General features: G+C 44.1%; 54 protein-coding genes and 3 pseudogenes (1 of these 57 running past the window's edge). 25 read left to right on the top strand and 32 right to left on the bottom strand.

The features are described from left to right. The 4 genes from V5G28_RS34185 to V5G28_RS34170 all read left to right on the top strand — a co-directional run. A protein-coding gene (locus V5G28_RS34185; RefSeq protein ID WP_332989022.1) for an FAD-binding oxidoreductase crosses the window boundary here: on the top strand, positions 1-842 show its 3' portion. The gene continues 562 nt to the left of window position 1, outside the view; the window shows 842 of its 1,404 coding nt (coding positions 563-1,404); its start codon lies beyond the left edge, outside the window; it ends in the stop codon at positions 840-842. A gap of 135 nt (positions 843-977) precedes the next feature. Then, entirely contained in the window at positions 978-2,045 is a 1,068-nt protein-coding gene (gene rtcA / locus V5G28_RS34180; RefSeq protein WP_332989020.1) for an RNA 3'-terminal phosphate cyclase, read from the top strand. A 373-nt stretch (positions 2,046-2,418) separates the two neighbouring features. After that, positions 2,419-3,645 (top strand): toll/interleukin-1 receptor domain-containing protein, encoded by a 1,227-nt coding sequence (locus tag V5G28_RS34175; RefSeq protein WP_332989018.1) that lies wholly within the window; start codon positions 2,419-2,421, stop codon positions 3,643-3,645. An 82-nt stretch (positions 3,646-3,727) separates the two neighbouring features. Then, positions 3,728-4,876, top strand: a complete 1,149-nt coding sequence (locus tag V5G28_RS34170; RefSeq protein WP_332989016.1) for a tetratricopeptide repeat protein — start codon at positions 3,728-3,730, stop codon at positions 4,874-4,876. A gap of 246 nt (positions 4,877-5,122) precedes the next feature. Here V5G28_RS34170 and V5G28_RS34165 read toward each other — a convergent pair whose 3' ends face one another. Together V5G28_RS34165 and V5G28_RS34160 are read right to left on the bottom strand one after the other, a co-directional pair. Next, the gene (locus tag V5G28_RS34165; RefSeq protein ID WP_336231532.1) at positions 5,123-6,169 is read right to left on the bottom strand and encodes a dihydroxy-acid dehydratase domain-containing protein; all 1,047 of its coding nucleotides are present in this window, start codon (positions 6,167-6,169) and stop codon (positions 5,123-5,125) included. Further along, positions 6,166-6,966, bottom strand: coding sequence for a dihydroxy-acid dehydratase domain-containing protein (locus V5G28_RS34160; RefSeq protein WP_336231531.1), 801 nt, complete (start codon positions 6,964-6,966; stop codon positions 6,166-6,168). The genes V5G28_RS34165 and V5G28_RS34160 overlap by 4 nt, the downstream gene beginning before the upstream one ends. A 462-nt stretch (positions 6,967-7,428) precedes the next feature. Here V5G28_RS34160 and V5G28_RS34155 point away from each other — a divergent pair, with 462 nt between their 5' ends. Further along, positions 7,429-7,578 (top strand): hypothetical protein, encoded by a 150-nt coding sequence (locus V5G28_RS34155; RefSeq protein WP_332989011.1) that lies wholly within the window; start codon positions 7,429-7,431, stop codon positions 7,576-7,578. 150 nt (positions 7,579-7,728) lie between these two features. On the opposite strand, the gene ruvC is transcribed toward V5G28_RS34155, so the two are convergent. Beyond that, positions 7,729-8,220 carry a crossover junction endodeoxyribonuclease RuvC gene (gene ruvC / locus V5G28_RS34150; protein ID WP_332989009.1) on the bottom strand — a complete coding sequence of 164 codons (492 nt, stop codon included), beginning with the start codon at positions 8,218-8,220 and terminating at the stop codon, positions 7,729-7,731. Positions 8,221-8,396: 176 nt separating this feature from the next. Here ruvC and V5G28_RS34145 point away from each other — a divergent pair, with 176 nt between their 5' ends. Together V5G28_RS34145 and tsaE are read left to right on the top strand one after the other, a co-directional pair. Then, positions 8,397-9,764, top strand: a complete 1,368-nt coding sequence (locus tag V5G28_RS34145) for a gluconeogenesis factor YvcK family protein (RefSeq protein ID WP_332989007.1) — start codon at positions 8,397-8,399, stop codon at positions 9,762-9,764. Between the two features lie 52 nt (positions 9,765-9,816). Beyond that, a complete protein-coding gene (gene tsaE / locus V5G28_RS34140) occupies positions 9,817-10,281 on the top strand; it encodes a tRNA (adenosine(37)-N6)-threonylcarbamoyltransferase complex ATPase subunit type 1 TsaE (protein ID WP_332989005.1) in 465 nt (154 codons plus the stop codon). A 750-nt stretch (positions 10,282-11,031) separates the two neighbouring features. Here the strand turns inward: tsaE and V5G28_RS34135 are convergent. Continuing rightward, positions 11,032-12,354: a dihydroorotase gene (locus V5G28_RS34135; protein ID WP_332989003.1), complete on the bottom strand. Its 1,323-nt coding sequence runs from the start codon at positions 12,352-12,354 to the stop codon at positions 11,032-11,034. 261 nt (positions 12,355-12,615) lie between these two features. On the opposite strand from V5G28_RS34135, the gene lepB reads away from it, so the two are divergent. Beyond that, the gene (lepB, locus tag V5G28_RS34130; RefSeq protein WP_332989001.1) at positions 12,616-13,263 is read left to right on the top strand and encodes a signal peptidase I; all 648 of its coding nucleotides are present in this window, start codon (positions 12,616-12,618) and stop codon (positions 13,261-13,263) included. Between the two features lie 147 nt (positions 13,264-13,410). On the opposite strand, the gene V5G28_RS34125 is transcribed toward lepB, so the two are convergent. Continuing rightward, positions 13,411-14,667, bottom strand: coding sequence for a CCA tRNA nucleotidyltransferase (locus tag V5G28_RS34125; protein WP_332988999.1), 1,257 nt, complete (start codon positions 14,665-14,667; stop codon positions 13,411-13,413). 103 nt (positions 14,668-14,770) lie between these two features. Here V5G28_RS34125 and V5G28_RS34120 point away from each other — a divergent pair, with 103 nt between their 5' ends. From V5G28_RS34120 to V5G28_RS34100, 5 genes and pseudogenes are all read left to right on the top strand, one after another. Continuing rightward, entirely contained in the window at positions 14,771-15,019 is a 249-nt protein-coding gene (locus V5G28_RS34120; protein WP_332988998.1) for a Ycf34 family protein, read from the top strand. Positions 15,020-15,157: 138 nt separating this feature from the next. Then, the gene (tsaB, locus tag V5G28_RS34115; protein WP_332988996.1) at positions 15,158-15,838 is read left to right on the top strand and encodes a tRNA (adenosine(37)-N6)-threonylcarbamoyltransferase complex dimerization subunit type 1 TsaB; all 681 of its coding nucleotides are present in this window, start codon (positions 15,158-15,160) and stop codon (positions 15,836-15,838) included. Between the two features lie 689 nt (positions 15,839-16,527). Then, entirely contained in the window at positions 16,528-16,677 is a 150-nt protein-coding gene (locus tag V5G28_RS34110) for a hypothetical protein (RefSeq protein WP_332988994.1), read from the top strand. An 87-nt stretch (positions 16,678-16,764) separates the two neighbouring features. Next, a pseudogene (locus V5G28_RS34105) lies at positions 16,765-16,989 on the top strand (tRNA (adenosine(37)-N6)-threonylcarbamoyltransferase complex dimerization subunit type 1 TsaB); the annotation flags it as partial. An 85-nt stretch (positions 16,990-17,074) separates the two neighbouring features. Then, complete coding sequence (locus V5G28_RS34100; RefSeq protein WP_332988993.1) at positions 17,075-18,208, top strand: FUSC family protein; 1,134 nt, start codon at positions 17,075-17,077, stop codon at positions 18,206-18,208. Positions 18,209-18,277: 69 nt separating this feature from the next. On the opposite strand, the pseudogene V5G28_RS34095 reads toward V5G28_RS34100, so the two are convergent. Further along, positions 18,278-19,541, bottom strand: a pseudogene (locus V5G28_RS34095) (aspartate aminotransferase family protein). 139 nt (positions 19,542-19,680) lie between these two features. Here V5G28_RS34095 and V5G28_RS34090 point away from each other — a divergent pair. Together V5G28_RS34090 and V5G28_RS34085 are read left to right on the top strand one after the other, a co-directional pair. Beyond that, positions 19,681-20,745, top strand: a complete 1,065-nt coding sequence (locus V5G28_RS34090; RefSeq protein WP_332988991.1) for a potassium channel family protein — start codon at positions 19,681-19,683, stop codon at positions 20,743-20,745. 152 nt (positions 20,746-20,897) lie between these two features. Then, on the top strand, positions 20,898-21,920 hold the full coding sequence (locus V5G28_RS34085) for an NAD-dependent epimerase (protein ID WP_332988989.1): 1,023 nt from the start codon (positions 20,898-20,900) through the stop codon (positions 21,918-21,920). A gap of 22 nt (positions 21,921-21,942) precedes the next feature. Here V5G28_RS34085 and V5G28_RS34080 read toward each other — a convergent pair whose 3' ends face one another. The 8 genes and pseudogenes from V5G28_RS34080 to V5G28_RS34045 form a co-directional block, all read right to left on the bottom strand. After that, positions 21,943-22,503, bottom strand: a complete 561-nt coding sequence (locus V5G28_RS34080) for a methylmalonic aciduria and homocystinuria type D protein (protein ID WP_332988987.1) — start codon at positions 22,501-22,503, stop codon at positions 21,943-21,945. A gap of 641 nt (positions 22,504-23,144) precedes the next feature. Continuing rightward, positions 23,145-23,351, bottom strand: coding sequence for a hypothetical protein (locus V5G28_RS34075; RefSeq protein WP_041035271.1), 207 nt, complete (start codon positions 23,349-23,351; stop codon positions 23,145-23,147). 63 nt (positions 23,352-23,414) lie between these two features. After that, a pseudogene (locus V5G28_RS34070) lies at positions 23,415-24,133 on the bottom strand (DevA family ABC transporter ATP-binding protein). Positions 24,134-24,194: 61 nt separating this feature from the next. Beyond that, positions 24,195-25,025 carry a class I SAM-dependent methyltransferase gene (locus tag V5G28_RS34065; protein ID WP_332988983.1) on the bottom strand — a complete coding sequence of 277 codons (831 nt, stop codon included), beginning with the start codon at positions 25,023-25,025 and terminating at the stop codon, positions 24,195-24,197. 174 nt (positions 25,026-25,199) lie between these two features. Further along, a complete protein-coding gene (gene devC / locus V5G28_RS34060; protein WP_332988981.1) occupies positions 25,200-26,366 on the bottom strand; it encodes an ABC transporter permease DevC in 1,167 nt (388 codons plus the stop codon). 74 nt (positions 26,367-26,440) lie between these two features. Continuing rightward, the gene (locus tag V5G28_RS34055) at positions 26,441-26,776 is read right to left on the bottom strand and encodes a DUF2834 domain-containing protein (protein ID WP_332988979.1); all 336 of its coding nucleotides are present in this window, start codon (positions 26,774-26,776) and stop codon (positions 26,441-26,443) included. A gap of 283 nt (positions 26,777-27,059) precedes the next feature. Next, positions 27,060-28,343 carry an ABC exporter membrane fusion protein gene (locus V5G28_RS34050; protein WP_332988975.1) on the bottom strand — a complete coding sequence of 428 codons (1,284 nt, stop codon included), beginning with the start codon at positions 28,341-28,343 and terminating at the stop codon, positions 27,060-27,062. A 16-nt stretch (positions 28,344-28,359) separates the two neighbouring features. Next, on the bottom strand, positions 28,360-28,953 hold the full coding sequence (locus V5G28_RS34045) for a TetR/AcrR family transcriptional regulator (RefSeq protein ID WP_332988972.1): 594 nt from the start codon (positions 28,951-28,953) through the stop codon (positions 28,360-28,362). A gap of 138 nt (positions 28,954-29,091) precedes the next feature. Here V5G28_RS34045 and V5G28_RS34040 point away from each other — a divergent pair, with 138 nt between their 5' ends. From V5G28_RS34040 to V5G28_RS34025, 4 genes are all read left to right on the top strand, one after another. Further along, positions 29,092-29,880 (top strand): tryptophan-rich sensory protein, encoded by a 789-nt coding sequence (locus V5G28_RS34040; protein WP_332988969.1) that lies wholly within the window; start codon positions 29,092-29,094, stop codon positions 29,878-29,880. A 369-nt stretch (positions 29,881-30,249) separates the two neighbouring features. Continuing rightward, on the top strand, positions 30,250-33,189 hold the full coding sequence (locus tag V5G28_RS34035; RefSeq protein WP_332988965.1) for a methyl-accepting chemotaxis protein: 2,940 nt from the start codon (positions 30,250-30,252) through the stop codon (positions 33,187-33,189). Between the two features lie 137 nt (positions 33,190-33,326). Beyond that, positions 33,327-34,442, top strand: coding sequence for a CRISPR-associated endoribonuclease Cas6 (cas6, locus tag V5G28_RS34030; RefSeq protein WP_332988962.1), 1,116 nt, complete (start codon positions 33,327-33,329; stop codon positions 34,440-34,442). Between the two features lie 73 nt (positions 34,443-34,515). Beyond that, complete coding sequence (locus V5G28_RS34025) at positions 34,516-34,758, top strand: hypothetical protein (protein WP_332988959.1); 243 nt, start codon at positions 34,516-34,518, stop codon at positions 34,756-34,758. A gap of 99 nt (positions 34,759-34,857) precedes the next feature. Here V5G28_RS34025 and V5G28_RS34020 read toward each other — a convergent pair whose 3' ends face one another. The 15 genes from V5G28_RS34020 to cas10 form a co-directional block, all read right to left on the bottom strand. Further along, complete coding sequence (locus V5G28_RS34020) at positions 34,858-35,364, bottom strand: hypothetical protein (protein ID WP_332988955.1); 507 nt, start codon at positions 35,362-35,364, stop codon at positions 34,858-34,860. A 24-nt stretch (positions 35,365-35,388) separates the two neighbouring features. Next, positions 35,389-35,556, bottom strand: coding sequence for a hypothetical protein (locus V5G28_RS34015; protein ID WP_332988952.1), 168 nt, complete (start codon positions 35,554-35,556; stop codon positions 35,389-35,391). A 469-nt stretch (positions 35,557-36,025) separates the two neighbouring features. After that, on the bottom strand, positions 36,026-36,322 hold the full coding sequence (locus V5G28_RS34010) for a type II toxin-antitoxin system Phd/YefM family antitoxin (protein ID WP_332988949.1): 297 nt from the start codon (positions 36,320-36,322) through the stop codon (positions 36,026-36,028). Between the two features lie 177 nt (positions 36,323-36,499). Continuing rightward, positions 36,500-36,955 carry a Txe/YoeB family addiction module toxin gene (locus V5G28_RS34005; RefSeq protein ID WP_332988946.1) on the bottom strand — a complete coding sequence of 152 codons (456 nt, stop codon included), beginning with the start codon at positions 36,953-36,955 and terminating at the stop codon, positions 36,500-36,502. Between the two features lie 81 nt (positions 36,956-37,036). Beyond that, on the bottom strand, positions 37,037-37,681 hold the full coding sequence (locus V5G28_RS34000; protein WP_332988943.1) for a hypothetical protein: 645 nt from the start codon (positions 37,679-37,681) through the stop codon (positions 37,037-37,039). A 2-nt stretch (positions 37,682-37,683) separates the two neighbouring features. After that, positions 37,684-38,718, bottom strand: a complete 1,035-nt coding sequence (locus V5G28_RS33995; RefSeq protein ID WP_332988941.1) for an RAMP superfamily CRISPR-associated protein — start codon at positions 38,716-38,718, stop codon at positions 37,684-37,686. Continuing rightward, positions 38,715-39,281 (bottom strand): hypothetical protein, encoded by a 567-nt coding sequence (locus V5G28_RS33990; RefSeq protein WP_332988939.1) that lies wholly within the window; start codon positions 39,279-39,281, stop codon positions 38,715-38,717. The genes V5G28_RS33995 and V5G28_RS33990 overlap by 4 nt, the downstream gene beginning before the upstream one ends. Further along, positions 39,278-40,303: an RAMP superfamily CRISPR-associated protein gene (locus tag V5G28_RS33985; RefSeq protein WP_332988937.1), complete on the bottom strand. Its 1,026-nt coding sequence runs from the start codon at positions 40,301-40,303 to the stop codon at positions 39,278-39,280. The genes V5G28_RS33990 and V5G28_RS33985 overlap by 4 nt, the downstream gene beginning before the upstream one ends. Positions 40,304-40,328: 25 nt before the next feature. Beyond that, complete coding sequence (locus tag V5G28_RS33980; RefSeq protein WP_332988934.1) at positions 40,329-40,949, bottom strand: hypothetical protein; 621 nt, start codon at positions 40,947-40,949, stop codon at positions 40,329-40,331. 2 nt (positions 40,950-40,951) lie between these two features. After that, complete coding sequence (gene csx7, locus V5G28_RS33975) at positions 40,952-41,812, bottom strand: type III CRISPR-associated RAMP protein Csx7 (protein WP_332988931.1); 861 nt, start codon at positions 41,810-41,812, stop codon at positions 40,952-40,954. 5 nt (positions 41,813-41,817) lie between these two features. Then, entirely contained in the window at positions 41,818-43,134 is a 1,317-nt protein-coding gene (locus V5G28_RS33970; protein WP_332988928.1) for a TIGR02710 family CRISPR-associated CARF protein, read from the bottom strand. Positions 43,135-43,175: 41 nt separating this feature from the next. Then, entirely contained in the window at positions 43,176-43,586 is a 411-nt protein-coding gene (locus V5G28_RS33965; RefSeq protein ID WP_332988926.1) for a hypothetical protein, read from the bottom strand. Then, positions 43,583-44,953, bottom strand: a complete 1,371-nt coding sequence (gene csx10 / locus V5G28_RS33960) for a type III-D CRISPR-associated RAMP protein Csx10 (protein ID WP_332988924.1) — start codon at positions 44,951-44,953, stop codon at positions 43,583-43,585. Before csx10 ends, V5G28_RS33965 begins: the two co-directional genes overlap by 4 nt. Continuing rightward, a complete protein-coding gene (locus V5G28_RS33955; RefSeq protein WP_332988921.1) occupies positions 44,950-45,663 on the bottom strand; it encodes an RAMP superfamily CRISPR-associated protein in 714 nt (237 codons plus the stop codon). Before V5G28_RS33955 ends, csx10 begins: the two co-directional genes overlap by 4 nt. Continuing rightward, a complete protein-coding gene (gene cas10, locus V5G28_RS33950) occupies positions 45,660-48,098 on the bottom strand; it encodes a type III-B CRISPR-associated protein Cas10/Cmr2 (RefSeq protein ID WP_332988919.1) in 2,439 nt (812 codons plus the stop codon). The genes V5G28_RS33955 and cas10 overlap by 4 nt, the downstream gene beginning before the upstream one ends. A gap of 105 nt (positions 48,099-48,203) precedes the next feature. On the opposite strand from cas10, the gene V5G28_RS33945 reads away from it, so the two are divergent. Continuing rightward, positions 48,204-48,344 (top strand): hypothetical protein, encoded by a 141-nt coding sequence (locus V5G28_RS33945; protein ID WP_332988917.1) that lies wholly within the window; start codon positions 48,204-48,206, stop codon positions 48,342-48,344. Positions 48,345-48,591: 247 nt separating this feature from the next. Here V5G28_RS33945 and V5G28_RS33940 read toward each other — a convergent pair whose 3' ends face one another. Together V5G28_RS33940 and V5G28_RS33935 are read right to left on the bottom strand one after the other, a co-directional pair. Further along, complete coding sequence (locus V5G28_RS33940) at positions 48,592-49,731, bottom strand: cytochrome P450 (RefSeq protein ID WP_332988915.1); 1,140 nt, start codon at positions 49,729-49,731, stop codon at positions 48,592-48,594. A gap of 315 nt (positions 49,732-50,046) precedes the next feature. Further along, a complete protein-coding gene (locus V5G28_RS33935) occupies positions 50,047-50,688 on the bottom strand; it encodes a TetR/AcrR family transcriptional regulator (RefSeq protein ID WP_332988912.1) in 642 nt (213 codons plus the stop codon). Between the two features lie 230 nt (positions 50,689-50,918). Here V5G28_RS33935 and V5G28_RS33930 point away from each other — a divergent pair, with 230 nt between their 5' ends. Then, a complete protein-coding gene (locus V5G28_RS33930) occupies positions 50,919-52,709 on the top strand; it encodes an ABC transporter ATP-binding protein (protein WP_332988910.1) in 1,791 nt (596 codons plus the stop codon). Positions 52,710-52,887: 178 nt separating this feature from the next. Here the strand turns inward: V5G28_RS33930 and V5G28_RS33925 are convergent, their stop codons facing one another. Then, entirely contained in the window at positions 52,888-53,775 is an 888-nt protein-coding gene (locus V5G28_RS33925; RefSeq protein ID WP_332988908.1) for a LysR family transcriptional regulator, read from the bottom strand. A 410-nt stretch (positions 53,776-54,185) separates the two neighbouring features. Between V5G28_RS33925 and V5G28_RS33920 the strand changes: the two genes are divergently transcribed. From V5G28_RS33920 to V5G28_RS33905, 4 genes are all read left to right on the top strand, one after another. Continuing rightward, positions 54,186-54,953: a glucose 1-dehydrogenase gene (locus V5G28_RS33920; RefSeq protein WP_332988907.1), complete on the top strand. Its 768-nt coding sequence runs from the start codon at positions 54,186-54,188 to the stop codon at positions 54,951-54,953. A 28-nt stretch (positions 54,954-54,981) separates the two neighbouring features. After that, positions 54,982-56,019 carry a Vgb family protein gene (locus V5G28_RS33915; protein WP_332988905.1) on the top strand — a complete coding sequence of 346 codons (1,038 nt, stop codon included), beginning with the start codon at positions 54,982-54,984 and terminating at the stop codon, positions 56,017-56,019. A gap of 317 nt (positions 56,020-56,336) precedes the next feature. Continuing rightward, positions 56,337-57,326 (top strand): aldo/keto reductase, encoded by a 990-nt coding sequence (locus V5G28_RS33910; protein WP_332988903.1) that lies wholly within the window; start codon positions 56,337-56,339, stop codon positions 57,324-57,326. A 108-nt stretch (positions 57,327-57,434) separates the two neighbouring features. Continuing rightward, a partial coding sequence (locus tag V5G28_RS33905; RefSeq protein WP_332988901.1) for a hypothetical protein occupies positions 57,435-57,671 on the top strand: 237 nt, incomplete at its 3' end.

The raw sequence follows: 57,671 nt of genomic DNA, 5'->3' as shown, positions 1-57,671 counted from the left end.
CGCGTGTCATTGAACTACGCGGCGACGACGTGCAAAAAGTCAACCATGCCTGGGGCATCAATGGTATTATCACTGAAGTCGAAATCCCATTGGGACCCGCTTACCCTTGGGCAGAAGTGATTGTTACCTTCCCAGAATTTATGGCGGCGGCAAGCTTTGGTCAAGCTTTAGCCAATGCCGATGGGATGATTAAGAAAGAGATTAGCATTTTTGCATCCCCAATTCCACAGTATTTTGCACCTCTGCGAGAGTATATTCCTGATGGAACTCACGCCGCTTTACTGATGCTTGCCGAACCAAGTTTAGAATTATTGCCAGGGTTAGTACAGCAATATGGCGGTAAGATTACATATCAAAAACCAGCTATTGATGCAGCAAGAGGGACGCATTTAGGGGAATTTACCTGGAACCACACCACGTTACACGCCCGGACTGTAGATACTTCAATCACCTACTTGCAAAGTATATTCCCTGCCAATGTAGAGACGAAACCTGGCGCGTCTTTACAACTGGTAGAGCAACTGTATCACCACTTTGGGGATGAGGTGATGATGCATTTGGAATTTATTCGAGTCAACGGTGCGATCGCTCCTGCAGCTTTGCAACTTGTGCGCTACTCTACAGAAGAACGCCTCAATGAAATTATCCGCTATCACGAAGAGCGCGGTGTGTTTATTGCCAATCCCCACACATATATTATTGAAGACGGTGGGAGAAAAGTGATTGATCCCGAGCAATTGAAGTTTAAGGAAATGGTTGACCCCTATGGGTTAATGAATCCTGGCAAGAGCAAGGTACTGGAATTTAAAATATCCCCTACGGGTACGCGAAGCGAAGCGTGAAACTCCTCCGCAGCAGGTACACAATTAACAAACCACAGATAAACACCGATGAAGATTTATCTGTGTCCATCTGTGGTTTGATTCAAAAATCGTGGGGACAATCCAAAATTTAAAATACAAAATCTCAAATTGTCCATGATTCACATTGACGGTTCCTACGGAGAAGGAGGCGGGCAAATTCTCCGTACCTCCCTAAGTCTAGCTGCTATTACTGGTCACCCAATACGGATCGGGAACATCCGCGCCGGACGCCCAAAACCTGGACTAGCAGCACAACACTTGACAGCGGTTCGCGCCACCGCAGCAATTTGTAACGCCAAAGTGCAAGGGGATGCTTTGGGTTCAACGGCGCTGGAGTTTATTCCTGGTAGTGCTGTACAAGCGGGAAATTATACCTTTGATGTCAGCGAAGCGCGGGAAGGCGGTTCTGCTGGTGCTGTGGGTTTAGTGTTGCAGACTGTTCTCTTGCCTTTGGTACTCGCAACAGGATGTAGAGACGTTGCATGCAACGTCTCTACAGTGACGCTGCGGGGCGGAACTCACGTCACCCACAGCCCTTCCATAACTTACATTCAAGAAGTTTATTTACCAACTGTGCAACGCATGGGTGTGCAAGTTGAGGTGGAACTGAAGGCTTGGGGGTGGTATCCCCAAGGTGGTGGAGAAGTGCAGTTGTTAATAAGTGGTGGTAGCATTAGCGGGATCAACTTGGTGGAACGCGGCGACTTGCAACAGGTGCGGGGGTTAGCAGTCGTCACGGAATTACCTTCTCACATTCCCCAGAGGATGGCGAGTCGTGCTGAGAATGTGTTGCGTGAAGCCCAATTGAAACCATCTGTGCAGCCATTGCGAGCAAAAGGTGTGGCACCAGGGGCGGGTTTGTTTCTCACTGCTGAGTACGAGAATAGCTTAGCTGGGTTTGGTGCGTTAGGGCGCATTGGTTTGCCAGCAGACAAAGTAGCAGATATGGCTTGCGAGGAACTGTTGAAGTTTCATCAAACAGGCGCACCCGTAGATGAACATTTGGCGGATCAGTTATTATTGCCAGCGGCTTTGGCATCAACGAGGAGTGAGTACCGAGTGCCTGAGGTGAGTACGCACTTGACGACGAATGCTTGGGTGATTGAGCAATTTGGGTTGGCGCGGGTTAAGGTGGATGAGGTTGAGAAGAGGGTAGTGGTGGAACCTTTAGGGAACAGTTGACGGTGATGGGTGAGCCAAGGCTGTTTTATTTGACAAATATTTTACAGTAGCAGCTTATGTCACTCACTTACAGCGCTTTTCAAGTAAATAAACCACGCTTTAGGGGCTGTTCTGTGCCGTGCCCCTACAAAAATCTGTGGTTCAATTAACTGAAAATAGCTGTAAAGAAAATTGACTTGAGAAGATCAAATGGAAAGTTTTTGAGTTGCTGTTCCTCTGGAATTTGCGGCTTGCTGTATGTAATTATATGTAATATCCAGGATTTAGATTTCTCCGTGGCTTTGAGTGACTTGATATCTACCAAGTCAGATCGACACAAGAAAAATTAACTGAAAATTTCAGTGCTAAATCGTATCTACGATAAAGTCTTTAGATGAATAGTGGAACTCCAGTCAACACAATCTTGATTTTGGCAGCGAATCCGAAAGGTACAAGCAGACTGCGTTTAGACGAAGAGTTGCGCGAAATAAAGAATGGATTAAGACAATCAAAAGGACGCGACCAATTTAAAATTGAATTGGCAGCAGCAGTGCGCTACAGAGATATTCATCGAGAAATCATGTACTTCCAGCCACAGATTGTCCATTTTTCAGGACATGGATCTGGACAAAAGGGTTTGGTATTTGAGGATGAAATAGGGCAAGAAAAGTTAGTAGATGCAGAGGCGCTAGCTGGATTGTTTGAGTTGTTTGCAGAACACGTAAAGTGTGTATTACTCAATGCTTGTTTTTCGGAGATTCAAGCGAAGGCGATCGCGCAACATATTGATTACGTCATTGGCATGAGCAAAGAAATAGGCGATAAGGCGGCAATTGAATTTGCCGTTGGTTTTTACGATGCTTTGGGAGCGGGAAAATCTGTTGAATATGCCCATAAACTAGGCTGTAGAGTCATCCGAGCCGCAGGTATTCCAGAGTCTTTAACTCCAAAACTGCTGAGCAAAAACCAGTTGTGGACGGAAAACGCAAATACAACTCCTCCATTTTTTGCCGATAGTGTTGCCGAGCCGCAATTTACTAGTAGTACATCTAATATAAAGCAGGAAACCCAAACTCAAGTAAACTACACGCAGCCGCAAGATTTACTAGCATCTGAGAACTGGAAACAAGCAAATGTAGAGAAGATGGAAGTTTTCTTATCTTACTCTTCAAATGATGAACCACTGCGAAAGGAACTAGAAAAGTCTTTAAGTATTTTGGAGTCACAAAGTATTATTAAAATTTGGTATGAAAGTAAAATTGCACCAGGAAAAAATAAGAAGATTGAGATTGATCAGCATCTGAACTCAGCCCCTATAATTCTCCTACTTATTAGTCGGAATTTTCTTTCTTCGGTTTACCACCTTAACTATGAGGTTAAGCGAGCAATGGAAAGACGAGAAGACGAAGGAACTCTGGTTATTCCTGTACTCCTCAGTTCAATTGCCGGCTGGCAAAGCTTTAAAATTGGTGGGTTTCAGCTTGGTGATCTCCAGCCTTTACCTAAGAATGGCAAGTTTGTAACTGATAGAAGATATTGGAAAAGCCAAAATGAAGCTTTCGTTACCATTGCTGAAGAATTTGCAGAAGAAATTGGCAAACTATCGGGCGAATTACCTTAAATGCAAATTTAGAAATTTTGACCATTAAAGCAGTTAAGACTAATAACTTATTCAGAGATGCAGTTTAAGTAAATTGTCATTTATGTCTTTCTTTTCGATATTTACCAGAACTTTGAAAATTTCTGTTTACTACTCCTACAAAGATGAAAGACTGCGGGAAAAACTAGACACACACCTTAGTAGTTTGAAACAACAGAAGGGAGTGGAGATAGATTGGTATAAATGTCAATCAGTAGCAGGAAGAAACTCGAAGCAGGAAAATTACCGATACCTGAATACATCTCATGTGATTGTTCTGCTAGTTAGTCCAGATTTTATGGATTTGGATGATGGCTGGGAAATTGGAAGGCGGGCTATGAAACTGTACAATGCTGAAAAAGCCCGTGTTGTCCCTGTTAAACTCCGCCAAATTGATCACTGGGAGGCTACACCGTTCAAAGACCTACAGTATTTACCAAGCAATGGTGAACCTGTAACTAATCGCAGAGTTTGGAGAAATCAGGATGAAGCATTTCTAAATATTGCTCAAGGTATTAGAGAAGTAGTTGAGGAGGAACAAGAGCAAAGGCATAGACAGTTTAATATAGCAGAACAAGCTGCAATTTTTGCACCTATTAACAGTTTAATTTATCACCAATTCTTTCAGAGAATTCTTCGATTTCCAAACATATCCACTCGCTCAGTTCCTATTGCGGCTGGTGTTTTGGCAGTTACTGCATTGGGATTTTATAACTTTTCCGCAAAAAATCCGGCAGAAAGCTTCTTTAATCAGGGAGAGCAAAAAAGTGAAAAAAGCTACTCTCAACAAAATCAGGCAAAAAACTTCTTTAATCAGGGAAAGAAAAAAAGCGGAAACGGGCAATATCTAGGAGCAGTTAAAGACTACAATCAAGCTATTCAAATTGATCCAAACTATACTGATGCATACATAGGACGTGGTGATGCCCACTATTTCCTAAAAGATTATGAGGCAGCAATCGAAGATTATACACAAGTTATTCGTCTCGTTCCTGACTTGGCTGATGCCTACATGATTCGCGCTATTGCTCGCTGCGAGTTAAGAGACAAGCAAGGAGCAATTAAAGATAATTGGGAGGCAGCTGCTCTCTATGCAAAACAAGGAGCAACAGCAAAACATAACAAGGCTCTCAAAAGGCTCAAATGCATCGAGGCAGTCAGTCATGCTCCTTCAATTAAACTCAATAAACAATACAGTTCTTTATTAAACTAGAAGTCGTGAGGGCAAATTGTAAAATAGCCTTGCGCTTTGAGTAAAATCATCAGAGTAAAATCATCAGATGTAGAACTTACGCATTGACAGGAAAGACAATAAGTGCATAAGAAGAAAGTAGAAAAAACAAGCGATGGCTGCGCCAACGTCTTCTCTTCAAGACGCTAGGAGGGTGGGGAGGCAAGGATAGGCTTTCCCACCTTACCATTAACCTGTTTTTGCGACACAACCCCTGTTTTTGTGTCTCTACTCGAGCACTTCCAGGTTTCGTACCGCGCCTTGATCCGCGCTAGTTGCCAGCAGTGCATAAGCCTTGAGCGCCGCTGTCACCCGACGCTGCCGGGGCTGCGCAGGCTTCCAGGCATCTTTGCCCTTCGCTTCCATGGCAACACGACGGTTGGCTAATTCCTCCGCCGATAGCTCCACATTGATGCTGCGATTGGGGATGTCGATCCGGATGCGATCGCCGTCCTTGACCAGAGCAATGTTGCCGCCCGCCGCCGCCTCCGGAGAGGCATGACCAATCGAGAGTCCCGAAGTCCCGCCTGAGAAGCGACCGTCGGTCAATAATGCACAAACCTTGCCCAGACCCTTGGATTTAAGGTAACTGGTCGGATAGAGCATTTCCTGCATGCCAGGTCCACCGCGCGGACCTTCATAGCGAATGATCACCACGTCGCCCGCTTCCACTTCATCGCTGAGAATTCCTTTGACAGCGGCATCCTGACTTTCATAAATGCGCGCCTTGCCTTCAAACACATGAATGCTTTCGTCTACGCCTGCCGTCTTAACAATACAACCGCGCTCAGCCAAGTTGCCGTATAGCACAGCCAGTCCGCCCTCGGTGCTGTAGGCGTTTTCGATGCTGCGGATACAGCCGTTTTCCCGATCCAGGTCCAGTGAGGGCCAACGGGTCGATTGACTGAACGCTTGCTGAGTTGGAATACCCGCAGGGCCAGCCTTAAAGAAGGTATGGACGGCTTCGTCATCGGTACGCATGACATCCCAGCGATCGAGCGCTTCTTTCAGCGTCTTACTGTGAACCGTCGGCAAGTCCGTGTGGAGCAGACCAGCCCGATCGAGCTCGCCGAGAATGCTGGGGATGCCGCCAGCCCGGTGGACATCCTCGATATGATACTTGGGTGTGTTCGGTGCCACCTTGCAGAGTTGTGGAACTTGGCGCGAGAGGCGATCGATGTCGGTCAAGGTGAAATCAACATCGGCTTCATGGGCGGCGGCCAGCAAGTGCAGAATAGTGTTGGTGGATCCGCCCATGGCGATGTCCAGCATCATGGCATTCTCGAACGCTTTGAAACTAGCAACAGAGCGGGGCAGTACCGATTCATCGTCCTGCTGTAGTAGCGGCGGGTAATGCTGACGATGGTGCGCGCGGCGTTGAGGAACAAATCCTTCCGGTCGAAATGGGTTGCGAGCACGGTGCCGTTGCCTGGTAAGGCGAGGCCGATGGCTTCGGTGAGACAGTTCATGGAGTTGGCGGTGAACATGCCCGAGCAGGAACCACAGGTTGGGCAGGCGGAACGCTCATACTCTTCGACAACCTCGTCGCTGATACTGTCGTTCGCGGCAGCCACCATGGCGTCCACCAAGTCCAGTTTGTGGTCCGAGAGCTTCGTCTTGCCAGCTTCCATGGGACCGCCGGAGACGAATACGGCGGGAATGTTGAGACGCAGGGCTGCCATCAACATACCGGGGGTGATCTTGTCACAGTTGGAAATGCAGACCAGGGCGTCGGCACAATGGGCGTTGACCATGTACTCGACCGAATCAGCGATGATCTCGCGCGAGGGCAGACTGTAGAGCATCCCGTCATGACCCATGGCGATGCCATCGTCCACGGCGATGGTGTTGAATTCCTTGGCAACCCCACCCGCGGCTTCAATTTCACGGCACACCAATTGACCCAGATCCTTCAGGTGAACGTGACCGGGTACGAATTGGGTAAAGGAGTTGGCGATCGCAATGATGGGCTTCTCGAAATCCGCGGTCTGCATTCCGGTGGCGCGCCAGAGCGCGCGGGCACCGGCCATATTGCGTCCTTGGGTCGAGGTTTTGGATCGATAGGTCGGCATGACGCATCCTATTCGTCTAAGGGTTCTTAATAGTCTAGACTTTATTGTGTTCCCCAAAGTAGTAGGTTGTGTCGCCAAAACTTCTCAGTGACCGAAATTAATGGGATACAAGCCCCGTCCTTCGTTTGACGGCTTTGTGGTAAAATACACTTGGAGTTAACAATCCCCCTCTAGGCTCAAGACGCGTTGAAACAGCTACGATGAGAGCAGGCGTAGAGAAAAACCAACGGGCAATGGTAGTAAACATAAATCCACCCCAGAGGAAAAAGTCACGCATTCAATGGTTTGTAGTCGGTTAGTCGCGTCCGGGCATTCCGAGACTTAAAACGGACGTGGAGAGAGTGTAAGACCTGGTTCCAGGCTGTTCTCATTGAAGCGTCAACCCCATTCAGCGATCAGTTTTCCTGCTTGTAGTATGTTGCTGACGTGGTGAGGAATCACCGCACTTTTAGGGCGGTGAGGATGTCAAAAACGCTCTGTGTCAATCTCGTTGCCTTAAGCGATAAGTCCAAAGATTTGTTCGATATTCATTATCGATGCTCTTGTTGCACGTTAGCACAAGAAAAGCGCTTCGGGCACGGAGATGGCGTTATCCGTCCTGCCATACAGTAAACGACAGAGACGAGAACGCAGCGCGCGAATATTTGTGCAGTTGGGGCAACAAAAACGCTTTCTTTAGGTGATGTTAGACAGTTAAGAGCTGCAATCACTGCTTGAGCCTAGAATCCCCATGCCTTCAGGCGCTCGGAGTATGTCAAAAACCTAAATCTGAAACCACGCTGTCAACGCCACCGCCAATGCATCCGCCGCGTCATCTGGCTTAGGTATGGTATCCAAATTCAATTCCCGCGCCACTGCTTGCTGGACTTCCTGTTTGTCAGCATTACCATATCCCGTTAACGCTTGTTTAATTTGGGCAGGGGTAAATTCTACAGTCGGTAAGTTATGCTGCCCCAATACCAACATGACGACTCCCCGAGCTTGAGCCACGAGGATAATATTTGACATACGATAGAAGAAGAGTTTTTCAATTGCTACCAACTCAGGTTGAAACTCTTTGATCAGGGTGTGCAAATCGTCGTATAAGGTACACAGCCGCTGTCCAATTTCCGTGCCAGCCGGCGTATTGATGACACCAAAATCTAGTAGGTTTACTGAATCATGTTGCACGCTGTTTTGATTTTTTTGGCATATGATCGCCCCAAATCCTAAAATTGCCAGTCCTGGATCTATTCCTAAAATTCGCTGTTCCATTGATTTTTTGTTTGTGTTGACCAAAAGGCGTAATCACTCGGCATACTGGCAACTTAGACTACGCACTTTTGGTCTAATGAGATTGAAAAATGTAATAATTCCACACTTCTTGGGTTTAAACCAGGTAGTGTACATTTTCTGTTAATCATTGTTAGTAGCACTGCTCTGGATCAGGTATGTCAATCGGTTTTCTCAGACAAGCCCTCAACGCCTTGCAAAAGCAGTCACGTCGTCGCACTTCCCATCGAGTTAACCAGTGGTTCAAGTGGTTATCTCCTGGGCTATCGGTGAAACGATGGTTGCTAATTAGTGTTGGAGGTGTAATTTTAGCAAGTCTGGGATTTGCTATCTGGATTAGGCTAACGCCAATTTTTTGGGCAATTAAGTTTTTGAGGGGCATTCTGGGATTCATCACAGACATTGTACCGTACTACATCAGCGGACCTTTGGTGGTACTGGGCGGCTTGCTGTTGCTTTTATGGGGACAAACTCGGACAGTCAGTTCAATTACTCAGGTACTGCGATCAGAAGGCGATGAGGAACTTATTGATGTCCTCATGGCGCATCGCCGATTGCACCGGGGACCAAAAATTGTCGCAATTGGTGGTGGTACGGGACTTTCCACATTGCTTAGAGGCTTGAAAGTTTATAGCGCCAATATTACCGCCATTGTCACTGTAGCTGACGATGGCGGTTCTTCAGGGCGGTTACGCCAGGAATTTGGCGTCCTCCCACCTGGAGATATTCGCAATTGTTTGGCTGCACTGGCTGATGAAGAAAAGCTATTGACAGAACTGTTCCAGTACCGCTTTAAGGCTGGAGAGGGGTTGCTAGGTCATAGTTTTGGCAATTTGTTTTTGACGGCGATGAGTGATATTACTGGCGATTTGGAAAGAGGTGTCGCCGCCAGTTCCAAAGTCCTAGCCATCCGGGGACAAGTTCTGCCAGCAACTCTCAGCGATGTGCGCCTTTGGGCTGAGTTATCCGATGGTCGCCGCATACAAGGAGAATCTAAAATTACCGAAGCCGGTGGTAGTATTGTCAAGATTGGCTGCATTCCGGAAAATCCTCCCGGCTTGCCAGCCGCCATTAAGGCAATTAAAGAAGCCGATTACATCATCATGGGTCCTGGCAGCCTTTATACCAGTGTCATTCCTAATTTGCTGGTACCAGAAATTGCTGATGCGATCGCCGCCTCGGAAGCACCGCGTATCTACGTATGCAACATCATGACACAGCCTGGAGAAACTCAGGGATACACCGTTGCTGACCACATCCGGGCGATTGATCTTGCTTGCGGCAGACCCCTATTTAATGCTGTACTGGTACATAAAAAATCTCCTAGTCCCCGCGCACTTATCCGCTACGCCCAACAACAATCGCATCCTGTTTTCCTGGATCGAGAAGCCATAGCCCAGTTGGGGCGGCGGATTGTTCTCGCTAATGTCATGCATGAAGATGAAACAGGCTGCGTGCGTCACAACCCCCAACGACTGGCGCGAGTGTTGTGGCGGTGGTATAGTGGAGCTCATCATGGAAAGTGAGGATATACAGAACAAGCAGAAAACTCTTGACTATTGCCTAATAATATGAGTAATGAGCAAAATTTTTTTGGCAGATGCAGCCGCGACGCAAAAGCTTGGAATTACTCTGGGTCAATCGCTGAATGCTGGCAATGTTATTTTACTTCAAGGTGATTTAGGTGCTGGCAAAACGACTTTGGTGCAAGCTATAGGGGAAGGTTTAGGTATCACCGATCCAATTGTTAGCCCAACTTTCACCCTTATTAACGAGTACATGGAAGGACGCCTTCCCCTTTACCACCTCGATTTATATCGTTTGGAACCAAAACAAGTCGCCGCCTTAAACCTAGAAACCTACTGGGAAGGTGTTGAGATCACACCAGGAATTGTGGCAATTGAGTGGGCAGAACGTATGCCCTACAAACCAGATAGTTATCTTGATGTGCGCTTGACTTATGCAGATGAAGGCACTCGTCAAGCTGAAATTACGCCGCATAATTGCACCATAAGCGAAGAAATAGCCTCGATACAAATGTAATTCGTTCCCTAGCGTGGGGCGCACGGTAACAGGTTTGGTAATAAAGCAAAATGCTTGTTGTCGAGAACTATCGCCAACTACAGCATGGTGATACCAATTGAAACATGATTGCGGCTTTCGGAAGCGCTAAAAGCAATTACCAAAAACTGTTTATCTTCTCCTGTTACCAGACGCTGCGCACCGAGAGGGCACGTCCTTTAGGACTTACGAGATGCTACTTTGTGAACACAATCCAAAATCTAAAATCCAAAATCGTATAAGTGGATTCAAGCAGCCAAGAATCCGAATGTGTTAGCCGTGGGAGTGTCAAATCTACCACTACCACGCTCATCACTTAGATTAACTAAGATTGTCATCTTAATTACCAAACCTCACTGGCAAAATTTTTTAACAGGAGATAATTCCAGCATTGATATTTGCTAGCTCCCTTACCTATGTAAGCAAATATATACGTAGATTTACTAAGCACTTTATGAAGTTTGTATAAAATAAAAACGTATTGAGTAAAGAAACCTCTACTCAATACGTTCAAAAGCTGACACTTGTGGCTGCAAAGGCTTACTCAGTGGCGTTTCCCCAAGATGAATCACCCAGCGCAATTTTTAACTGAATTCCGCGAAATTGCTGATCCCTGTTAAGGACTTGCCAATAAAAAAGTATCCAGCTACCTCTTGTGGAGGCAGACATCTTGCCTGCCTCTCGTCCCGATTCTGGATTGTTGACTGCACCAAGCGAAGCCCAGTGGCTTGACTAATGACTAAAAGTTAAAGCTTGGCCCCGGACGTGTGTATGTACTTTTCCTTTTTCATACACAATCTGACCACCTACTATAGTGATCACAGGCCATCCAGTGAGGTTCCAACCTTCAAAAGGACTCCAACGACACTTAGTCAACAATTCCTCGCGTAACACAGGGCGATAGGTATTCAAATCAACAAGCACTAAATCGGCATCATAACCAGGAGCGATCGCCCCCTTATTTGGGATACCATATGCTTGAGCTACGGCTTGTGACATCCAATGAGTCACTTGAGCAACACTACATTTTCCCTGCATTGCAGCTGTTAACATCAAAGGCAGCGAAGTTTCTACACCAGGCATCCCAGAAGGAGTGTTTGGGTACTCTTGAGCTTTTTCTTCCAAAGTGTGCGGCGCGTGATCTGTGGCGATGAAGTCAATCACGCCATCACGCAAAGCTTGCCACAAAACTTCGTTATCGTGGGGCGATCGCAATGGTGGATTCATCTGCGCTAAAGTGCCAATCTTCTCATACGCGCTGGTATTAAGAAGTAAATGCTGAGGCGTCACCTCTGCTGTCACCCAACTTGGTTTATCCTGACGCAGTAAGTCTGCTTCTTCTGCCGTTGACATATGCAGAATATGCAAACGACGTTGGTATTTTTTAGAAAGTCTTAATGCCTGTTGAGTTGCCAGAAGCGCTGCTTGATTATCTTGAATTTGGGAATGAACTGCAGGATCATGAATTCCAGCGAATTCCTTGCGGCGTTCATTAATTCTCGTTTGGTCTTCAGCGTGAACGGCAATCAAACGCTCGCCTTTAGAAAATATAGCTTCTAGTGCAGCGTCTTGGTCAACCAGCAACTGTCCATGCATTGAACCCATGAAAATTTTGATCCCACAAGTTGGCTTTGCCTGAAGTAAATCAGGCAAATTTTCTGCCGTTGCCCCGATAAAAAAGCCATAATTCACCAAGCTCTTTTGTGATGCTCGTTGTAGCTTGTCATCAAGAGCTTGCTGGGTTGTGGTTGTAGGTCGCGTATTGGGCATTTCCAAAAATGAGGTGACTCCCCCTTTGGCACAAGCGCAACTAGCGGTAAATAAATCTTCCTTGTGTTCCAGTCCTGGTTCCCGGAAGTGGACTTGTGGATCAATTACGCCTGGCAACAAAGTTAACCCTTGTGCGTCAATTTCTTTGGTAGGCGTTGCAGCGGAAATTTCTGGTGCAACTTGAACTATCGTGCGATCGCGCGTCAGCACATCCCCAAGGAGTGATTCACCATTGGGTAGAATTATGCGAGCGCGACGAATCAGCAAACTCGTAGGAGATGACATGCGGTCAACTGCGTTAAAACAATAGCTGAGCGTAACACATAATTATCCTTATAGGTTAAACTTAGTTGAACTCTTCAAAGGAGCCTTTGTGTTGTTTGTTACAAGAAAGTTTATTCTTCTTAACTAACCGAGAACCCTGTCAAGATGGCTACACAACCTCAACAGCTTGATTGTAAAGTTAAGAAAGTTAAGATAAAAATACAGCATCCCTGCTTGGGCAAGTGAATCACCTGCTTCTATTGCCATTACTTTTGTAATTTCATGCAAAATCAAGTGTCTGATAACAACTCTCCCCACCCACAACCCAGTAATTCTTCTTGGCTTGCAGAACTCAGTAGGACGGTTGTATTAAGCATCGTCCTAGCCCTAGGAATTCGCACCTTTGTTGCTGAAGCGCGTTGGATTCCCTCTGGTTCGATGGAACCAACCCTACACGGTACTCCAAACCAATGGGAGGCAGACAAGATTATTGTCGATAAATTAAGTTATAAATTTTCTAACCCGCAGCGAGGCGATATTGTAGTTTTTTCACCTACGGAAGAGTTACAAAAAGAACAATATCAAGATGCTTTTATTAAGCGTGTGATTGCCTTACCAGGAGAAAAGGTAGAACTGAGGAATGGCAAAGTTTATATCGATAACAAAGCCTTGCCAGAAAACAAGTACCTAGCAACTGGGCAGCGTACAGCTATTGATGTTTGCACATCAGGTCAGCAACCACCTTTCCTATCGCAACCGGTCACCATACCAGCTAATTCATACTTAGTATTAGGAGATAACCGTAACAGTAGCTATGATAGCCGCTGCTGGGGTGTTGTTCCCCGCGAGAACGTTATCGGACGTGCTGTCATTCGCTTTTGGCCTCTTAATCACGTTGGAGGAATAGATAAATCACCGCTGTATCGGTAGTTCACGGGGACTGGGGATCAGGGACGCTTGGATTGGGGACTGGGAGGAATTGAGAACGGGGATTGCAACAGTCCGCGCTATTCCATGGATTCGGGACTGGGCAATACTCGCACCTTACCCTAATCTCTAATCCCTAATCTCTAATCCCTAATCTCTAATCCCTAACAAACCAGCTGCAAACTCTATCGCTTGTTCTTGTGTGGAAACCTTCCCCTCAATCTGCGCCACGGTAATTTCTTTAAGGAGTTGACCGACTAGTGGCGAAGCAGGAATGTTCAGTGCTAACATAAGAGCTTCCCCACTAAGTAATGCTGTGGGATGAGCAACCAGATCATCAGGGTTAAGGTAGCGGGTAATTAAGGGTGCGTACATATCTAGAGGCTTGTCGTCAGATCTTGCCTCTACTGATATGGTGTGTGCGACTGCTAAAGTGGCGATCGCTGGAAAGACAAATCCCGCTTCTTGAAATAAAAAATATTGTTCTCGCAAAGACATCAGGGGTGTTTTCAGTTGCGGTAACAACCTTAAAACGGTAGTTACCGCTTTTATTTCTGCACGGCTATAGGTGAGTTCCATCAACTCTATTTGGGCTGTTTCTGGTTCCGGGTTGACTAGAGTTGCAAGTTTAGCTATTGCCAACCAAGTGGTTTTGACGGTATCGCGTACATATTGGGCAAGTTCCACCCCAAATTGCTGCCAAATTTCGGTGAGTTGAGAAGCAGAAGAGTCAACCACCGCCAGTAAACTCACACTTTCTTTTGTGGCGTATTTAAAGAAAGGAGTGATTAAACCATCTTCCCAAGCACTTGCAATCCAGGAACTCCCTTGAGCATTTGCCAGCATATACCCTAATTCTACCCGCACTCTTTCAGGGGCAACTTTTGTGATGTGTGATGCTAAAGAGCGAATTGCTGCCTGAGTCTCTGGCTCAATTGTAAAACCGAGTTGTGCAGCTTGGCGATATGCCCGCATTAACCGCAAGGGGTCGTCTTCCAAGTTAGCAGGTGATATCATTCGCAAAAGACGCTGTTGCAGATCAATAGAGCCTTGCAAGGGATCAATAATTTCTTGAGTGTGGGGATTGTATGCTATGGCATTTACTGTGAAATCCCGCCTATGCAAGTCTGTTTCTAAGCTATTGGCTTCAGCTTGTGCAAAATCTGCTGTAGCGTGGGGAAACACAACACGAGCAATTTGTCGTTGTGGATCTAATAACACAAAACCAGCTTTGTAATGTGTCGCTATTTTGCGGGCTACCTTCACCGCATCAGATGGTAGAACAAAATCCAGATCCAGGTACTCGCGAGTCTTTCCTAAAATCGCATCCCGCACAGCACCACCCACCATGTAAGCGGGTTGTGGCAATAATTCCAAACTAAAAGGCCAATTTTCTGGCGAAAACATAAAACTGAACAGTCCATCGTAATAAAAATAAACCCAGCGACTAGTGAATAACAATGGCGCTTAAGCTAGATTATCAATAAAGGTCCCCGGAGTTGGTTGAATTATGTGTGTTTGTGTAAATTGCCACTATGTAGACCGCTGCATAACCTACCATGCGGTAGAAACGCAGCACCAACAACCCCACTTGACCGAAACGCCAAATTTTGAGCCGAATGAACCCTCCATCAATGTCAACATCCGCACACACGATGATGTGATTGAAATGGAATGGGATGTTGTAGGTTGTCTCAGCTTTAAGCGCGAAATGGGTAAGTGGTCGAAATTACGTCCTGGTGAGTTGGTGCCAACTTGATAATGAGTTGTGTTGTGTGTGTTAAACGCGGCTACTGCTGTTTAGTGTGGTAGTCGTGATTATTTTTATGTTTAATTTAACGCAGAAAGATGCTTTAAAATACAAGACGTTATAAAAAAACTAATATTAAAAATAGCTTTGACCACTGAATTAAAACATCTCCAACCAACGCAATACGCACTAGGACTACACACCACAACTCGTGAATTGGGTTTGGCAATCAGTAACTTTGCCGGCGAAACCCGTTCTAAAGTTTGGGATTTAGATCGTGAACTATCGAGTCATTTGCATCAATATTTAGTTGAATTTATTAAACCGCAAACTTGGGCAGACTTGGCGTTTATTGCCGTAGCAAAGGGACCAGGAGGTTTTACTGGAACTCGCATTGGAGTTGTTACCGCCCGTACTTTGGGGCAACAGCTAGGCATTCCTGTATTTGCCATTTCTACTTTGGCAGCTGTGGCGTGGTCACAAATCCCCTCTAGCCCTGGTTATAAAGGGGAGGAAAAAAGCGTGAATCAAGTTATAGCCGTACAAATGCCCGCCCAACGAGGTCAAGTCTTCGGGGCTATTTATCAACTTACACCAGATACTTCTGAACTTAAGGTTTTACTACCAGATACTGTGATGACACCAGAAGCATGGCAGGAAAAATTAGCTAGCTGGAATACGGATTATCAACTTATTGAAGCAAAATCTGGATTAGCAGCGACAGTAACAAGCGTGTTGCAACTAGCATATCTAGATTGGCAACGAGGGCAGCGTCCTAACTGGTCAGAAGCATTACCATTTTATGGGCAACATCCTGTCGAGATGTGAAAACGATGCCTCATCTGATTGCAAAAGTTATCCCGATTTTGACACACAATGCGACAGATACTTGCTTAGGGGCGCAAAGCCTTGCGCCCTTACAGCCTTTTTGTGTATTGTAAAGATTTTTGAAATTGGTATGAGATGGGTTTGCCTTGCTTATGAGGAGTCTTCACAGTGGAAAAATGAAGACATTATAAATTAAGGCTTTATAGCAAAAAGCTAGAGGATTGAATAATGTTGCTGCGCTTTTGTTATGTTCAAAGTAAAACAGAGGCTATCAACTGTTTTTGTATTTTTATCGTTGAATTCACTTAGATTTAATCAAATCTTGATAATTTAGCAAGACCGCCTGCCAACTGTTTTTTATTTTCATCGTTGAATTTACATAGATTTCATCAAATCTTGATAATTTAGCAAGACAGCTCGGTATAAAGTAATAGTCTACTTTTGACTCATCCGCTTTGGCAAAGGGTGATGCAATCTGCCAGTTTCAAGAAGTAAAACTGATCCTGCTGAAGATAGGCTTCCTTTTACAACTCAAGTTGGTAGTTATTAAAACTTAGTGTTTACAGGAAGTCCTTGCAACTTTGGTGACAAATGCCAACTATTGCTGCGAGACGCAATGGCTTGAAATGAAGCTAATAAGTCTCAACTTTACTATCCTCATTTTTTAACTAACGGGAAAATTCATCAATATGCCCTGGCAAATATCGTCTCAAATTGCGATTAATCCTATTCATGCTGCTGTAGGAAGAACAGGTAAGGTATTGTTCTTCGCTGGTTCGGGTAACGTTTCGGGTCAAACAGCATATAACAATTCCCAACCTCATATCTTCTTTAGATGACTTACGCCACGACAGTCGCCATTGCCTTGTCAACAGCTTGCAATGCCTGTTCTACTTCTGCCTGTGTCATAATCAAGGGTGGCACAATCTGAACTTAACGTTTTACTACCAGATACTGTGATAACACCAGAAGCATGGCAGGAAAAATTAGCAAGCTGGAACACAGATTATCAACTTATTGAAGCAAAATCCGGATTAGCAGCGACAGTGACAAACGTGTTGCAAGTAGCACATTTAGACTGGCAACGAGGGCAGCCTCCTAACTGGTCAAAAGCATTACCATTTTACGGGCAACATCCTGTGGAGATTTGAAAACCAGCATAAAATACTAATGGTCAAAAACCATGTGGTATTAGTCTGTGTTGGATTTCCTAACTCCTTCTTTTAGCTTGTAGATATGGTAAAACCCAATAACACTCTTCCCTCTCCGGATAGCCAAACTACAAGTCAGCAGAAATTGCCCAAGCAAACAATCATCACAGCATTGAACAATTGGGCTTGTTCTGCCAATGGGATGCTAGCCAAGATGGCACTAAAAATGGGACTAGCATCTGCAATCTCTTTGATCATTGCTCAGTGGTTGCAATGGGAGTATCCTTTCTACGCAGTCATAGCAGCCATTATCGTGATGTCATCGACGCATGGCAGTACTTTGGCACTGGGGATTCAACGGTTGATTGGAACAGTGATTGGTGCCATTGGTGGCGCAATCTTTAGCGCTACCCTAGGTAACAATCCCTGGTCGTTGGGAATCAGTGTGTTCCTGACTATCTTTCTTGCCAACTACTGGAAATTTAATGAGGCTGCAAAGTTAGCGGGGTATGTGTCGGCAATTGTAATTTTGACTCACAACCAGTCTCCCTGGCTGTATGCTTGGGGTAGATTTCTAGAAACTCTGTTGGGCATTGGTGTAGCACTGTTGGTCAACAACTTCGTCTTTCCCGCCTCTGCTGGTTCAGAACTAAGGCGTTGTTTGTCGCAAACGTTGGTGAGTTTGGAGCAGTTTTACGGATTGGTTGTGGATGGTGCGTTGACAGCAAACTATGAGCGCCCGAAAGCGGAGGCGATAAAAGCCACGATTATTAGTTCACTACAGAAAGGGCGGGGGCTATGGAAGGAAGTCAGACAGGGACAAACTCGCGAATCACCAGAAAAGCAGGTAAATGAAGCTTGGGAGTTCTTAATCCGAAGGATTTGGGAGCATATCCTGACCATGGAACATACTGTAATTGTCCGGCAACAGGATACCTTCTGGCAGATGCTCTCACCCGAACTTACCCAACTAGCACAGGAAACCAGAAGTGCGATGCTCGTCTTGGCACATACTGTTAAGTCGCATAAATCCCATTTATCTTTACCAGAGATAGAAGTTGCACTCACGAATGCAACAAACCAATTCAATCACTTGCAAGGAATACAGATGCAAGATTATCCTATCGATGAGTTACTGCGGTTTTTCACGTTCTTCTACACGATGGAAGAAGTCGGTAGAAAACTGCAAAGAATGGCAGATACGCTCTCTAATTCGTAATTGAATTAATCATTCCCCAAAAGAAAGAAAGAAGAAAGAATAAATTCTTCTCTCTTCTTTCTTGTTTGTTCATTCTTTTGTCACAGCTGCCATTGCTTTGTCAACAGCTTGCAACGCCTGTTCTACTTCTGCCTGTGTCACAATCAAGGGTGGCACAAATCGTACAACTTTGGGACCAGCTGGAACAAGCAATAAACCCTCATCTATCCCAGCTTTGACAACCTCTGGTGCTGTTAACTGGGTATCTGGGTTCAACTCCATACCGTTGATCAGACCCCAACCGCGTACTTCGGTGATGTGATTGGGGTATTTTGCGGCGATCGCCCGCAAACCATCTCGCAACTGTTCACCCCGATCCTGTACATTTTGCAAAATGTTCTCCCGTTCCAAAGTTTGGCAAACGCTGAGAGCAACTCCACATGCAAAAGGATTTCCGCCAAAGGTACTAGCATGCTCTCCTGGCTGGAAAACATCGCAGAATGATTTGCACATCATTGCTCCGATGGGGATACCACCGCCCAAGCCCTTCGCGCTGGTAAAGATATCCGGCTCAACGCCAAGACACTCGTAACCCCATAACTTGCCGCTGCGTCCCATACCGACTTGCACTTCATCGAAAATGAGCAAAACACCAGTTTCATTGCAAATCTGCCGCAACTTTTGGAAGTAGGCAATATCCGGGTCGTACGCCGCCTTCGCCCTGCAATGGTTCTATTAAAATTGCCGCCACGCGGTAATCGCCTTCATCGAGTTCGCTAATCGCCGCTTCTACCGCACCAATATCGTTGTAAGGGACATAGTCGAAACCAGGCACCAAAGGTTCAAAGTTTTTTTGATACTTCGGTTGAGCTGTAGCGGTAATTGTTGCCAAAGTCCTTCCGTGGAAACTGTCACGTGCCGTTAAGATGATTGGTTTTTCAATTTGTAGCACTGTATGTGCGTATTTTCGCACCAGTTTAATTGCGGCTTCATTGGCTTCTGCCCCGGAGTTGCAGAAGAATACGCGTTCAGCACAGGAGTGTTGAACTATCCACTTTGCCAACTCTCCCTGCTCAGGGATGTAGTACAAATTAGAAACGTGGTGTAGCTTCTGTATTTGCCGTGTCACTGCTTCTACCAAAGCAGGGTGGGCGTGTCCCAAGGTACAAGTGGCAATTCCAGCCACAAAGTCGAGATATTCCCGCCCCTGCGTATCCCAAACACGGCATCCAGCGCCCCGTTCTAGGGCAATAGGAAACCGTGCGTAGGTGGACATGACAACTTGATTGAAACTATCTGTTTCAAAGGGGCTAGACGCTATCGTCGCTTGTTCAACCAGAGTTTGTATGCTCACTACTGACTTAACTCCTAAAAACTTGTCATCTTACCGTTAGTTGCTGGTTTCTATGAGAATCTGGAAAAAAATCTTCTTACAAACTTCATATTAAGCTAGCACTCAGATATTCTCAAACGAGTGGTCATGGGAAAAAACTGTGTACTCAACACTTGAGCAAAAATATCAACGTATCCAGCAAGAGTTAAAGGTGGGGATTATCGCCCTTGCTGGTGTTTTCCTCATTGGCACTTTGTGGTATCGATTTGTGGAGCATTGGTCTTGGGAGGACGCAGCTTACATGACCGTCATCACCTTGGCGACTGTTGGCTACGGTGAAACCCAACCCCTAGGAGCGCGAGGCAGATTGTTTACCATCGCCTTGATTTTGATGGGAGTTATCAGTATTGGTTACATTGTCAACAGATTTACAGAAGCTGTTATTGAAGGCTATTTTCAACAAGGAATTAGAATACGACAACAGAGGCGCTTAATGGAATCCTTAACAGAGCATTATATCATCTGTGGATTTAGCCGGACAGGTCGCCAAATTGCCATAGAATTTCGGGCAGAAGGCGTGACTTTTGTAATCATTGACTCCAGGTTAGAATCTGTACAACAGGCTCAATCTCAGGGTTATACAGTATACCAGGGAGATGCAACTTTGGATGAAACTTTATTCAAAGTTGGCATTGAACGGGCGATTTGTATCGTAGCGGCACTTCCTTCAGATGCAGAAAATTTATACGTAGTTTTATCAGCGAAAACACTTAATCCAAATATTAGGGCGATCGCCCGCTCCAGCACAGAGGAAGCTTTGCAAAAATTACAACGTGCCGGCGCAGATGCCGTAATTTCTCCCTACATCACTGGCGGAAAACGCATGGCAGCAGCAGCCCTGAGACCCGAGGTTATGGACTTTGTAGACGGGATCATCTCTGGTACTGATCGACAGCTGTACATGGAAGAATTTTTGCTAGCTGCTGCTGCTTGTCCTTTTATCGGTCAAACTTTAGGGGAGGCACAATTACGAGCGCAAACAGGTGCGCTGGTTCTCGCCATTCGCCGCTCTAATGGCGAACTGATCGGTGGTCCTACAGCTGAAACGGTATTTATGTCGGGAGATGTTCTGATCGCTATGGGGACAGCTGAACAGCTGCGCGCACTCAACCAAGTTTTAGGACCTATTCGTTCTAAGAAATTGCGCCGACCTCGTAAGGGTTAGTTTATACGAGAGAGGGAGGGAGAGAGGGTAAGATGTAGGAACGCAACTTGGTATTGATCTATAGCGTTATTGATTATCCTTCGACAAACAGCACACCCGTACTTCGGTGAATGAATATGATGTCTATTATGGACTTTTGAGTGGTGTTAACGATGAGGGTACTGGTTACTGGCGTTGCTGGATTTATTGGCTATCACTTAGCACACCGTCTTTTACAAGAAGGAATCGAGGTCATAGGCGTTGACAATTTGAATGACTATTACGATGTCAACCTCAAAAAAGCTCGTTTGGCGCAGCTTCACCCGCAGCCGGGGTTTACGTTTCAGTTTTTAGAGTTGAGCGATCGTCCCAAAGGGGCGCGCCCAGACGGCGATGGCGATGGCGATCGCCTTGAGGTTGCTCAACTCTTTCAAGAGTACACCTTTGACTATGTCGTTCACCTTGCTGCCCAAGCAGGCGTGCGCTACTCTTTGCAAAACCCTTGGGCTTACTTAGATAGCAATATTACAGGCTTTGTGAATCTTTTAGAAGCATGCCGCCAAAGTCAAATCAAGCACTTGGTATTTGCTTCCTCAAGTTCTGTTTATGGTATCAATACCAAAGTTCCCTTCGCCGTCAGCGATCATGTTGACCACCCGATTTCGCTGTATGCTGCAACCAAAAAAGCAAATGAATTGATTGCCCATACTTATAGTCATCTCTACCAAATTCCGACAACCGGGCTGCGCTTTTTTACAGTTTATGGTCCTTGGGGAAGACCCGACATGGCCTATTTCAAATTCGTGAAAGCGATAGAAGAAGGTAAACCCATAGATGTCTACAACTTCGGCAAAATGCAGCGAGATTTTACCTACATTGACGATGTCATTGAGGGCGTCTTCCGCGTGATGCTCAAACCACCTGAATCCAACACAGCGAACAGCAATGCCCGTTACAAACTTTACAACATCGGTAACAATAATCCTGTGGAATTGATGACGTTTATTGAGGTGCTTGAAAAGGCGCTTGGCAAGAAAGCAGTGAAAAACCTATTACCGATGCAACCGGGAGATGTTCCCGCAACTTATGCTGATGTAGATGACCTGATGCGTGATGTTGGATTTAAGCCCAGTACTCCCCTTGAGCAAGGTATAAATTCTTTTGTGCAATGGTATCAAGAGTACAAAAAATTATGAAGTCTTCATCCTTTATTATTTTTCAGTCTTCAGTCTTCATTTTCCAACCATGCAAGGGAGCTATGCTCCTGATCACCCATTCGATCAAGAATGGGGGAGCTTGTGAGATCAAAATGCCGGGATAAACTGCCATTCCCCAACTGGGATGGATGAGCACGCGGCATTTGTTTTGAATGACTGGGTAGCGCAGTAAAGCTTTCACCGCTGCAGTGTCGTCGTGCAAAATTTTCCCCGGACGCGAAAGCAAAGGATAGCCTGTGCGGGGGTCGATCACGTCTGTTAAATAGTTGCAATCGCGCAGATTAAAGGCAACATCACAACCAAATCTCATAAACTTTTCCCGCAACCGTTCTTTTTCTGTCTCAATTTCCGGGGTACTTTCCACTAATTCATATCCTGATTGCTGTAAAACAATCACGACCCACAAAGAAACCTGTTTTTTCCAATCTGGTAATATCTGCTCGCGGTTGGCACAGATATACTGACTAGGAGAATGAATTGAAATTTGAACAGCTTGTCCCGTTTTGCCAACCAAATGGATGGGAGAGCCTGGAAGAGCAGTGTAAACTGTTGGATAGTTCACTCAACTTTCTTTGTTTTTTACAAGTTTTTTTTTCAATTCATCTTTTGTACCGATGATAACTCTTAAATAGTCAACAAACACATCTATTTTCCATAATAGATTAGTTTATTTGAAGCTTTTCTAATATTATATTATTTTCTTAATATTTCTTTAACCTAATCTTCGCTCATATTCTGATATACCTGCTGTGCTTGTGGCAATATAGCGGTTTGCAACCCGGAGTAAGGTACACCAAAGAAATAATGAACTACTTATGGGACAATAAATAAAAATTTTCCTCTGTCTTCCCCCCCCTCTTGTAAGGGGAAATGAGGGGGATGGACACGAGATTTATACAGCACCTTGTTCGTGCATGAAGTACAACGCGCTTTGTCTAAAAGCCGAGACACTAAGCCCTTTTTACTTCTGAGTTCCTAGCTGCGGTTTCTGAATTCTGCTGTAATTACTTCATTCAATTGAGTTGCGGTATAGAAACTAAGACAGTAGAGGCGCAGTGGCTTGCGCCCCTATAGCAATTGGTAAAAGAAAGTAAAAATTAAGAAGAACGCAGAATACAGTTGCGTCCCCACAAATAAAATATGTTCTATTTGGCAAGGAAATAATTCTTTTTTTCTCCATACCGTAAGGAACGAATATAACTCTTAATCCAGCTTTAAAGCATTGACTGGAACGTCATCCCAAGAATTGACCGTCCGCAATCGCGCCACCCAACCCCATGCCTTTTGCTCTTCAGTCAAATTTTGCTCAAAGGACTGATGGCAATCTTTGGCTTGAGACTCGTTACAGCAAGCAATACAAGCATGAATCATGCCGGATGAATCAATTTGTTCATTTACCCAAATAGTCATGACTTATTCTCCCCAAAAACTCAAGCTGAAAAAGCAATATGCCATCCTAGAATACTATTAGATTTAACCGACTTTAGCAGTAGCATCTACACCATCGCTGACGAGACGACCATCTTCCATATACACAATGCGATCAGCTATATCAAGAATACGGTTATCATGAGTCACCAGCAAAATTGTACAGCCTTGTTCTTTCGCTAACTTCTGCATCAATTCCACAACATCACGCCCAGATTTTTTATCGAGTGCAGCAGTGGGTTCGTCTGCTAGGACTATCTTTGGTTGACTAATCAGGGCGCGGGCGATCGCCACCCGTTGCTTTTGTCCACCTGATAAATTCTCTGGGTAGTAATCTGCACGATTTCCCAAACCAACGCTCTCCAACATCGTAACTGCTTGAGCATCCATGTCCTGATCTAAAAACTTGTCATGTAACTCTAACGACATCCGGACATTTTCTTTAGCTGTCAAAAATGTCATGAGGTTATGTGCTTGGAAAATATAGCCAACTTGACGACGAACATCTCGCAGTTGCTTTTTACTCCACGACAGATTTCCTGTCCTAAAATCTTTAAACTTCCTTCTTGGGCAGAACGTAGTCCTCCCATAAGAGTCAACAAGGTTGTTTTTCCTGAACCTGAAGGTCCAGTCATAATCACAATTTCACCAGAGTAAATATCTAGGTTGATATCAAATAAGGCTTGTTTGCGAAGGGTACCTTCACCAAAGTAATGATTGAGGTTACTTGCACAGATGACGGGTTGAGTTGTGACTATGTGCATTGAGTTATGAGAAGAAGTTACTTTTGTCATAGTTTGTTCTGTATGGTTATTAACTAATTGCCTAGGATTTGCGTAACAATTCATCAGAAAATCTCAACCTGGCTACAAGCGCAGGTGGAATTTGGCTAAAGTTAGACCAACTGTAAAAGCGAGTGTTAGAAGAATGGTCAGATGGAAAAGCAGGTTCTTCTAAGCCATCAAGTACAAACCCAGCACGAAATGCTGCACTCAACAGAATGTGCAATGGTCGATGGAAGTATAGATGTGGTTTTGGTTGATTTTCAAGTGCTAAACCTTTTGTGGTGGAGGGTTGTAGATACCCAGACACTTTAAGTGAGTATTCACTCACAAGCTGACCTTCACAATCCTTGACTTCTGCAGCCATACTCACATATGTGTTGTTGAAGCAAGGATGCATCACGGCAAAGACAAAGCAGCCTCCAGGACGTAGTAACTTTGTCAGTGTCCGTAGCAGGGGATCAATTTCTGCCATGTCCATAAGTGCCATTGCGGATACAGCAGCATCAAAGGAACGTTCCCCCAGCCCAAGTAAAGCTGTCTCATCAGTGGCGTCGAGGACGTAATACTCAATTGATGTTTCATGCTGTTGAGTTCTCCTACGGGCAGAAGCAATCATCTCTTCGGCAAAATCTATTCCTACCACCTGTGCGCCCAAGCTGGCTAATCTGCGGGTTGTCAGCCCATTACCACAGCCTATGTCCAAAATCCGAGTGCCTGATTTTACCTCCAGCAGCCTTTCGATCGCTGGACGAATCAGTACTTGATGAAAGTCGTTCCCGTCATCACCCATACGGGCGTCCCAAACAAAAGCGTTAGTGTTCCACGCATCACGAGTTTGATTGTTCAATGCATTTGTCGAGTCATTTGACATTGATGTCTACCTTGAACATAATTTCTGTTATGACTTACTCACTAAAACACAATACAGTTCAGTTAAGGATTGATCCTCCCTAGCCCTCCTTAAAAAGGAGGGAACTAAGCCCCCTTTTTAAGGGGGTTGGGGGATCTTAACAAAACTAAACACCACTAACTGAACCGTATTGCACTAAAACACATCTGCTGGATCAGCAGATTGTAACTTGCGCATCGCAACTGCCCCAGAAAAGGTGCACATGACTATCGTTATGATAAATACAGTAATTGCACGGGCAAGCGTCATGGCAATGGGTAGCAGTGTTGCAGCGTATGTTAACTGGTAGAGTGCGATCGCAATCAAAAATCCAGGCACATACCCCAACGCCGCCAACAGCAATGCTTCTTGAAACAAGACACCGAGAAGATAGCCGTCGCTATAGCCCATTGCCTTCAACGTGGCATACTCTGGTAAATGGTCGGAAACATCACTGTAGAGAATTTGGTAGACAATCACGATTCCCACAATAAATCCTACAATCACACCAAGTCCGAAAATGAATCCAATTGTCCCTTGGCTTTCCCAGTAGTATTTTTCTACCGCCGCAAAACCTTCTGGTGTTAAAACTCGTACATCTGTTGACAATTGTTTGGCAAGCTGCGCTTGCACTTGAATCGGATCGAAACCAGGTTTGAGTTTAATTAAACCGACTTCTATTTGATTGGGTTGACGTTCTGGAAACAATTTCAAAAACGTTGAATCACTCGTGATCACATTACCATCAGCAGCAAATGAAGCACCAATGGTAAACAGCCCAGTGACTTGAATGTTCTGACTATTGAGTTCTGCTTCCAGCGTTCCGTGCTTTTGCACACCGTCGGCTACAGCCCCGTACTCTGGACGTCCAGCACGGTCAAACAATACTCTATTTAAAAGTTTAAGATGCGTTGCATTTTGCTTCACTTCTGGCAAATTCAAGCTAGGAGCGTCTGGCTCAATTCCCCAAATCAAAATGGAGCGATTAATCCGAGTTTCTGGATTTTTCCACTGTCCCAAACTGATGTAGACAGAACTCACCGACTCAACGCCTTCATGACTCAACGTTTGATAAAGTCGTTCACGAGAAAAGCTTTTGACAGAGAAAAGGGTTTGAAGTTGGGGATTAGTCATCACCAAATCTGCTTCCAGCAGTTGATGAGGCTTTGTCGCACTGTCAAAGAGTGCATCTTGAAAGCCCATTTGCACAAATATCAGCATATCTGCAAAGGCAATACCTGCAACTGCCACCGCCAGACGAGTTTTTTCTTTCATCACCTGTCGCAATGCCAGCGGGGTTCTACGAAGCCATTTACGAAACATTTCAAAAAACTCCTTGACACACTAAACTCAGGCTTAGATTCCCGCCTTCTTCAAGAAGTCGGGAATCTTGTTGGTTAGCTTATTAGCGCGAGTGTTGTTTCTTCAAGTTTGTGTTGTCGCATGAGGAGAAACAAAGGCAAGCCCAAAGAAACACCAACTAACAAAGTACTGGCAACATAAACCCACAATTTTTTCATCTTTAGCCGTGAACCTTCTCCAAATATAAAAACGAAAAGAATCAGCGCTGAAACAAACACATCCATACCAAAGAATGCGGAAATTCTGTTAGTGAAAAGCTGTTCTAGGAAAAGGTTCACATCCAGCCCATGTTCTAAAAGAAAGGGAACAAATTGTGAATACGGTAAAACAGTACCTAGGATGCAAAGAATTAAGTATATAGTTTTCAGCATTTTGACACCTCTGCTCTAGTTAATTTAAAAAAGCATGTCATTCATGAGCGATATAATGCTTGCAAAGTCGATCCTGAAGTAAGCCATCAAAAAACGAGTTTTTTCTCTATTCCTTTTGACACCGTTTGAGTACGTGAGTCTACAAGCTGTAATTGCCAAAATTGTCCAAGGATAAGTTTTCCTGAGAATTCGGATTCGAGACGTTTTGCAAAGCATTTTTTAGAAATCTCCTTGTCACACCAATCTATAACGAACATCCGTTATATTTTCTCCCAAAGAAAATTTACAGTTCAATCGCTGTCTGCACTTGCAAGTTAGTCAAACCTGCAACTCGCTTGCTATCTTCGGGTGTGAGGCGAATTTTCACCTCGATGACTCGCTTATCCAGATTTTCCCCTGGTTGATTGCTGAAAACGTTCTGTCGGTTAACCTGCAAGCCAATTAGCGAAACGGTTCCTTGCAATTCTCCGTTGAACCCTTGACCTTTGACAACTGCTTTTTGTCCGGTTTTCACTTTACTAATGTCGGATTGATAAACTTCTGCAACAGCAACCATTTGCTCAGTTTGCGCTAAGTCAGCAATGCCAGACTCACTTATTTTTTCTCCAACTCGCGTGTGAATTTTCAGTATCCTTCCTGCTGTTGGTGCCTTGATATAAGCTTGTTCCAAGTCAGTTTGTGCGCGTTTGACAGCTGAAAAAGCATTATCAACTTCCGCTTGCGCCGCTTGCACATCCACAGGACGAACTTCAGCAATCTTGTCGAGGGTGGCGTTGGCTTCTTTAATTTGCTTGACACCAGTAACATTAATTCTTTGTAGCGCCACGTTCGCTTCACGAATTTGTTTGCTAGCAGTGGTATTAATTCGGTTAAGAACTGCTTTGGCTTCGTTGAGTTGCTGTTGTGCGGTTTCTAAAGCCAAGCGTTTGCTATCAAATAAGGAACGAGATTCAGCTCCTTCTTTGTATAACTGCTGATAGCGTTGATCTTCGGCTTGAGCATTGTTGAGTTGCGCCTCAAGTCTGCGAATTGTTGCTTCTTGCGCTGTTCTGTCGCCTAGCCACTGCGCTTCTAATCGGGCGATCGCTTCTTCTTGCGCTACTCTATCACTTTGCAACTGCGCCTGTAAACGCTCTATTGTTGCTTTTTGAGCAAAGATTTCCCCGGATTTTGCCCCAGCTTTTACTTGTGCGAGTTTGGCTTGAGCCATCTTAACTTGCTCTTGTGCTTGCGATAGAGCATCTTGGAGTTTATCTCGTGAGTCGAGAATTCCCACAACTTGTCCAGCTTTTACATTGTCACCCTGTTTGACGAGCAGTTGAGCAATGCGATCGCCATCCAATGCTAGAGGTGCAGACAGCTTAATCACCTCGGCTTCCGGTTCGAGTCGTCCTAATGCTGTCACTTTTTTTACTGGAGGAGCAGTTTCCACAGGTGCGGGTTTTTGACTAACCATCCCATACTGAGAAATGCCATAAAAAACAATTCCACCTGTGATTGCAGTCGCACCTACAACTAGCCCAATTAACCATCGATTCCCAGGTTTTGATAGCACCTTAACATTCATAATTTTTCCTCACTCATTAGCTGTTAGCAGTATGATTTGATGGTTGTTTTTCTAAATATGCCGTTAGCATTTTGCCTAACAAGGCACATTGTTCGGTAATAGAAACCATTTCATTATCCATAAGTCGCTCAAGGATTAAGCCATCAATAAAACTCAAAATAAACCAAGCTAGCGCTGGGTCTTGAATGCCTAAAATATCATATATTTCCTGTTCATATCGCTTCGTTGCACGTTGAAATGCATTACTACCCTGCATTTCCTTAGAGTCTTGATGCTGACAAAAATCAACTTGTAAATAAGTCCATTTAATGTAGTAATTTTCCTTTTTAGCTAAAAATTTTCCTAAAGCTTCCATCCGTTCCGGCAAAGTTTGCTTTCCTTCCAACTCAGCTTTTGCCAGCAATACATCTCGCTCACATATATCTTCCACCAATTGCTCAAATAACGCCTGTTTACTAGGAAAATAGTGATACAACGTCCCAGTAGAAACACTTAAACCTTCAGCTATTTGGCGCATGGTAATGGCAGCATAGCCTTTCTCAGCGAATAAGTCAAAGCACTTACTGAGCAGTTCTTTGCGGTATTGGTCATGGTCAACAATCTTCGGCATCTCTCGGCTTTTTTATATCGAACGCTCGTTATTTATAAATCTACTATCGTTGCTTCTGGGTTGTCAAGCTGCAAGAAAGATGTAAGCTAGAAGCACAAAACAGTAGTTGACCTAATATTAAGTGGTGCAATCTGACCTATGCAGCAATCCAACTCTAGCTATGACCGAGATTTCCTGCGACAGCTTGTGACTCTAGCTGCAATTATCGGCGCTTTTGTCGTCAATGTCGTGTCGAATATTTTTCCCTTAAATGGACTCAATATTGGTGAAATTTCTAACACTTTGTTCAAAAATGTGCAGGTTATTCCTGCTAATTACGCCTTTGCTATTTGGGGATTGATTTACCTTGGTCTTTTTGCATTAGGAATCTACCAAGTTTTGCCAAACCAGAGACATGATTCCGATTTACGTAAAATAAGCTACTTGCTGGTGATTGCTTGTTTTGCCCAAAGTATCTGGGTTTATCTGTTCCTCTCCCGGCTTTTTGCTCTTTCGGTCGTAGCAATGCTAGGAATTTTGCTACCCTTGATGACTATATATGTACGGTTAGGGATTGGCACAAATCCTGTATCTCGTATCAAGAAGTGGTGCGTTACCATTCCTATCAGTATTTATCTAGCGTGGATTAGTGTAGCAACCATCGTGAATGTGGCGTGTGCGTTGTATTTTGTCGGTTGGAATGGTTGGGGAATTTCTGCCCAAGTATGGACAGTGATTATGTTGCTAGTTGCAGCCGCACTTGCTACGTTCATTGCTGTTCAGCGTCGAGACATTGCTTATCCAGGAGTCACAGTTTGGGCTTTGGTTGCAGTTGCTATGAAACAGTGGGACAACCCAACACTGAGAATAGTGTCTTTGGTATGTGCAGTTGCTCTTATCATGCTTATTGTTATAAAATACTCACGTACTCAGTTTTTGAATGCTTAACCGGGAATTCACATAAGAATATAATATATTTTAATAACATTGAATACTAATATAATAAAATTATTATTTCGCAGCATCAGACCCTTGAGGAGAGGCAGAAAGGCTAAGGAGTGAAAAGCAAACCATGTAAGAGTTTTAGAGCTATTTTGCCCCAATGGCTGGAACTCTAATAGCCCTAGTTGTGGCGCTTCTTTAGCCCTACACAAAAGCCCTAAATAAAGTCAGGACAAGGTTGCAGCTTTTTAATCTACCTTTAAGTCAGTAGCAATTCCAACGGTGCATTCCCCTACCTCCTTGGTTGAGGAAATGGATGTAGTGACCGATACTTTTGTCCTCAATAACTTTTTGCAGCAGAACTAGATTTCGTGTATGACTCAGCCTTCTTCTCAAAAGCCAGCCGAGCAAAAATTTAATCAGCCAAAAAAGCTTCAAGAGTCTCCTGTTGCTCAGCAGCAGAAGCGACAGGAATCGAGCTTGAAAACTAAGGCAATAGCTTGGGCGCTTGGTGTTAGTATGCTCCCTGTGTTGGCAGTAGGGACAGTCACTTACTACTTTGGTAGCCAGTTGACTGCTAAGCAAATTTCCCAATCTAGACAAACGAATACCACAAGTCCACCAAAAAGTGAAGCACTAGACAGACTACTGTCACTTCTGTTAATTGAAACAGGGGTGACGGCAGTGTTGGCAGGTGCGATCGCAGCATTTCTAGCTAATCGCGCCATTCGTCCCATCCTGAACGCGACTGCCGTCTCTAGTAGTATGGTGAATAGCCTGCGTCAAGAAGTTGGTACTCGCCCTCCCATCAGGAGCATTGATGAACTGGTTGTCTTAGAAACAAACATCAGCTTAATAAAAGAACAGCTTCCGGATTTGCTATGGAAACAAGAAGCCGAAGCAGAACGTTCCCGGGTGTTGATGAACATTACCCAGCGTATCCGGGAATCGCTTAGTGAAGAAGATGTCTTCAAAACAACTGTTGAAGAAGTCCGCAAAGCCCTAAGAATTGACCGCGTGGTCATCTTTCGTTTCGATTCCAACTTGGATGGAACCTTTGTAGAAGAATCAGTTGCCCCCGGGTTACCGAAAACATTGTGGACAACAATCTCAGACCCCTGTTTTCAGGGAGGGTATGTCGAACAATACCGAAATGGTCGCGTTCGTGCTATTGATGATATTTATAAAGCTAATCTCGGTGATTGTCATATTGGGTTGCTGGAGCGATTTGGTGTCAAGGCAAATTTGGTTGCCCCCATTATCAAGAACGACCAGCTATTCGGCTTATTAATTGCACATCAGTGTTCCGGACCACGCTTTTGGCAGCGAGCCGAGATTGATTTCTGCACCCAGATAGCCGCGCAAGTGGGATTCGCTCTCGACTACGCTAAGCTGCTACAACGGATAGATACGAAAGCCGATCAAGCTCAGATATTTATAGATATTACCCGCCGCATTCGCGAATCGCTCAACGAAGAGGATGTCCTTAAAACCACCGTTGAAGAAGTTCGCAAAGCACTGAGTGCTGACCGAGTGGTTGTTTATGGCTTTGACAGCGACTGGTATGGAACTGTGATTGCAGAATCCGTGATTCCTGCTTTCCCGAAAGCGCTGCGAGCTAAAATCAAAGACCCCTGCTTTGTAGAGGGCTATATAGAACAGTACCAAGCAGGTCGAGTTCAAGCTACTAATAATATTTATGAAGCAGGATTGAGTGATTGTTACATTGGTCAACTCGAACCGTTTGCTGTCAAGGCAAATTTGGTTGCGCCGATTCTCAAGGACGAGCAGCTATTTGGCTTATTGATTGCACATCAGTGCTCCGGACCGCGTGATTGGCAGCAGTATGAGATTGATTTGATCACCCAGATTGCTATGCAAGTGGGATTTGCTCTCGACCATGCCCGGCTGCTTCAGCGAATCGATGCTGAAGGAGTGCGAACTCAATTGCTTGGAGACATAACGCGCCGCATTCGCGAATCGCTCAACGAAGAAGACGTCCTGAAAACCACCGTTAATGAAGTTCGCAAAGCAGTGGGCGCTGATCGAGTGATTGTTTTTGGCTTTGACAGCGACTGGTATGGAACTGTGGTTGCAGAATCCGTTGTTCCAGGTTTTCCGAAAGCGTTGCGAGCTCAAATCAAAGACCCTTGCTTTGCACAGGGCTATGTAGAAATGTACCAGGCTGGTCGAGTTCAAGCGACCAATAACATTTATCAAGCAGGATTGAGCGATTGTTACATTGGTCAACTCGAACCCTTTGCTGTCAAGGCAAATTTGGTTGCGCCGATTCTCAAAGATGACCAGTTATTTGGCTTATTGATTGCACATCAATGCTCCGGACCCCGTGATTGGCAGCAGTATGAGATTGATTTGGTTGCCCAGATAGCTACACAAGTGGGGTTTGCTCTCGACCATGCCCGGCTTTTACAGCAGGTAGAGCAGGCGTACGAAATTGCTGAAGCAGCAGAACGCGAGCAGCGTCAACAAAAAGAAGCACTCCAGCGTCAGGTGTCAGAACTGCTCACAGGTAGTGAAACAGTTGTCCAAACCCTTTCAACCGAGGCTCTCAGTCAGATGGAGTCTGTGACAAATGCCTACAATCAAATTCAAACGTTGGCTGATTCGGCTTTGAGAATGCTGATTTGTGCGCAACAAGCAGAACTGCAGGATCAGCGGCTGAGCCAGTTAGTACAGGATGGGCATGAGTCTATGAACCCGATTTTAGACAGCTTCAGTGCTATCCAAACAACAATTGTGGAAGCTGCCGAAAAAGTCCACCGTCTAGACGAACCTTCCCAAAAGCTCTCCCAGGTAGCCAGCCTTATTAGTAATATTACATCTCAACTCAAGCTGCAAGTCATGAATACGGCACTTGAAGCAAGTCGCAGCCCTGAAGCTGGTCAAAAATTGGCAATGCTTGCTGACAACGCACTTTCTCAAGTGCAGCAATTGAACACGAGTATTGCAGAAGCAGAAATAGAATCACTCGTTGCCCAAATTCAGACACAAGCCAATGAAGCTATTGCTGTTATGGAGTCTGGGGCAGAACAGACAATGCTTGGGACTGAATTGGTAAAAGAAACTCAGCAGAAGCTCAATGAGATTATCACTATAACTGACCAAATGAAAAAACTGGTCGAGGAGCTTGCCCAAACCGCTCCTGTGCAAGCAAAGGCTTCAACCTCCGCCAGCCAATCTGTTCTGGAATTTGCTAATATTGCCAGCAAGACTTCAGAACAAGTCATGGCAGTAGCTAACTCCTTAGACAAGCTGTCACCATTTGCACAAGACCTGCAAGAGGGCAGTGATTAAAGTAGTATAACCGCTCCTAAATTCCCCGCAAGGGGATGGAAACAGCAAAACGAGATACAATAGTGAGAACTCATAATTCCCAAAAGTGGTGTAATTAATGCGGATATATGCTGATTTATTGGGATTTCTAACTTGTCATGCCACGACGCACTCCAAAAAAGCCTGATTCCCAAGAATCTAACCTAATTTGGTCGCCTGATACAGAATTGGTCGGATTGGTATTTGAATTAGTCTCGCAAGCAGATGCTTCTGTTTATCCCCAATACACCATCGGACTCCATGCTTGGTTTCTTGACCAAGTACGTTCGTTCTCACCGGAACTGTCTGCTTACCTCCACGATGGCGAGTCGGAAAAACCCTTCACCATTTCGGGATTGGATGGAGAAATGGTGAGTAGCGGTCGGGAAGTGCAACTCAAGGCAAACACCACCTATTACTGGTATGTCACGGCTTTATCGAGTCGAGTTGTACAGTGGCTTTTGCAATGGGTGCAAAATTTGCCCGCACAACTGAATTTGCGGGATGCACCCTTGCAAATACGCTCTTGTCAAATTGCTCATTCTGCCACAACTTATGCTAAAATACTGAATTATGAACATCGGGAAACAGTCACCCTAACATTCCTGAGTCCTACAAGCTTTCGCCGCAAAGGTCATCATTTCCCCTTACCAATGCCAACGAATGTCTTTCACAGTTACCTGCGCCGTTGGAATGACTTTTCGGGGATACCAGTTGAACAAGAGGCGTTTCTGGCTTGGGTGGATGATAACGTGTTGATTACTCGTCACCAATTGACATCAGCGAAAGTACTAGCAGGTAAGAAAGGTGCGGTTACAGGATTTACAGGAGCGATAGAATTTGGTTTGACCAAAGAAGCATCAAAGCAACCAGACTTTTGCAAGCTGTTTTATGCTTTGGGGAAGTTAGCACCTTACTGTGGTACTGGTCATAAAACGACATTTGGCTTAGGTCAAACACGGTTAGGTTGGTCATCGCAAGTAGCACCTGAAGTCCCAGACGTGCAAAGCTTGCTAGCAAGACGTGTTGAGGAACTGACAGAAATCTTTAAGGCACAGCGCAAGCGTACTGGTGGAGAACGCGCAGAAGAGATAGCATCAAAATGGGCAACTATCTTGGCACAGCGAGAAATGGGAGAATCATTGCAGGCGATCGCACAAGATTTGGAAATGCCTTATGAAACAGTGAAGACTTACGTAAAATTGGCGCGTCGTGCTCTGAAAAATCCAGAGTAGATTTTAAGAGTAATAGTAAGATGCCACATTATAAACACAACAAATATTATAAGACTATGTTTATACTTAACAAATGAATCTTGCAGCTCAGCAGCTTCCTGATTTAACAGGAAAAACTAGATTAGAAGCAAGAATAGTACTCAACAACCACAGCTTTCAATTTAAAAGCTGCACAACAGGTGGATATGAAACCTATGACCATCCAGATGGTAGTGTCATTCATCTGAGACCAAATGGAGAAATTGTCCACCTTTTCCCCGCAAGGGGACGGAAACCTTTGTGCGGAAATTGCCGACATGTTGACCGCAATTTCTAAAGTCGTAGACCACCTTTTCCCCGCAAGGGGACGGAGACGTACTCCTACACTGACTTTTTCAAAGTACAGTGTCGGGCTTGTGACGGTTTAAGCTAATCCTTAAGTGCGAAAACTCGTATCCACCAGTCGCGTCAACTCTCCCCGTTCTACCTTCACCAAGTTTTCGCGCGTGGTGGCAATAGTAAGATATAAAGAAATCCCGCAATCAACCGCCGCCAATACCAAAGCAGCTGATAGGGTTTTTGTCCCACCAGTGTAATCAGCGAGAATCTCATGTTCAAGTGCTTCCTGCTGGAGATGGCAAATGCACTGCTGGATTTTGAGATAGCATTGTGCTAAATCGTCTGGGTTTTGGACGAGAATCAAATCCCGTTGGGGTTGAAAGCGATCGCCCAACCCTACTTGTGTAGGAATGTTGGGTAATCTTTCGATAACTTCCGTTCCCCGACGTACTTCACAAGGCGTTCCTTCACTGATGACTTGCGACTTACTCCCATTGTTACCATCGGAGGCGATGAAGATGATGCGATCGGGTTGTAAACTGCGGATGGCGGTGACAATAGGTTGGAAGGAACCGCCGACGGTGACAAGGAGAATTTTGGGCATGGATACTACATGATATTTAATGACTTACTCAGCACCGAGGTCTTTTTCCAAATCATCTTGTACAATCTCCAACGACTGTTGTACTTCTAGGAGAGCAAGATGAAGTAACATAAGTTGAGCACGAGTTTTGTTTTTTGCCCTTCGCTCAGGTGTCATCTCATTTCGCAATTCGCTAAAAGGCTTTGTCTTCATATCTGTTAACAGTTTGTCATAGAGTGCATCTGCTTTCAGTGCATTCACTTCATAGCATGGTCTTTACTCGCTCAGTTGAGTAGAGTACAGATTATTTCGTAGGGATAATTCATGTATTGCCCCTGTATATAGCTCATCTTAACGGGAACTACTATATTTTCGGAACAAAAAAAGCGATCGCGTCAGCATAAAAAAATTAAGGCAACGCGATTTGGAAATCAATCGGTAAGCTATTGAAAACGAATTTAATTTTCGTTTATTTTAGTCCCCTTGCGGGGAAGTGGTGAACTCCGATATAACAGTTGTAGTCACCATATAGAAACCTGTTTCAATCCCCTTAAGAGGAATATTTATAAATGAAACAAAGGTTTCCATAGTGTGATAATGTTAGCGAAAATTCAAATCTAAGTCAAGTGGTTGCAAGGTGGAAAAAGCAATATTACACTTTAGAGTTATGCTAATTGACAGACTAATCTTCGTCATCGTTCTCTAGTTCCTCAAGTAGTTCATCTAATGTCTGAGGTTTAAGATTGCCTGACCCCGCCTCTTCCAAAGCAGCAAAGAGACGAGCCGCATTTTCCGGAGAACTGAGTAGGTAAAGAGTTTCCTTCATGCTGCTTAACTCATCAGCAGCAATGAGAGCCACATTTTCACTACCTTCTCTTTCAATAATCACTGCATCACGGCTTAAAACAACTTGGTTGCAAACTTCATCTAAATTCGCTTGAGCTTCGGCGTAATTGATTTTCTGACAAACGTTTGACATTATCCAAAATACCTAAAACAGCTATTGTCTCTACTACAAAGATCATAGTTAAAATACTCCAAAGATTGAAAGCACTTAGCAACAAAGCCAACCGGAGCTAGAAGAAGCAAACCTGCTCCGGAAAGCAAGAACTACCCCAATTTCAGCTACTTCTTCGCAAGCATCACCTTATTTTTTCTAGTAATGGTAGCGAGCTTGGAGAAAATAAATTGTGTCGTTTGAGACTGCGTAGACAAGGCGGTGTTTGCCGTTTATTTCACGCGAGCGTTTTTTGTATCCTTGATAATATTCATGTATTAGAATCTCCGGATTCCCCTTGCCTACACACTCGAAAGGCTTCTCCTGAATTTCCCGTATTAGTTCCTGAATGCGGTTGTACTTTGCTTGACAGTGCTTCTTCCAGTATTTCATGTCTTCCTTAAACTTCTTGGTGAAGACACAGTGGCGTTCTGGTTGCTGGCTTTCAGAAGCGTTGGAGTGTTTTGTCATGGCTGTCGTACCTTTGTGCAAACAGGAACTATACGGTGAATAAACTGTTAAATCGGAGTCAGAGTTTATCTCTGGTGGAGGATGAACACTTTTTACTGCTTCCAAAGGTGGAGCAGTAAGACATGAGTATTTTTGCTTATTCATTGTTATTGAGAAAACATTTTAACTAACAAAAAGGCACAACTATGTATACCTTTCTTCTATGTTAATATTAAAATACTTTCTTCACCCGATGAATTTAACTTTTTTGATACTCCCGTCTTCCTTAATGTCCACTATCTCTACCTTCACCATTTGCCCTTCACAAAGAGATTGTGCTTTTTTCGGTTCTTTCTCAGTTAACTTAATTGTTCCCAGAATTTCATAAGTGACCTTGTTACCATTAATTTTAGTAACTTTTGCCTCTAATATTTGCTCAACCTGAAAGTCTTGGGATTGAACGACTTTGGCAATTTCTACTTGACGTGCTGACTCTACAGGGAATGGGGTGGGAATTGTAGTTTCTCCAATGGGTACACCAGCATCTTTGTAGTAACGCATCAGGCGAGAAACCCAGCCTAAAATTTGCAGTATCTTATAGGCATCGCCAATGCTTTTAAGATAATCACTACAAGCCTTATCGATACTGCGGTAATAATCTGTAGTTCTACCACTGTGTCCAATTAATCTGCCATTACTTAGCAGGGTTTTCAGGTACTTGAAAAACCTGGAAGTGCTATCTGATTCGTTAACAATAGTACGCAGATAAGCGATCGCTTTCCCTAATTCATTCACATCTGTATCTTCTTTGACTAGGCTTTGAGCGATCGCATGGGCTATATCCCACTCTGCATCTGTCAAGGATTCGGAGGACAATTCAACCATAGTCATAATTAGTACATTCCAGATGGGGGTTCGCGATCGGTTGGATAACGTAGTACGGCTGTGAGTTCCTCTAGTTGTGGTTTCTGAACCAGGCGCGAGTGGGCTGCTTGAAGATTTTTTTGTATAAATTGTTGTAACTTTTCTCCTGTAAGTTCGTTAGATTCATTGAGATTATAAGTTGAGTAGCGCTGTTGCAGGTTTTGTGCTTGTAAGATTTTTTCCACAGTGACTGTCATCGTTCCCATACCAATGGGTTTACCACCACCCACTTTCAAGGCGATGGGATGCTTGGGGTCTTGTCCTAAGACAATTAACAAAGTTCCTAACTCTTCTGGTAGTAAATTCTTGAAGTGTAGCACCGTTGTGAAAGTATACTCTCTTGCGGCTTGTTGTACGGGAATGCCAGCATTTTGCCCTTTATCAATCGCCCTGACTGTGTGGTAGTAAAATTTGCGACCTGCTACTTTACCGCGAAGAAAGTATGCGCTGTCTGGTTCTGGACGAGGACGATACAGCGAAGGCATAAATCCAGTGGCGAAGCCCATGCTTTCACACTTAGCATCGTTGAAATCCAGCAACCCTTGCCAATCTAACGCACCAAATACCCGACTGGCTGGACAAAGTTGTTCTTTGTTGCGACAAGGTAGGCGTTCGGTAGGTATTTGATTTCTATACTTGGAAGTAATGACTGCCAAAGTGCTGTTGGTAATCGCTTCATAAGCAGATCGGATGCAGCCTTTGAGGCTGCTGCCACCAATCGAAAGCTTTTGGTCAACACCTTGTACCATTGTTTTAATAAGGGGAATGCGACTGCCAATGTCGCTACCCATGACAACTACCCCAGTGGAAACGTGGAGAGATGTCTGCACTTTTAGGGTAAGATATAGAGTACCGTGTAGGCGATCGCTCAAATATTTGTGATGTCCAACGGGACGCTGTAAGTTCGGGCGTTCTTTGGGAAAGGAGACGAATTCATAAGGTTTTGGTGCAAATTCAGGCGATGAATCCACACGGTTAGGTCGTTGAGGGCGATTTCCAGTCATGTTTGCGCTAACTCCACAGTTAAAGCCACAAATTGCACAGTCGAGGTTTCATTATCAATAAAATAACGTTGAGCTAATTTAGGCTTATTGTTTTTTTCTTCTTTAATTTCTTCTTCTTTAAGTCGAATATCTAAGCTGTCGGGGAAAATTAGCTTTTTGGGAAAACGAGTTGTATCTGGACGATACCCATAAGCGGGATATCCATAGGATGGGAAAATTTGGGGATTATTAGGCTCTATTCTCCAAGCTTCTTTTTCATTCCCTACTTTTTTAATTGTTTCTTTGACCGGGGTAAAATCATCATGCTTGTCAGCAATTGTGAGCAGCAGCACTTCATAAGTATTTTGGCGCTTGTGCTTCCACCGCAGTTCGCACTCATGATTGAACATTTGTCCCTCAATCATAGGAAAGTCAATATTTGTGGGTGGCTGTTCTACAATTCCACTAACTTTGTAAGTCCAACGTAAGAAATAGTAGCTAGGTTCAATTGTAAATTTTGGAATTAATTCTAGTAGTTGAGATACTGATAAAAGTTCTTTTTTATAACCTACAAAAGGTTTCATTTTGCCCCCACCAGTAAATGACTCCAAGACTTAACGGCTCGCTCAAACAAATCATGAACTGTACCTGAGCGCCAAGTAAGTTGCACTCCAAAACCCAAATCCATTGATTGTGCAGCAACAGGGGTATCTTGACGGTCTTCTGTATACTTTTCTGTCAGGAAACCATATGATTGCGCTTCTTTAAGTTCTAAAAATTCTCCAGCACCTAAGAGGAAAGTCTTAGACCATGTTTTTTCACTACCAAGAGCGCAAATTTGTTGTTTATCTTCCGATAAAATACAGCCAGGATATTGTACAACAGCTTCATTTAACTTCACCTCTACCGTACCCAAGCCACGAGATTTTGCAAAACCCAAGCCAAACCAACCATCATCTAAATCTCGCAACACTAAACCAATTAAACCTAACTGTGCAAGGGTAAAATTTTTCAAATGAATTTTGGTGTGGAATTCGCCAGCAGTGCAAACTTGATAATTGAATGGTCCTACTGCGACAGAACCAAATACCCGGTCAATTGCTACCCCATTGCGTTCTTCAATTTTTAATGGTTGAGATTTATCAGGATAAGCATCTTCAATTCTAACTCTGCTAGCAATGGAAGTATTGCCAAATATTTGAGAGATAAAGCATGATTGTTTATATAATTCTGCCCCTGGATGAGGATGTCGCTCCTCTAACTTCTTCTTTTTTTCACGGTTTTTCCAATCTTCAAGATAAAAATTTGGATTATTCTGTTTGTCTCTTTCGTCTAATAGATTACTAGACCAAAGTTTTTGAGTATTTTCTGGTGGACGTTTTTCACTCCCTATAGTCCTGACAATTCGTTCTGCATGGGCGCGGATTGCTCCCTTTAAACTGCTTCCCGGTAAATATATACAACGTCCGCCAGCATGATAAGTTTCTACAAATTCCATATCCGGCTTAGTTGGATCTGCTCCTTCTTTACCAGATTTGATGAGAATTGGACCATCAGGAATGAGGGTTATATCAATCGTGCAGTGGTTAACAAATCTTTTATGCATGACTATAGTTTATTGCGAAAAAGCATTAAGCAGCTATTAGTGCGTTGAGTTGGAATTCGCATTGTTGAAATACATAATTAACAACAGCAAAAAGTTTATCTAGCTCATAAATGGTGTACGGAACGATATTTCTGGTAAATATGTTTGCTTCCAGCTTGCCAAATTGCCATGTTCCCCCATTAGAAACAATTCCATATATAACGATTTGTAATTCATCATTCAATCTCTGAGCAGCAATCATTTCTGCTAGACACTGCGCCCAACCAGCTTCAAAGTTATCTTGCTTAGCTTCTACTAAGATGAAGTATGGTTTGTCAAAAACAACTTTTCCTAGAGGCGACTTTTTTGCAAGAATATACTCAGGAAAGCCTGATAGTTTTTCATCATAATTGAGTGACTGGTGACTCCAAAGAATAAACTTGCTGCGGTAGCATTTCCAAATTTCTTTGAGGACTGGATAAATGAGATTTTCACAAATAGCGAACTCTGAGTTATCAACCACACCATCCCGCATCATTGTTTCTAAATCTTCCCGGAAATAATCAGGTATATTAAATTCTACTTCGCCTACGAAATTAGCTTCGGTGTAGATAACTTGAAATGCTTTGAGAACTTCACCAATAGTTTTGTAGCTACTAAAAGCCATATTTACCTCTTAGCTTCAGTGTTATTTTTCTGAGATGCTTTACTCTCAAGATGTTCTATTAACTTTTGTACCCAATGGTCTTTAAAATCCCGTGCATCTTCATAGGCACTATTATCTCCCATAACCAATTTTTTAAGATAATCTAGTAATAACTGCGGTTGGTCTGCGGGATAGTCAAACCAAAGCATCTCGTTAATATCCAGCTTAACAACACCCAAACCACGCGATCGCCCACCGCCCAAAGGTATCTGTTCTGTTTCAAACTGGTGCAAACCAATCATCAACAATCCTAATTCCCATTCTTCAGCATTCTCTACTACAGCCCTAAACTCTAACTGCGTTCCTGCTGGAACCACTTGAAAGTCGTAGAGTTTACCATCTGCTGCTGTCTCCGTATCTCTGTCAATCGCGACACCATCTCTTTCTTGGTATTGTCCAAACCAGGTGTCAGGTACGACTGTTAAATCCCGCACTTGGAATTTGCTAGCTAGCCAAGGAGAACCAAAGAGGTGAGAAACTAAATCTGTATGCTTAATAATTTCCGCAGTCAAAACCTCGTCATTATCGTAATTCTCTTTTAACTGCTTCATTTCCTGAGATGTAATTGACCATTCATCTTCAATAGCTGGGTTAGCTACAAGCTTGCGATCGCTTCCCACAATACCACGGAGGAAACTTTCCAAGCGCGATCGTAATGCACCCTTAAAGCTAGAACCTGGTATTAAAGGATTACCCAAAGCATCTTTGATGACGGGTAAATCAGAACCAATGGGTTCACTAGAGCGACCTGCACTAATACGTAATGCTGTTATTGTAGTTAGTGTGCCTGTAATTTCTAGGCGATTTCTGAAAGTGTCGAACATAGTGGTTAAATTTCAAAATTCTTGGGGAATTGTGGTGGCTGTAATTGCAATCTAGGTGGAATAATAGTTGTAAGAGCAGATTGAATAAAAATGACGAAGGCTTCGCTTACTTTTTGATAATTATTACTAGTAATAGGTTGAAATCCATGAGCGAAAAGTGAGTTATTACGAACTTCGAGAGCATTAATAATTTTGTTTGCGTTTTCCTGATAAAGCTTTCCTATAGGGTCATTAGGAAGTTTATTTAAAAGCTCGTAACTACTTCTTAAAGAAAGTTGAATCAATTTCTTAATAGGAGAGCGCTTTTTCTCATATTCCTCTTGCAGATATTCTGGCAGTTGCTGAGTATTAACATCACCTGTTCTGATACCATAAGATTTCAACAGATGAATTTGAGCTAATAATTCTAAAGCTCGGTAAAGTCTTCCAACAGCATCATCGTAACGTTCTTGAGCAGCACGCCTTTCGGCATTTCGTAGTAAGTCTTGAACAACTTCATAACCGTGTCCTTGTATACCGTTACTCGAATCAAAATCTTGATCTATCTGTCCTCGACTGTTAATAACACGCTTGAGAAATAGGGCTAGTTTTTGAATTTCAGGATTTTTCATTTGAGGTTCTAATAATTCCAAAGCTTCCCTGTGTTCAAATCGATCCCAAGCATCTAAACCGGAACAGCAAGCGTATAATGTTTGAATCTTTCGTCTAGTATCTGGTGGTAGTACCATTGAAGACAGGAGTCGCTTTAGTTGCGCGATTGCTGCTGGATAATTGTACTGTTGTAAAAAAATTGGTACAAATTGTTCAATAGTACGCTGTGCAACTACAGGTGCTACACTAGCTTGTCCCGTCAATTCTCCTCTTTCAACTTTAATAATGTTTGTACGGGCGGTTGTAGTTACATATAATGTGACTTGATAATCAACTGCTGCCATTGCCAAACCTAAAGACATAGATTTGGTACCGCCTGTATAATCAGCCATAATGTGAGCATTTGGCGACTCTCTTTGAATGTTCTGAATATATAATGAGGCTTTCAGATAACATTCTGATAAGTCATCTGGCTCTTGAATTAAAATCAAGTCTCTTTCTGGTAGAAAGCGATCGCCTAGTTCTACTTGCTTGGGAATATTAGGTAGCCTTTCAATGACTTCGGTTCCACGCCTGACTTCACAAGGAGTTCCTTCTCCTATAACTTGGGATTTACTACCCTTACTACCATCAGAACACAGAAAAACAACACGCTCAGGTTGAAGTTCTCCAATAGCAGTCACGATAGGTTGGTGAGAACCACCGACTGTAACTAAAAGAATTTTTGGCATAATTCTAATTGTCTCCTATATAATTTTGGCAATTTCAATATTTAGGGTTTATCTTTGTCTCGTAAATACTTTAAATGACGCGCACCATAGCCTAAATAACGACGAATCAATTCTAGCCAAATCGGTTTAAAATCTGTTTGACAACACTCGGCAATTATTTGAGCAGTTTTCTTGATATTGCTATCAATATCTTCAATAATTTTCTCAGCTAGTGATTCTTTCCCTCTTCCCCATTTCTTATCTCTACCTACTTGATAACGGATGAAGTTTTTAATTGCTTCTACACTTTCAGTCGTATCAGAAACACGCACTAAGTTACGAAACTGAGATTCTTCTAAATCGCCATATTTTGCTTTATCTAAAGCTTCTTGAATCCAGATTACTAGTTCATCTTCAGCTTGGCGAATCCCTTTTTGAACTTGTAACTCTGTTTTTGATTCTATAGGTATCATACTGCCTCCTCTCGCATGACAAGATGAAATGGGTTGCAAATTTGAACTTTTCCGAAGCCTTCACAAGTGCGATCGCCTACTCCTTTCAGTTCCAATTCCTTTAATTTATCCATCCATAAATTTGGTTGAGTTGTGCTAAATAAATATACAGCACCTCGATTTGTGACTAATTCTATATCTTTCATTAACCCCCAAGCTGCATTCCAACCAGAACGATAGTTATAGCTGCTGTACGCTACTTCCAATTTGAGAAAATCCTCCTGTTGTTCTTTACTAGGTTGGGAATATTCATCATCTAATTCCACAGCTTGACATAACATCTGTGGTGAAATCACTGTGGTGCGTCGCCAGTTTTCTATGAGGATGGCATCGGCTTGGAGGTCGATGGTAAAATAGGTACGTTCTAATATATTCTTTTCTGGCTTACCAAAGACTGACCAAAGTTCCCAGCGTTGCTGAAGTTTCTCTTTAAATTCACTGATTCTAGCTTCGACATCTGCTGAAGCATCTTCAACTTCTGCTTTGATTGTAACCTTCCCTAGACCCCGCGAAGTTGCTCCACCTAAACGAAAGAGATGAGAATTTTGATTGATGAAATTTTCTAGAGACTTGGCTAATTCTGCGTCTTTAACTAGAATTGCACTGCGGTAAACAATGGGATTCCAGTTTTTGGTAGATCCTGCAAGGGGATTTTCTACAAATGACTCATTTAAAACTTCAAGACTGTAGAGAATATCATCCTCAGATGTGGCGCGTCGGCGGTTAATTCCCACCCTTGTTAGGAAGCGAGTGCTAGTAGAATGAGTGCGATATTGATATTTAATTTCACTATCGTTAGTTTTGCTGTAGAAGCCGCCAAAAGGTTCAACCCGCGCATCTGTTTTGTCTTTTAGAGATTTTGGATCGCTAGGGTCGTAAGGAAAATTATATGCATCTGCACAGAAGCGGTCAATCAGAGTATCAAAAACCCCGTTACCTTTGGGTTGAAAACCTGGGTTTGTTTTAGAACTTACGGCTGTTGCGGGTAGAACCATTATCTCATCGGTCACAACCTGGGAAATTAAGTCTGGCTTTTTTTTAGTAGAATTAAACTCATCTGCCATCTTAGCTACAGCTGGATAAGCATTTTGGAAAATGGCAGGTTCATCACCCAAAAACAGTGCTTCAAAGTCACCACCACCTGCTGTTAAGTTTTGTTCTGCTATGCCTGGTGTTTGCTGGTTGGAGAGTTGTAGAATTTGAGAAGCGATCGCTCCTCGAATCACTGAACCTGGAATATGGTCTTCAACTTCACTTACAGAACCAGGTTTTTTCCCGGCGATCGCTAATGGAGACAAAGTGGTAATCTCTAATTTAATCCGCTTCATGACTTAGCCTCCGGTAGTAGTTTCTCCCAGGCTGAATCATCTTTTGGGAGTGTTTCGAGTTCTTTCCATCTCAGCCAACCCAACCCAACAGATTTACTTCCGCCAAAGGCGTGGATATGCCGCAAGCCGGCTAAAATCAATGCCTTGGCGTATGGTGGACAGTCTGGTAACAGATGAATTTCCCCTGTAAATTCCAAATGAGTGTTGACTGGGGAAGTTTCTAGAAAGTAAAGTTTTTGGTCTTCTGCTATGCGGCGACGGCGGTTTATAGTGACACCAGGACGTAGCACTTCTGGTAAATCCTCTGCTTCTAGATGGCAAATCAAGTCATCGACTATAATTCGTGATGGCAGTATGGGATTACCAAATATCTGAGAAATTAAACAGTGATACCCTTTGTAACCTGCAATTTGATATCTTTCTCGGAACTGGCTTCCTACTTGTTCTTCTCTAGGACAAAGTGTTTCCGCACCGGGTGATTCAAAAATTTGCCATCCTAATCCCCTAGCCAGCTTTTCGCATTCATGGCGCAGTCTCCCCTTGAGTTGCGAAGCAGGAATTATTAACTGTCTTCTCGCATTGCGGACGATGGGTTTGTCTGCAAGAGAACCATCAGAACCACCAGCACCAACACATAATGCAGTGTCAATAACTGCTGTTAAAGAAATTGTTGTAACTTGATTTTCGGTTAAAGTTTGTAAGGAAATCATGATTGCACTGTTTGTTGCTGTGATTCGGGACGAGTTGATGGGTTCTGTGGTTTTTCAATGAATGGGTATAAATCTACTAACTCACGCCAGATAGTTTCATAGTCAGATTTTTTCAACAGAGATAGAACTGCGTACTGCAACTTAAACTGTTCCTGGGAAAAGGTTTCAAACAAGAGTAACAACGTTAAGTTTTTGTGTATTGTTCTTTTATCTGTCATCCAAGGTGCTAAGTTACCACCATTAGTTAAAGCTTCACACCAAGCCTTTTCAAATTTTTCTTGAAGTTCGTTTTGTCCATGTTGAAGCCGCACTCGGAAGTAGCGATAATTGAGTATCGCTGTCTGTTTACCCCGTTCTAGCAAGCTGCGGATTTGGTAGAGTTGCGACTTGGGAAATTCTGCTGCTTTTAGCGCCTTAGCAGTTTCCAAAAGTCCACCCAATTCATGTAAGGTGTAGGGTGCAGCATATAGTTTCAGTTTTTGCTGTCCCAGTCCAGATTTTGTTAATCCTTGAGAGCGAAATTCGCTTATATTTGAAGAAATCATGGTTACAGCTTTCATCACCAAAAAGTCCACTGTCCCACTGTAGTAATCTTGTTTTTTTAGGTCTTTTGCGCGCTTTTTAGCAGATTTTAGCAACTGACTGGTGAGCTTTTCAGCATAGTAAATTGGTGTGTCTTCAGCGGTAATCAGCACTCCTACTGACATACTCAACTTGCATTGATTCTTACCGGAAGGTGGTTCTTTTCCCTGATAACCTTTTCCCTGATAACGATGTACAATTTGCGGATTATATTCCTTGTCAGATTTGTAGCGCTCGCCCTCTTTACGCAAAAGTTCATTTTCAAATTCTTCACCAATAGTTTGGGCAATAGCCAAAGCCTTATCCGCTGGTACAATCAACATCACATCATCCCCCCCAATAGTCAAAATTTCAAAGGGATGAATCCAAACTTCTTTTGTACTGTTTCTTTCAGATTGCAAATTGGGATTTAATTTATGAGGTTGGAGATGTTTTGTTAAAGCAGCGTAAACACATTTTTCTGTTGCATCAAAAATATCTCGGCTAAAACGCTGGTAGTCTTTTGGATTTTTGATTTCTTTCTGAATATATCCACCCATGTTGTTCCCATCTGCATAAATATAGGCAACAAAACCTGGAGGGATACTAGCATCACCAATTTCTCTTACAGAACGGGCTTCTTTGACTCGGCTAGGATGAAGATTTTCTGAACGGATTTTGCCGTAATATTTGTGTGGAGTTTCGTATAGAAATCTCTCAAATTTATTAACCCAACTGTCGATACCTTTTTCACCAGGTTCCCACTCAAAACCTGCCTGTTCATACCATTTTACAAAACTATCATCTCTTTTAGCTATCTGTCCTACAACTCTCTTACGGGCTGAAGCTTCAGAAAACCAAGGATCGCCTGGAAGTCCTTGGCTTGGATCATCGGGAGAACTCTTAGCTTGCAGAATAGCAGAACGGCGATCGCCCTCATCTCGTCTTAGATAAGGATGGGTTTCAAGTACGGGTGGATAACAACGCAAAGCTCTATCGCTTCCTTGTAAACTATTACCATTCCGCCGCTGATTAAATTGAGATGCTAGCTTACCAGCCAATTCATTGAATGTCTTACGCTCTTGGAAGGCTTCTTCTGGAGATGTATCAGCTTGCTCAAAGTATGCTTTAATTAATGGATTATCCAGATTGTTTAGATATTTTTCTAACCAAAATGTCTCACTATTAATTTTATGTGGCAACAAGCCAAAGCGAATTTCTAGAGGTTTGAATATTGCTCCAACGGCACAGGAATTAGCTGTTAAAGTTTCTTCTGTATAACGTTTTTCAATAGCATTAGCCAAATCATCTACAAAGTCAGCAGGACAAAATGCCAGAATATTTCCACCTGTAGAGTAGATGATTAACTCTGGAATCAGTGTCTTTGAAAGCTGAGGAAAATTCTCTGATTTATCTAACCAGTCTTCTCTAACTTGTTGGCAGTAATCTGACGCTTGTTGACACTGAGGATAATCTAGATGTTGTTCGCAACTAAAAAAAGCAGGCAAATCAACTAAGTTAATTCTATCGAGTAATGCTGATGCACCGCGAATATCTTGAAGTTTAGCCGCTTCAAATACATATTGCTTTATCTTAGTCGCACCACCATAAACTAAGCCAATTTGAGATTGCCATAATATAAGATATTTCTCTGTAAACTCCTTGAGTTCCTCTAGTGTTGCGGGAAATTTCAACTTCTGTAATTCTTGCACTTGTTCGACAAGGGGACGCACTTCTTCTGGAACAGCTTTTCCATCATTCAAAGCTTGTCGCATCTGCTGTAAAACAGTTACATCAAACTTGGGTTGTCGCTTGTCTCCCCAAGCCAAACACCAGCTAATTGCCGTTGTGATGCTGTGTTGAGAATTTGTCATAATTTACTATCTCAAACTTTCAATAGTTTGCAGTCCACTTCTGTCCAGACATAATACTTGGTGATTACACCCATAATTCCAAGTAGCTTTTTATTGATTGCTATTATGTCATACTGGTGGAATAGGGGTTTTCCACCAGTAGAAAATCCGCTTAGAGCCTTCGGCAGATCGCGCTCATTTTACTTTACAAGCGATTTACAAGCGATCGCAAAGCGGCTCCGTTTGGGAGCATCGCCACAACCGTAACCACTCCATAGAGAGTGATACTGATAGCTAATCTTACTTTTCACTCTTATCTGGAAAACCTAGCTTCCATTCCTCTCTCCTGTAAGGAAATTCGCTATAAATTATCCCCATTCCCTAACAGGGAATGGGGCTGGGGGTTAGGTTTTGCGTTGGTTTTTTCACATGACGTGAAAACTCAGGATAGCCGATCGCTGGTTATCTTCTCGTTGTATTCGAGGTATTCAGCTAGAAGCCAGTAATTGTGTGACTACAACAGGACAGGCAAGGACTTAACGCCATGCACCCCCGTTGAGGGAATAAACTCCAGTGTGGCGTTTGGATCAATGCGTAGATTTGGCAGGCGTTCTAACACTGCACTCAGGACGATTTTGCCTTCTAGACGAGCTAAGGGCGCACCCAGGCAAAAGTGGATGCCGTTGCCAAAGGACAGATGTGGATTGGGGTTGCGATCGACCACAAACTCATCTGGGCGATCAAACTGAGTCTCATCCCGATTTGCCGATCCCATCCAAACGATCACCATTTGTCCTGCTGGAATTGTCTGTCCCCCCAGTTGGGTTTCGACTTTGGTAAACCGTTCCATCCCCTGGATTGATGAGCGATAGCGCAATACTTCCTCGATCGCCAATGGCAGCAATTGAGGTTCCCGCTTCAGCCGCTCAAAAACTTCTGGATATTCGTTAAAGCAAAGAATAGCATTCCCCAGCAAGTTGGTTGTGGTTTCATTGCCAGCTATTAGCAGCAGCATGCAGAAATCGACCAATTCTTGAGCCGTCAGGGTTTCACCAGCTTCATGAGCAGCAATTAAATCACTAATCAAGTCTATGCTTTGATTTTGTCGCCGTTGCTTTAGCAGATGTCGGAAGTAGTCAGCCATTGCTTTCGGTGCGCTCGGCTCATACACCACAATGCCATCTGACCAGCGTTTGAAGTCATGCCGATCTTCAATGGGGACACCCAAAATTTCAGCGATCACAATGATTGGCAGTGGAATTGCCAAGTCATGCATGAAGTCCATCCGCTCTTGACCATGAACTTTATCGATCAGTTCATGGGTAAGTTGAGTAATGCGCGGTGCTAATTCTTCTACCCGACGAGCAGTGAATACTTTGGCAACGAGCGATCGCAGTGATTGATGCTTGGGTGGATCAGTGGAGATCAGACTTTGAGTAAGATCGGTTTGCTCTGGTGGATGAGGAATTTTAGATGAAAACGTTTGCCAATCCGAAAATACCTGTTTCACATCTTCGTAGCGAAATACCATCCAGCTTTGCTGCTCTGCGTTATAGAACACGGGCGATTCACGGCGCATTTTGGCATACCAGGGAAAGGGATTGCCAAACAGTTCAGTCATTGGTGTTGTGATCGATGGTTGATTGGCTTGCATGAGCAATTTCCTTGTATATGAACAAAAAATTTGCAGGTTGAACTGAGCCAGATTCTCGCGATCTGACAGATGGGTGACGAATCAGTTAGAAACTGAATGTTGGAGTTGGAGCTTAATGGTGCATGAACCAGTTCACGCCCGAGGCGTGAGCGAAGCGCAAGCTGTACTCAGCTTATCGCCACAGCCGTAACCACTCCATAGAGAGTGATGCCGATGAATGAAAATAGGAGTATTCGTCTGGGATGAATACCGATGATGGGGGCAACAACGGCGATCGCCCAACTGCCCAGGAACCGATTGAAAAAATCAGCTAACTCATTGGTCGGTTCGCGTCATAGCAAGCAACGTTTCCACAACTTGAGTGAGACGAGGTTCCTCTAGAGTGCCAACCTGGAACACTTCTGAGAGCCATAAACCATCAGTCGCCAACAGAATAATCGTTGCCTTTGTGGGGTCAATTCCACTGGTTTCAATCCGCTGTCGCCACTGCTGTTCATAAACTTTGGCAGCTTCAAACAGATTGGGCGAGTCAGCCGCGATCGAGGTAAGACGGGCAATTAATGCTAGCGATTGTTGGCTAAACCGTAGCGTTGCTCGAATGTATGCCCGCACCCACTGCCCCGGTGTTCCCGGTGCATCATCCTGCTCAAACTCTACTTGCAGGACGGCTTCAAAATCCCGAATCAGTTGCTCCACCATGCCCGTCATCAAAGCGTCTTTGTTGGGGAAATGGTAAAGCAAGCCCCCTTTACTCACTCCCGCTTGTTGAGCTACTGCATCCAAGGTCAATGCCTCGACACCTTTGTCGATCACAACCTGGCTAGCAGCTTGCAAGAGAGTTTCACGAGTGGTTGATCGAGATTTTGACTTTTTGCTAGGAACCATAGGAATGCCCAAAAGAGCAACAGGGGATAGCGGTGCATTGCACTGTTCAGCAATGAAGTTTTCGGCAATCAAAATCTAGATTGCTTCGAGGAGTGCAACCCCTCACAAAAATACTATACCGTCTGGACGGTATAGAGTCAAGATACCTAAAGAAAAGCCTTCGATTTGCCAGCAGACGTATCCCACTCCCACTATCTATGGGAAGGACAATTGGTCAAGCGCCCCGCTAGGAATCAAAAAACTTGTTCTATTACAGACCAGTAAGATTGGCAATAAATCCTAATACTGTAAGTTGCTGATCCATGAAAGGACCAAACCACAAGCGACAATCCAACACAAAGCTGCTGTTGCCTTTCTACCGCAGTCATGCTCCATTTAAAACGTTACTTTTGCTGTACTCTCATGACTGGGATAAGCTAGCACTGTCAATGGTGTTCTACGTCATTAAACATAGCCCAGAGTGGATTCGACCGGTTGTCATTGCTAACATCATCGATATCATATCTCGCCCTCAAGAGCATTCGCTAACACAGCTATGGCTGAATGGGGCGATTTTAGCCGTATCCATCGTCCAAAATATTCCCACCCACTATTTGCACATCATGAGTTTGAGTGCAGCAACCCGCCAAATGGAAACTAATGTGCGTGATTTATTGACGCGACAATTGCAACAGCTTTCCATCGGATTTTACAAGCAGCGTAGTATAGGCGTACTACAAGTGAAGCTGCTGCGGGATGTAGAAGAAATTCAGCAACTGACTAGCTCGATTTTTCAGTTTCTGCCTTCAGCATTATTGACTATTCTGATTGCGATCGCAATTACTGCAATGCGTGCCTGGAAGTTTTTGTTCTTCTTCGCTGCAACAGTACCGGCGGCAGTGATTTTAGTGCAAGTCCTCAAAAAGCCGATTCAACAGCGAAACCATATTTTCCGCCGACAAATGGAGGGCATGTCTTCTCACCTGATTGAGATGATTAAGCTTGTTCCAGTTACGCGGGCGCATGGGATCGAAGAAACCGAAATTGATCGGACACAACAGCGCCTGATCTCCGTAAAAAGGGCGGCAATGAGTTTAGATGGCATTAACGCTATAACTAATGCATCGAGCTGGGTGACACTGCGCCTGTTTAGTGCCATCTGTCTGGTAACCTCTGCTTATATGGCTTACACCGGTAAGATGGGAATCACTTCTGGTGACGTGATTCTGTTAACAGGTTATTTTGACGCCCTCACGAATTCCATCGTCCAAATTCTGGCAGTGCTACCACAGATTGGAACAGGTTTTGAGTCGATTCGCTCGGTGGGTGAAATTTTGGAGTGTCCAGATATAGAACTCAATCAAGGCAAGCAGTCAGTCAGGCAAGTGCGAGGAGAATTTTTATTTGATGCTGTCAGTTTCATTTATCCTAGCAGCGAGCATCCTGCAGTTGATAATATTTCGCTTCATGTTACTCCTGGTGAAACAATTGCGTTTGTAGGTCCTTCAGGAGCCGGAAAGTCCACCTTGCTCAATCTTGTGATTGGTTTTCTGCGACCGACACAAGGACACATTTATCTCGACGGGCAAGACATGAACGCTCTGGACTTAAGAACTTATCGCCAATTTGTGTCAGTAGTTCCCCAAGAAACGATTCTGTTTGAGGGGACTGTGCGGGAAAATATTCTTTATGGGTTGCAAGGGGTGAGTGAAAGGCAATTACACCAAGCAATCCAAGATGCTAACGCACTAGAATTTATCCTCAACTTACCACAGGGACTTGATACTCTGATTGGTGAAAATGGCACAAAACTCTCAGGTGGGCAGCGTCAGCGCCTCGCCATTGCCCGTGCTTTGGTTCGTCATCCCAAAGTGCTGTTTTTGGATGAAGCAACGGCTTCAGTGGACACTGCGTCGGAAGCTTTGATTCAAGAAGCTCTTGAACGGTTGATGAATAATTGTACCACATTTGTTGTCGCCCATCGACTTTCTACAATCCGTAAAGCTGACCGAATTGTTGTGTTAGATAAAGGACAGATTGTTGAAATTGGCAATCATCACCAGTTGCTGCATCAAAATGGTTTGTATGCACGCTTGATTGCATTGCAAGCGTAGCAAGTTCTGACCCTGTCTTGAGTGGGAATAACGCGAAAAAGTGAGAATAGATTTGTTGCAAAAATCCGGTTTTTGCCTCTTTCAAACTGCAGATGGATGCAGATAAATTATCTGTGTCCATCTGTGTCCATCTGTGGTTTAATTTCCAAAAAAATTGACGGCAGAACAGAGAAAACATTCAGTTTGAGGATTTTATTTTCTTTGCCATCTCCACAAAGGAGCGCACAACCGAAGATGTATTATTTTGTTGCCAAGCGATCGCAATTTCTAATGGTGGAATCGCATCACTAATCGTTCGGAAGACAACACCAGAGTTCTGCTTTTCTTGATGAATAGCAGTCACGAGTGAAACTCCTACCCCAGCCGCTACAAAACTGATCGCGACTTCCGGCGGCGTAGCTTCTTGAACTATACGTGGTGTGAAACCAAATTGCTGGCAAGTATTGATGATTTGGTCGTAAAAATCGGGTTTGGCTTGTCTGGAGAACAAAACAAACGGCTCTTCGGCGAGCGATCGCAATGATAACTGGGGTAGTTTCGCTAACGGATGATTTTCCGGTAAAACTGCGACGAATTGATCTAAAATAACGACTTCTGTCTGTAAATCATCTGCATCGATAGGCAAGTGCAGGAACCCAACATCAATTTCACTTGCTTGCAACGCTTTTACTTGCGCTACAGTGGTCATTTCTTGCAGATTGACTTCTACATTAGGAAAATCTTGGCGAAATGCTTGTATGATTTCCGGCAGTAGCCGATTAAAGGTACAAATTGAAAACCCGATTTTAAGCGTGGTTTGTTTGCTACGACTTGCCAACTTTGCTGCTTGTACAGCAAGTTCTGCTTGCGTGAGTGTGAGCCGCGCCTCCTCCAAGAATGCTTGTCCTGCTTCCGTCAGGGTGACACCGCGCTTTGTACGGTGGAATAACTCTACACCCAGTTCTTCTTCCAAGTGGCGAATTTGACGACTCAGTGGCGGCTGTTCCATGTACAGCCGTTCGGCGGCGCGACGGAAGTTTAATTCCTCAGCAACAGTGACGAAATATTTTATCTGTCGCAGTTCCATAGCGGTGATACCTATTTGGTATCACCTTAGCGCAAAAAAGGTCTTGGACAGAACTTTGAGAGTCATTGCATAATGACAATGAAAAGAAGAACGCAGAACACAGAATGGAGAATAACCGCACAGATAAATTTGGGGGATTCTGTTTTGTCTTTAGAGCGGTTTTCAATTGAATGGAGTGGATTAGAATCTAATTTTCTTGTGGCTAATTTTCTTGTGGGATGGGCGTCTCGCCCGTCCTGGATTGGGGGCGGACAAGATGTCCACCCCAGAAGAATTGTGTCGGCGGACAAGATGTCCACCCCAGAAGAATTGTGTCGGCGGACAAAATGTCCACTCCACAAGAATTGTGTCGAATGCAAATGCAAACCGCTGTAAAAGTTATTTACACCACGTAGCAAAGGGGAATTATCATGCGATTCCAAAATAAAGTTGCCCTAGTCACTGGGGGTAGCTCAGGTATTGGTCGTGCGACTGCAATTGCATTTGCAAGGGAAGGCGCGAGCGTTGTCGTTGCTAGTCGCCGTGAGGATGAAGGTAAAGAGACGGTACGAATGATTACCAATGCCGATGGGGAAGCCACTTTCATTCAGACGGATGTCGCCAATAGTGCCGAAATTCAGAAGCTCATCGACAAAACAGTGGATATCTACGGACGATTAGATTGTGCCTTCAACAACGCTGGCACTGAAGGGGTATTCGCTCCCATGACTGAGCTTACAGAAGAAGTCTGGGATCAGACTGTTGCAGTCAACTTGAAGGCTGTTTGGCTGTGTATGAAATATGAAATCGAAGCCTTACTTAAGCAGGAAACTGGTGGTGTTATTGTTAACACTTCTTCTTGGCTTGCTGTTGGTGGGCTGGCTGGTTCAACCATTTATTCTGCTAGCAAAGCCGGAATCGATGGACTGATACGACCAGCAGTTCTTGAATTTGCCCAGCATGGCATCCGTATAAATAACATTAACCCTGGCATCATAGATACACCAATGTTGCGGCGATTTGGTGATGATGAGGCGCTTCTCAAACCCTTTATTGCTCACACTCCCATGCAACGTTTGGGAACTCCCGAGGAAGTCGCCGAAACCGTTCTTTGGCTGTGTTCGGATGCTGCTTCATTTGTAACTGGTCAAAGCATTTTAGTTGATGGCGGGTGGACTATTCCAGGTTTGAGGAATTGATCGCAAGAACTTGAGGAGGTCAAATTTAATGCTTAAGACATTCCTTTCTACGGCTGCACTTGTGGTGTTTGTCTCTAGCTCTGTTCAGTCTATCGCTGCGCCTGCACAAGTGCTACCCCCTATCGAGTTGCCTGGTGATTTCCAGTATCCAAACGGAATTGCACGTGCTAGCGATGGAACGCTGTATGTCGGTTCGGTCACAAGCGGGCGGATACTGCGTATTAATCCCCAAGGCAAGAGCGAGACTTTCTTTGCTGGAAGCGACGAAATCTTTGCCGCTACAAGTTTACGACTAGACGAACGGCGAGGAATTCTTTGGGGAACCTCTCCTGACTTTCTTGGAGTTCCTGGTGCAAATGGTGAAACTATTCGCCGTCCGCATCGGATTTTCGCAATCGATAGCCGCACGGGCAAGGTTTTGCGTGTAACATTGATGCCTGATGGTGGCTTTGGCAATGACATGGCGCTTGATGCAGATGGCGGCGTTTACCTTACCGACAGTTCGCGCCCCCGCATCTACTATCTCGCACCTGGGGCGACTCAGCTTCAAATTTGGGCAGAGGACACACGCTGGGCTACCAAGGAGATAGGACTCTCGGGTATTGCCCGTAGACCGGATGGTGTCATTATCGTGGGACTGTTCTCTAGTGGGGAATTGTTTAAGGTGGTACAAGAATCCCAGGGACGTGTAAAAGTTGAGGCTATACCTCTAGCGCGCAAGCTGGAAAACCCAGACGGGATGCAGTTTGCACCAGATGGCAGATTGCTGGTTACTGAAGGTGCGATTGCCTCTGGCACTGCGCTCCGCGCAATCGCCAGTGGAAATGGTCGCCTCCTACGTATCGATGTTGTTTCGCCTGCGACTAAACCCAAGGCGGTGGAAACCATAGCAGCAGACATGGAGTCACCGGTTAACTTGACTGTAGCAGGTCGCAATGTCTGGGTGACTGAGGCGCGTATCCGTCATCGCCTTTTACCAGGACGAGAAAAAGATATCCCGAATCGCTTTTTCATCCGCCGTTTTACTTTGCCGACAGACGCAACCACTGGCTTAATGTCGTTATAAGTTGGTGCAATACGGTTCGGTAATCGCTTTTATTGTTATCCACATTTTCTCAAAACTTCCTTGATTTATATCATGTTCGGCTAATGAGTTATGATTCCCACGTTGACTGCACCCCACCCCTTAATCCCCTCCCCGCTTGCGGGGAGGGGCGGTTTTGGCGTCAGACAAAACCGGGGTGGGGTTCTTCAGGAATGATAAGTAATCAACCGAACCTGATATTAGAGGATGGAACCACAGATGGACACAGATGGACACAGATAAAACTTCAAAGCACACAGATAAAGCTTCAAATGTCTAACCTTTCAGGAGAAATGAATATGAAAACCAGAAAATTAGGTAACAGTGGACTGAGCGTTTCTGCTCTTGGACTTGGTTGTATGAGTATGTCGGGAATTTATGGCACTTATGACGACCAAGAAGCAATTGCTACGATCCATCGCGCAATTGACTTAGGTGTGACCTTCCTCGACACCGCAGATGCCTACGGTGGAGGACATAACGAAGAGTTAGTCGGTAAAGCGATTCGGGAGAGACGTGAGCAGGTAATTATTGCTACTAAATTTGGATTAGGGGGAATTAGTCAGAGCGGTCAAGCGATGCCAGTCAATGGTAGACCAGAATACGTGCGTGCGGCGTGTGAAGCTAGCTTAAAACGTCTTGGTGTTGATGTCATTGACCTCTACTACCAACATCGAGTAGACCCCAGTACACCAATTGAAGAAACTGTTGGGGCAATGGCAGAATTGGTACGTGAAGGCAAAGTGCGGTTTCTCGGTCTTAGCGAAGCATCTGCTAATACTATCCGCAAAGCACACGCTGTTCATCCCATGACTGCGTTGCAAAGCGAATATTCATTGTGGACGCGGGATGTGGAAGCTGAAATTTTACCCACTTGTCGGGAATTGGGTATTGGTTTTGTCTGTTGGAGTCCATTAGGGCGAGGTTTTTTAACCGGACAAATCAAAAGCTCTAATGATTTAGCTTCTGGTGACTGGCGACAAAACGCTCCCCGTTTTCAAGGGGAAAATTTTCAGCACAATTTACAGTTAGTCGAGAAATTGCAGACAATGGCTGCCCAAAAACAATGTACTCCTGCCCAACTCGCGATCTTCTGGTTGCTGGCACAAGGAAACGACATCGTTCCGATTCCGGGTACCAAGCGACAAACTTACCTCCAGGAGAATGTAGGTGCGTTGAATGTGCAACTGAACGCAGACGAATTAGCTCAAATTGATGCTATGATGCCACAGGGAATAGCTGCTGGTTCGCGCTATCCTACCGCATTAATGCAGATGGTTAATCTTTAAGATGAAAGATTGTCTGACACAACAAGCCGGCATTGCTGATGTTTGCCAGTCACCACACCTACATTGTTAAATAAACTGTTGAGGGTGCTGTCAACAACGCACAATAACATGGCTAAGTCTGATAGATTACAGGGCTACAGAAGCGATCACACTTGGCGCAGCTTCGCAAGAGGCGATCGCCCAGAGAATCTGGTCTTTAGTGTAGTGATTTCCATCCTACTGCACTCTATTCTCTTTCTTGGCAGCGATTATTGGCTGCGAGCTTTTGCGCCTAAGGAAGAGCTTTCCGAACCAATACCAATTGAGTACGTTGAAGTTCCTCCCAACACGACAAAAACGCCCCCC

The sequence above is a fragment of the Scytonema sp. PRP1 genome (assembly GCF_036697665.2).
GTDB classification, from domain to species: domain Bacteria; phylum Cyanobacteriota; class Cyanobacteriia; order Cyanobacteriales; family Nostocaceae; genus Kalymmatonema; species Kalymmatonema gypsitolerans.
This window is presented reverse-complemented; position numbering and strand designations above follow the sequence as displayed.

Bases quoted from the DNA above. Each gene is read 5' to 3' on its own strand.
- rtcA (WP_332989020.1), top strand. From the start codon at position 978: ATGATTCACATTGACGGTTCCTACGGAGAAGGAGGCGGGCAAATTCTC.
- V5G28_RS34175 (WP_332989018.1), top strand. From the start codon at position 2,419: ATGAATAGTGGAACTCCAGTCAACACAATCTTGATTTTGGCAGCGAAT.
- V5G28_RS34170 (WP_332989016.1), top strand. From the start codon at position 3,728: ATGTCTTTCTTTTCGATATTTACCAGAACTTTGAAAATTTCTGTTTAC.
- V5G28_RS34165 (WP_336231532.1), bottom strand. From the start codon at position 6,169: ATGATGCTGGACATCGCCATGGGCGGATCCACCAACACTATTCTGCAC.
- V5G28_RS34160 (WP_336231531.1), bottom strand. From the start codon at position 6,966: ATGCCGACCTATCGATCCAAAACCTCGACCCAAGGACGCAATATGGCC.
- V5G28_RS34155 (WP_332989011.1), top strand. From the start codon at position 7,429: ATGTCAAAAACGCTCTGTGTCAATCTCGTTGCCTTAAGCGATAAGTCC.
- ruvC (WP_332989009.1), bottom strand. From the start codon at position 8,220: ATGGAACAGCGAATTTTAGGAATAGATCCAGGACTGGCAATTTTAGGA.
- V5G28_RS34145 (WP_332989007.1), top strand. From the start codon at position 8,397: ATGTCAATCGGTTTTCTCAGACAAGCCCTCAACGCCTTGCAAAAGCAG.
- tsaE (WP_332989005.1), top strand. From the start codon at position 9,817: ATGAGCAAAATTTTTTTGGCAGATGCAGCCGCGACGCAAAAGCTTGGA.
- V5G28_RS34135 (WP_332989003.1), bottom strand. From the start codon at position 12,354: ATGTCATCTCCTACGAGTTTGCTGATTCGTCGCGCTCGCATAATTCTA.
- lepB (WP_332989001.1), top strand. From the start codon at position 12,616: ATGCAAAATCAAGTGTCTGATAACAACTCTCCCCACCCACAACCCAGT.
- V5G28_RS34125 (WP_332988999.1), bottom strand. From the start codon at position 14,667: ATGTTTTCGCCAGAAAATTGGCCTTTTAGTTTGGAATTATTGCCACAA.
- V5G28_RS34120 (WP_332988998.1), top strand. From the start codon at position 14,771: ATGTGTGTTTGTGTAAATTGCCACTATGTAGACCGCTGCATAACCTAC.
- V5G28_RS34110 (WP_332988994.1), top strand. From the start codon at position 16,528: ATGCCCTGGCAAATATCGTCTCAAATTGCGATTAATCCTATTCATGCT.
- V5G28_RS34100 (WP_332988993.1), top strand. From the start codon at position 17,075: ATGGTAAAACCCAATAACACTCTTCCCTCTCCGGATAGCCAAACTACA.
- V5G28_RS34085 (WP_332988989.1), top strand. From the start codon at position 20,898: ATGAGGGTACTGGTTACTGGCGTTGCTGGATTTATTGGCTATCACTTA.
- V5G28_RS34075 (WP_041035271.1), bottom strand. From the start codon at position 23,351: ATGACTATTTGGGTAAATGAACAAATTGATTCATCCGGCATGATTCAT.
- V5G28_RS34065 (WP_332988983.1), bottom strand. From the start codon at position 25,025: ATGTCAAATGACTCGACAAATGCATTGAACAATCAAACTCGTGATGCG.
- devC (WP_332988981.1), bottom strand. From the start codon at position 26,366: ATGTTTCGTAAATGGCTTCGTAGAACCCCGCTGGCATTGCGACAGGTG.
- V5G28_RS34055 (WP_332988979.1), bottom strand. From the start codon at position 26,776: ATGCTGAAAACTATATACTTAATTCTTTGCATCCTAGGTACTGTTTTA.
- V5G28_RS34050 (WP_332988975.1), bottom strand. From the start codon at position 28,343: ATGAATGTTAAGGTGCTATCAAAACCTGGGAATCGATGGTTAATTGGG.
- V5G28_RS34045 (WP_332988972.1), bottom strand. From the start codon at position 28,953: ATGCCGAAGATTGTTGACCATGACCAATACCGCAAAGAACTGCTCAGT.
- V5G28_RS34040 (WP_332988969.1), top strand. From the start codon at position 29,092: ATGCAGCAATCCAACTCTAGCTATGACCGAGATTTCCTGCGACAGCTT.
- V5G28_RS34035 (WP_332988965.1), top strand. From the start codon at position 30,250: ATGACTCAGCCTTCTTCTCAAAAGCCAGCCGAGCAAAAATTTAATCAG.
- cas6 (WP_332988962.1), top strand. From the start codon at position 33,327: ATGCCACGACGCACTCCAAAAAAGCCTGATTCCCAAGAATCTAACCTA.
- V5G28_RS34025 (WP_332988959.1), top strand. From the start codon at position 34,516: ATGAATCTTGCAGCTCAGCAGCTTCCTGATTTAACAGGAAAAACTAGA.
- V5G28_RS34020 (WP_332988955.1), bottom strand. From the start codon at position 35,364: ATGCCCAAAATTCTCCTTGTCACCGTCGGCGGTTCCTTCCAACCTATT.
- V5G28_RS34015 (WP_332988952.1), bottom strand. From the start codon at position 35,556: ATGAAGACAAAGCCTTTTAGCGAATTGCGAAATGAGATGACACCTGAG.
- V5G28_RS34010 (WP_332988949.1), bottom strand. From the start codon at position 36,322: ATGTCAAACGTTTGTCAGAAAATCAATTACGCCGAAGCTCAAGCGAAT.
- V5G28_RS34005 (WP_332988946.1), bottom strand. From the start codon at position 36,955: ATGAATAAGCAAAAATACTCATGTCTTACTGCTCCACCTTTGGAAGCA.
- V5G28_RS34000 (WP_332988943.1), bottom strand. From the start codon at position 37,681: ATGACTATGGTTGAATTGTCCTCCGAATCCTTGACAGATGCAGAGTGG.
- V5G28_RS33995 (WP_332988941.1), bottom strand. From the start codon at position 38,718: ATGACTGGAAATCGCCCTCAACGACCTAACCGTGTGGATTCATCGCCT.
- V5G28_RS33990 (WP_332988939.1), bottom strand. From the start codon at position 39,281: ATGAAACCTTTTGTAGGTTATAAAAAAGAACTTTTATCAGTATCTCAA.
- V5G28_RS33985 (WP_332988937.1), bottom strand. From the start codon at position 40,303: ATGCATAAAAGATTTGTTAACCACTGCACGATTGATATAACCCTCATT.
- V5G28_RS33980 (WP_332988934.1), bottom strand. From the start codon at position 40,949: ATGGCTTTTAGTAGCTACAAAACTATTGGTGAAGTTCTCAAAGCATTT.
- csx7 (WP_332988931.1), bottom strand. From the start codon at position 41,812: ATGTTCGACACTTTCAGAAATCGCCTAGAAATTACAGGCACACTAACT.
- V5G28_RS33970 (WP_332988928.1), bottom strand. From the start codon at position 43,134: ATGCCAAAAATTCTTTTAGTTACAGTCGGTGGTTCTCACCAACCTATC.
- V5G28_RS33965 (WP_332988926.1), bottom strand. From the start codon at position 43,586: ATGATACCTATAGAATCAAAAACAGAGTTACAAGTTCAAAAAGGGATT.
- csx10 (WP_332988924.1), bottom strand. From the start codon at position 44,953: ATGAAGCGGATTAAATTAGAGATTACCACTTTGTCTCCATTAGCGATC.
- V5G28_RS33955 (WP_332988921.1), bottom strand. From the start codon at position 45,663: ATGATTTCCTTACAAACTTTAACCGAAAATCAAGTTACAACAATTTCT.
- cas10 (WP_332988919.1), bottom strand. From the start codon at position 48,098: ATGACAAATTCTCAACACAGCATCACAACGGCAATTAGCTGGTGTTTG.
- V5G28_RS33945 (WP_332988917.1), top strand. From the start codon at position 48,204: ATGTCATACTGGTGGAATAGGGGTTTTCCACCAGTAGAAAATCCGCTT.
- V5G28_RS33940 (WP_332988915.1), bottom strand. From the start codon at position 49,731: ATGCAAGCCAATCAACCATCGATCACAACACCAATGACTGAACTGTTT.
- V5G28_RS33930 (WP_332988910.1), top strand. From the start codon at position 50,919: ATGAAAGGACCAAACCACAAGCGACAATCCAACACAAAGCTGCTGTTG.
- V5G28_RS33925 (WP_332988908.1), bottom strand. From the start codon at position 53,775: ATGGAACTGCGACAGATAAAATATTTCGTCACTGTTGCTGAGGAATTA.
- V5G28_RS33920 (WP_332988907.1), top strand. From the start codon at position 54,186: ATGCGATTCCAAAATAAAGTTGCCCTAGTCACTGGGGGTAGCTCAGGT.
- V5G28_RS33915 (WP_332988905.1), top strand. From the start codon at position 54,982: ATGCTTAAGACATTCCTTTCTACGGCTGCACTTGTGGTGTTTGTCTCT.
- V5G28_RS33910 (WP_332988903.1), top strand. From the start codon at position 56,337: ATGAAAACCAGAAAATTAGGTAACAGTGGACTGAGCGTTTCTGCTCTT.